A 55,976-nucleotide genomic window follows, 5' to 3' on the forward strand; every position below is an offset into this window, starting at 1 on the left:
CTGCCGCCGCGACTATGCCGCGAGGGGCGATCCAGCTTAGCAGGGCGCGAGCTCGCCAGGAGAGATCCGAGCCCCAGGTCGAGACCAGAATACAGAGCGGGCGCGCCACAAACTGCACCACGCACAGCAGCGCCAGCACCATGGGGCCGAGCTGCCAGAGCTGTGCCAGATCGAGGCGGGCCGCCAGCAGGATAAACAGGCTGGAGATAAGGATGACCGCGAGATCCTCCTTGAATGCCAGCACCTCCTCCAGATCCAGCCCCTCCTGATTGGCGAGCCAGATGCCGAACACGGTCACTGCCAGCAGGCCGGACTCGTGGCTGAGCCAGTTGGAGAGGCTGAAGGTGACCAGCACCAGCGCCAGCACGCCGAACTTGTGCAGGCTGACCGGTAGCCAGTCCTTGCGAATGAGCAGGGTGGTGAGCCAGCCCGCCACTACGCCGATCAGAGAGCCGACCCCCACCGTTTTGGCCAGAGCCAGCAGGGTGTGGCCGATGAGATCTCCCTGACTGCCGAGGCGCACCGCCTCGAACACCAGCACCGCAAACAGGGCGCCGATGGGGTCGATGACGATCCCCTCCCAGCGCAGGATACGGTCCACCTCCCGGGTGGGGCGGATCACGTTGAGCATGGGGGCGATCACCGTCGGGCCCGTTACCACCAGTACCGCGCCGAGCATGGTGGCGACCCGCCAGTCCAGCCCCAGCAGGAAGTAACCGGCGCTGCCGATGACGGCGAAACTGACCAGCATGCCGGTGGAGCAGAGATTGCGCACCACCTTGCCGATCCCCTTGAGCTCGGCCAGATGGAGGGTCAGCGCCCCCTCGAACAGGATGATGGCCACCGACAGGGAGACCAGCGGAAACAGCAGATCCCCGAGCAGGGCATCGGGGTCGAGCAGGCCGCTGACCGGGCCCAGAGTCAGGCCGGTGAGCAGCAGAAACAGGATGGCGGGTACCCGCAGCGACCAGGCGAGCCATTGGGCCAGCACGGAGACCAGGGCGATCCCGGCCAGAGAGAGGGCAATCATGCAGACCTCGATTCAGGCAGTGAGTATGGAGCTAGTGTAGTGGCTAAGTTGGTCAGATTGACACCTGAAGGAGCGTGCGTCATGGCCGGGATGGGGAGATGTGCGACAGTCGGCGTCATGGTGGCTGGCTGTGGTGTGCAGGGCGCCAGCCAGACGCCAACCGTGGTGATGGGGTGGCCTTGGGGCTGGATTAGATGGGGCTCTCCTTGTGGAGCTCGCCGACACAGTTGGCCAGCGCCAGTACCAGTGCGGAGCGCACCATCTGATCGAGCCGGTTGAGCTGCATCTGGTAGAAGGCCCAATCCTCTTCGCTGGCGGGGGGCTCCAGCTTCATCATGCCGCCCTGATTGACCCCGTGCAGGCGGTCGAGCAGATCGCGGATCGGCTTGTCGCTGAAGCGGTAATCCTTGGGGTCGCGCACCAGAAAGTCGCGGATCTTGATATAGGCTTCGATATCCTGATAGCGCTCGAGTGAGATGAGGCCGAGGGCGAAGATGAGCTTGAGGCGCACCTCCAGCTGGCCGAGGGGGCCGCTCTGGTTGAGCAGGGGTTCGATGGCGTATTTGACGGCATACTCCTCCTGACGGAACGCGCGTCGCATCAGGGAGTCGACCGCCTCTTCCAGGATGGTCACGGCTTCGAGAAAGAAGCCGCGGGGGCCATCCTGCTCGTTCAGTCGTTCCAGTACTTCATCTTCCTGGTGTGTGGTCATAGGTGCATTGGGTCCAGCTGACAGGGAGAGAGTGGGCCTCTCTCCCGGTTTTTATCATATGGGGCACATTCCCTTGCCATTCAAGCGCTTGGCGCGCTATCAGTGGTGGCTGAATGCGCCGCAAGCAGGGTCATTACAGGGTTTCGTAACGGGCGACGATGGCGCGAACCACTTCGCTCTCTTCATCCAGTCCGGTGACGCGGGCCAGCGCTTTGGCCGGGCCAAGCTCCGCCAGCAGGGCTTGCAACTCCACTGCCTGCGGGTCATCGGCATTGCGATAGTGGAGCGCCGCGGCGATCCCCTCCTGCAACTGATCGCTCGGCAGGCCGTACTCCAGGGTGCCCAGTAGCGGCTTCACCAGTCGATCCCCCGCCGCCAGCTTGCGCAGCGGCTGACGACCGACCCGGTCAATCTCGTCCACCAGATAGGGGTTGGCGAAGCGGGAGAGGATCTTCTCGATGTAGGCGGCATGCAGGCGCGGGTCGAAGCCGTAGCGTTTCACCAGCACGGCACCGCTCTCCTCCATGGCGCGGCGCACCTTGCTGCGGATCACCGGATCCTCGATCGCCTCGCGCACTGTGCGGTAGCCCCGCAGCTTGCCGAGATAGGCGGTGACGATGTGGCCGGTGTTGAGGGTGAACAGCTTGCGCTCGACGAAGGCCATCAGGTTGTCGGTGGGTTCCATGCCCGCCACCTGCGGTAGCTCCCCCTTGAACTGGGTCTGGTCGACGATCCACTCGCTGAAGCTCTCGACCGTCACTTCCAGCGGGTCATCGTTGGCCGCCGCGGCGGGCGGCACGATGCGATCCACCGCCGAGTCGACGAAGCCGATGCAGGATTCGAGCGTGGCATGATACGCGACCGGCAGGTACTTGAGTACCTCCCGCTTGAGGTGGCTGGTGCCGCGCACCATGTTTTCGCAGGCGATGACGTTGAGCGGAGTCAGGTTGCCAGCATCGAAACGGGCTTGCAGCCCCTTGGCCAGGGTGCTGGCAATCTTGTCCAGAATGTTGGGGCCGACGGCGGTGGTGACCAGATCGGCGGTGATGATGCGGGCGATCACCTCGTGACCGGCGGAACTGACCGCTGCCACGTTGCGCACCACGTCCAGCTTCTGATCTGCCCCCACCACATGGACCTTGTACTCCTGACGGTGGTTGAGCTGGTCGATCAGGGTGTCGTTGACGTCGGCGAAGGTGACCTGATGGCTGGCATCCGCCAGCACTTTACCGATAAAGCCGCGACCGATGTTGCCAGCACCAAAATGCAATGTTTTCATGATATTAACCTCTTGAACCAAAGACGATGAAAGATGATTACGCAGCCTGTTCGGCACCCAGCAGATCCAGGAAGGCCTGGGGATCCGTGGTGCTGGCCAGCCGGTCGATGAGACCGGGTTCATCCAGTGCATTGGTCAGGCGGGTTATCACCTGCATGTGTTCGTCGTTGCGGGCGGCGATGCCGATCACCAGCCGCGCTACCTCATCGGCAGCCTCGCCAAAGGCGACCCCGGCCGGGTACTGGCAGATGACGATGCCGGTACGCTTCACAAACTCCTTGGCGGCGATGGTGCCGTGAGGCACGGCGATGGATTCGCCGAGGTAGGTGGAGACCAGCTGTTCACGCTCCAGCATGGCGTTGACGTAGTCGGGCGCCACGTAGCCGCGCTCGGCCAGCAGTCGGCCTGCGGTCAGGATGGCGGCCTCCTTGTTATCCGCTTTCAGTCCCAGATGCACGTCATGACGGCTCAGGGTAAAGACTTCGGCCGCTTGCGGTTCGTAGCTGTCGTCGTTGGCGGCCACCAGCAGCTGCGGGTTGGCGACATCGTCGTTGGCGGCTTGAGTCAGACTCTGTACCAGCTCCTGATAGAGGCCGTTGTCGAGGAAGTTGGTCAGTGAAATATGGTGGGCATGCGGCGCATGGCGACGGGCCCGCTCGGTCAAATCCTTGTGGGTGATGACCCAGTCTACCTGATCGTCGAGCTGATCGATGGCGCGGTTGGTGACGCTGATGTCGAGCCCGGCGGCCTGTACCCGCTTGCGCAGCATGCCGGCGCCCATGGCGCTGGAACCCATGCCCGCATCACAGGCCACCACAATATTGCGCACTGCCATCAGTTCTCCGCCCGGCTTCTTGGCCGCTGCGGTTTCGGGCTTGCTGCCCTTCATGGCTTTCATCTTGCGGGTGGCTTCACCGAGGGCATCGGCTTCGTCAGCTTCCGGCTGCTGGGCGCGGACGAACACGGCGGCGACTAGGAAGGAGACCAGAGTGGCGCTGATGATGGAGAGGGCGACCCCGATCAGGGAGGCTTTCGGCGTCATCAACAACACGGCGAAGATGGAACCCGGTGAGGCGGGGGAGACCAGACCTGCGTTGAACAGGGTCAGGGTGAAGACCCCGGTCATGCCACCGGCGATCACCGCCAGAATGAGGCGCGGGTTCATCAGCACGTACGGGAAGTAGATCTCGTGGATGCCGCCGAAGAAGTGAATGATTGAGGCGCCAGCCGCGGACTGCTTGGCCGCACCACGCCCGAACACCATGTAGGCCAGCAGCACACCCATGCCCGGGCCCGGGTTCGCTTCAATCAGGAAGAAGATGGAGCTGCCGTGCTCGGTCGCCTGCTGGATCCCCAGCGGCGAGAAGATGCCGTGGTTGATGGCGTTGTTGAGGAACAGGATCTTGGCCGGTTCGACGAAGATGGAGGTGAGCGGCAGCATGTGGTTTTCCACCAGGAAGCCGACGCCACCGGCCAGCAGACCGGAGAGCACCTTGACGAAGGGGCCAATCACAAAGAAGGCGAGGATGGCCAGCAGCATGCCGATAAGCCCGGCGGAGAAGTTGTTGACCAGCATCTCGAAGCCGCTTTTGACGCGACCGTCCATCTCCTTGTCGAAGCGCTTGATTGCCCAGCCACCGAGCGGGCCGACCATCATGGCGCCCATGAACATGGGGATATCGGTTCCCACGATGACACCCATGGTGGTGATGGCACCGACCACGCCGCCGCGCTCACCGCCCATCAGTTTGCCGCCGGTGTAGCCAATCAGCAGCGGCAGCAGGTAGGTGATCATGGGGCCGACCAGCTTGGCCAAGGTTTCATTGGGCAGCCAGCCGGTGGGGATGAAGAGGGCGGTGATAAAGCCCCAGGCGATAAAGGCGCCTATGTTGGGCATGACCATATTGGACAGGAAGCGTCCAAAATTCTGTATCTTGACTTTGGTATCCGGTGATAACATGTCGGGACCCCGTTTTAAGCCTGTTTGATTAAAAGTGGTAGTTCGGGATGGCCGGTTTTGCCGAACCGCCATCCCGGTCGTCTAAGCAACTTCAATCTACCAGCTTGATATCAAATTAGGCTGAAAACGGGGTGTCTTGTGATCCAGCTCTCAGATACCCAGCGGTACCCCCTCCATAACCAGTGATCCACATCACATACTCATGCTGTAATTCGGCTACATTTCGATCTTTTATGTTTTACGTGATTATTTTTTGTGATCTGTCTCACCAAAGTTGCTTTGTGGTCCTCTTGCTAAATAGTGATTGGTGTCACAAATCTGATTTTTGTATTCGAATGGGACAAGTAATTCAGTCACTCATCAGCGGGTAGTGACGATGGATTTATCGCAACACTCCATTGCTTACCAATGAATCAATAAATTTGTAACCCGCTTTCAGTTTTTACGGTCGGCGATGAGGGCTCTTTTGCGGCTGATTGATGGGAATGGGCGCCAACATGCAGGATGTTATTGCGCGGCTGACGTTCGGGGATCTTGCTTGCCGTGCAGGGCTGATAGCAGATAAAAACAAACCGCCAGCAGGCGGTTTGTCAGTTTTTGCGATCTGGCCCCTGTGGAGGCAGCGGCTCAGTAGAAGCCGGCATCCTCGGGAGAGGGGCGGGTCTTGAAGCGGCGATGGAGCCACATGTACTGCTCCGGCGCCTTGCGCACGGCGGCTTCGATCTCGCGGTTGGCGCGGGCGGCATCAACCATGTCATCTCCGCTCGGGTAGTCGGCGAGCGGCGCGCCGATATGCAGGGTGTAACCCTCGCTGGTGCGGATGTTGTAGCAGGGCAGGGTTACGGTGTTCTTCACCCGCGCCAGGGTGGCGGTGCCGGTGATGGTGGCGGCCTGCTCTACCGCGAAGTAGGGCACGAACACGCTGGCGTGGCTGCCGTAGTCATGATCCGGTGCATACCAGAGGGCATCGCCGTTGCGCAGCGCCTTGATCATCCCCTTCACATCCATCCGGTCCACCAGATATTTGTTGGAGGCGCAGCGACCGTGGTACTGGGCATACTCCAATACCGGGTTGGTGTTGGGGCGATAGACCCCCACGCCGGGGCGCACCAGCCCGAAACAGCGGGCGTTGAGTTCCAGCGTCAGGAAGTGGCAGGAGAGCAGCAGCATGCCCTGACCTTTTTCCATGGCGGCGATGACGTGCTCTTCCCCTTCCACCTTCATCAGGTTGCGCATCCGCCAGTCTGGCCAGAACCAGGCGATCCCCACCTCGAACACGGCGCAGCCCACGCTCTCGAAGTTGGCCTTAAGCAGTTTCTCCCGCTCATCCCGGGTCAGCTCGGGCATCGCCAGCTCCAGATTGCGACGGGCAATCTTGACCCGGGACTTCAAAATCCTGGCGGCGAGACGACCGAGCTGACGGCCCAGCCACATCTGGCTACGCCACGGCAGCAGGGTCAGCAGCCAGAGCAGGCCTAGGCCGAACCAGCTGGCCCAGTAACGGGGATGAAACAGGCGGGGCTCCAGGCGGGGAGCGTTGTCATGGGCCATGGCTAATCTCTTGTTCGCAAACACAATCGGGGGATTCTAGCCGAAAAGGGGGGGCGGGGGCGAATGGCTGTGTGCTGGTCAGAGGGGTAGCCTGCGTCCGGTTAGCGTGACAGCGGCGGCAACTGCGGTCGGCTTTTTCTACACCGGATAAAAGAGTGTGATAAAATCGCCCGCTGATTTTTCAGGTTTTGAGAGTCGATACAGATGAAGATCACCCTGCCCGATTTTGAAAAAGCCCGCGTTCTGGTCGTTGGCGATGTCATGTTGGACCGTTACTGGCATGGCCCCACCGGTCGGATCTCCCCCGAGGCGCCGGTGCCCGTGGTCAAGGTTGAACACATTGAGGAGCGCCCGGGTGGCGCAGCCAACGTGGCCCTCAACTCCGCCGCCCTTGGCGCTCACGCCGTGCTGCTTGGCTTGACCGGTCAGGACGAGGCTGCCGATGCTTTGGCTGGCCAGATGGCTGGCGTCAAGGTGGCCTGTGACTTCGTTCGTCTGGCCGACTTCCCGACCATCACCAAGCTGCGGGTGCTGTCCCGCAACCAGCAACTGCTGCGTCTGGACTTTGAAGAGCCCTTCCACTCCGTCGATGCCACCCTGCTGATGACCAAGGTCGAGCAGGCGCTGCCGAATAGCGACGTGATGATCCTCTCCGACTACGGCAAGGGTGCTCTCAACGACGTGCCCGGCATGATCAAGCGTGCCCGTGCCGCCGGTATTCCGGTGTTGGTCGACCCCAAGGGGACCGACTTCGAGAAGTACCGCGGTGCCACCCTGCTGACCCCCAACATGTCCGAATTCGAGGCCGTGGTAGGCAAGGTGAAGAGTGAAGAGGAGCTGGTCGCCAAGGGACTGGATCTGGTCAAGCGCTTCGAGCTGGATGCCCTGCTGGTCACCCGTTCCGAGAACGGCATGACCCTGATCCGCGAAGGTCAGCCGGAGTTGCATCTACCGGCTCAGGCCCACGAGGTTTACGATGTGACCGGTGCCGGTGATACCGTGATCTCCACCCTGGCCACTTCGCTGGCGGCAGGCAAGAGCCTGGGCGAAGCCTGTGCGCTGGCCAATACCGCTGCCGGTATCGTGGTCGGCAAGCTGGGTACCTCTACCGTGAGTCCGGTCGAGCTGGCCAATGCTCTCTATACCGAGCAGGAGACCGGCTTTGGCGTTATGTCCGAAGCTCAGCTGAAAGTGGCGGTTCGTGCCGCCCGTCTGCGCGGCGAGAAAGTGGTGATGACCAACGGCTGTTTCGACATCCTGCACGCCGGCCATGTCTCCTATCTGGCCAACGCGGGCAAGCTGGGGGATCGCCTGATCGTGGCGGTCAATACCGACGAGTCGGTTCGCCGTCTGAAAGGGCCGGGTCGTCCGGTCAACCCGACCGAGCGCCGCATGGCGGTGCTGGCTGCGCTGGGCGCGGTGGATTGGGTAGTGCCCTTCTCCGAGGATACCCCGCAGCGTCTGATCGCCGAGATCCTGCCGGATCTGCTGGTCAAGGGCGGCGACTACAAGCCGGAAGATATCGCCGGTTACGCCGAGGTGACCGCCAATGGCGGCGAGGTGCGCGTTCTCAACTTCGAGGATGGCTGCTCCACCACCGATATCATCAAGACGATCCGCGAGCGCGGCTAACGTTCTGCTGGCCCCGCAATCTGGCGGGGCTCACTATCCGCGGTAGCAAGCCGGCAGAAATATGGATAACAAAAAGGCGACCTTGCGGTCGCCTTTTTCATGTCCGATAGCGGCTATCAGCCTTTGGCTTTTGCCGTGGCAGGCATCAGACCCTGGTTTACTTCCACCAGATCCTGCGCTTCCAGAATACCGGCAGCCTGTTTCAGGCTCAGGATATTGAGAATGTAGTTGTAACGGGCTTCGGAGAGCTTCTGCTTGGCCTCGTACAGCTTGCGAGTGGAGTCCAGCACGTCGACGATGGTACGGGTACCCACTTCGTAACCGGCTTCGGTCGCCTTCAGGGCGCTGTCGGCGGAGACCACAGACTGGCTGTAGGCGCGCACCGAGCCGATGCTGGCGTTCACGTTGTTGTAGGAGGAGCGCACTGTGCTCTGCACCGAGCGGAAGTTCTTCTCAAGCAGTTCGCTGGCCGCTACGTAGTTGTATTGAGCCTGCTTCACCTTGGAGCTGGTGGCGCCACCGCTGTAGATGGGCAGCTTGAAGGTCAGACCGATATTGGCCTGATTGTCATTGCCGCCCGGCATGCTATCCAGCTTGTAATCGGTATTGCTGGTTTGCAGTCCGGCATCCAGATCCAGCGTCGGCTCATGGCCGGTCTTGGCCAGATCGATCTGCTCCTTGGCAATGTCCTTGCTGATGCGGGCACTGTGCAGTTGCAGGTTCTTGTCCAGCGCCAGCTCCAGCCACTTGTCGGAGCCGAAGGCGGTCTTCTGTGGGCTGAAACGATCTGTGTTCAGCACGTCCAGATTGCGATGATCGATACCGGTCAGCTCGCGCAGGGTCTCGTAGCTGTTGTCCAGCGAGTTTTCGGCATTGATCTCGTCAGCCAGCGCCTGGTCGCGGGAGGCTTCGGCTTCATGGACGTCGGTGATGGCGGTCAGGCCCACTTCGAAACGCTGCTGGGTTTGCTCCAGCTGACGCTCTACCGCAACCTTGTTGGCACGAACGAACTCCAGGGTATCCATCGCCTTGAGCACATCAAAGTAGGCTTTGGCGGTGCGCACCATCAGGTTCTGGATTTCGAGGTTGTAGGCAACATCTGACTGGGTAGCCTGCTTCTCGCTGATATCCAGATTGACCCAGTTACTGCGACGATAGAGGGATTGCGACAGCGTCACTTCACCCTTGGCTTTGGTATTGCTCTGGGTATCGTTCTTGTTTTGCAGATAATTGAGCCCGGCACCCAGATCGATCTGGGGCAGCAGAGGAGCACGGGATTCGTTGATCTTCTCGAAGGCCTGGTCGCGAACGGCTTTGGACTGCAGCAACTGCGGGTCTTTGATCTGGGCTTGCTGGTAGATGTCGAGCAGGTTTTCGGCATGGGCACCGGCACTGACGCCCAGCAACACCATGACTGACAAAAGTGTTCTTTTCATAGATCGTTTTAACCTTATGTAGTAACCCAAACTGGTTGCTGGAGAGGCAAATATTGTCACCGACCAAGCTTGATTGCAGCTTAATCACTCTACTATAAGCAAAATTTAATGCTAAGAGTCTCAGGTCCGGTGACGGGAACGTCAAGAACCGGACGCAGTTTTCTCCCCGCGCGCCTAGCCAAATGGTCTGTGGCTGCTAAAATCCACCCCTCATTACCATGGCACGCCGAGTGAATGAACGTTCATTCATGTTCCTCGGATTTTATGGTCAAACTGATACAAGTCAAGCTGACGGGAGCCCCGGATGTCGCAGCAACCCTTGCCGCAAGATCGGCATTACGCCGCCGATGATGTGAAAATCATTGAAAAATCAGATGGATATAACGGCTTCTTCAAGGTGAATGTCTATCGTCTGCAGCATCGGTTATTTGCGGGCGGCTGGAACCAGCCCATCGTGCGCGAGCTGTTCGAGCGGGGCCATGCTGCCGCGCTGCTGCCCTATGATCCGGTACGCGACCAGATAGTGCTGGTGGAGCAGTTTCGTATCGGCGCCATGGAGACCTGTTCCACCCCCTGGCTGCTGGAGCTGGTGGCCGGCATCATCGACGAAGGGGAAACCGCCGAGGCGGTGGTGCGCCGCGAAGCGGTAGAAGAGGCCGGGATCGAGGTGGCCCGCTGCGAGCATGCCATCAGCTATCTGGTGAGCCCAGGCGGCAGCACCGAGCGGATCGAGGTCTTTGTGGGCGAGGTGGATGCCAGCAAGGCCGAGGGGCTGCACGGTCTGTCTGATGAAGGCGAGGATATCCGGGTGCACGTGGTGAGCCGCGAACAGGCCTACGCCTGGCTCAAAGAGGGACGCATCGACAATGCGGCCTCGGTCATCGCCCTGCAGTGGCTTGCCCTCAACCATGGCGAGCTGCGTGCCCGCTGGCTGGCAGATCGCTGAGGTGGCGCTGACCCTGCAACAGAGCAGGCGCTATGTGCCTGATCTGATGTCCTTGCAGCGTACCTGCGAGGTCAATTACATGGCGTTGATGAAACTGCTGCCGCCTGATGGGGAAGTCGGCGCCGAGCGCCGCTATCGGGTCGGCAACGATCTGCAGTTCCAGCTCACCATCATTGGCGAGAGTCGCTTCACCAATCAGGTGATCCTGAGCCAGCACAACCCCGAATTGCCCGAATATTTACAAGCTCAGATAGAGATTCGTTTGTATCATGATGTGCGGATGGCGGAAGTGTGTGCAGCGCAACAGATTTCCCGTTTGCAACCACGTTATGATTATCCCAATAAAAAGATGCACCAGCGGGATGAAAAGGAGCAGGTAAATCTGTTTCTGGCCGAATGGCTAAAATTTTGTCTCAGACATGGTACCAGCCCGATCAATATCTCCAGTTGAACAAATAAAAAGAAGCGTGATTTTGGAAACAGAGCTCCCCCAGGCGCAGGACGGCAGTGTGCGCCTGTTGCAAATTACCGACACCCACCTCTTCGCGAGTGCCGAAGGGCGGCTGTTGGCTGTGCGCACCGCAGAGAGTCTGGCCGCCGTGCTGGAACAGGTGCAGGTCAATGAACACCCCTACGAGGTGATTCTGGCGACCGGCGATCTGTCGCAGGATCACAGCCCGGAATCCTATCAGCGTTTCGCCTCCATGATGGCGCCTCTGGGTCGCCCCATCTACTGGCTGCCGGGCAATCACGATGACAGCCCGCTGATGACCGAATACCTCCATGCCGCCGGGATCAGCGAATCCAAGCAGCTGGTAGGCGATCACTGGCAGGTGATCCTGCTCGACACCCAGGTGCGCGGCAAACCTCACGGCATGATTGGCGATCACCAGCTGGCCGCCCTCGACCGTGCTCTGCGCCAATATCCTGATCGCCACGCCCTTATCACCCTGCACCATCAGGCGGTGCCGGTGGGCTGTGCCTGGCTGGATCAGCATAATCTCAAGAATGCCGATGATCTGTTTGCCGTGCTGGCTCGTCATCCGCAGCAGAAGACCATCCTGTTTGGCCACGTCCATCAGGAGTTTGACGAGGTGCACCGCGGGGTGCGGCTGATTGCCAGCCCCTCCACCTGCATTCAGTTCAAACCGCTATCCGACGGCTTCGCGCTGGATGAATCCGGCCCGGGCTGGCGCTATCTCACCCTCTATCCGGATGGGCGGGTGGCCAGCGAAGTGTGGCGCCTGCCGGTGGGGCAGTTTGTGCCCGACCCCAACGCCACCGGTTATTGAGGAGAGCATTCCATGAAGTCCGTTCTCCTTTATCTGCACGGTTTCAACTCCTCACCGGGCTCCGCCAAGGCGCAGCAGATGGCTGCCTGGGTGGCCGTCAACCGGCCCGACATCGAGGTGATCATTCCGGCCCAGCCCAATACGCCAGCGGCGGCCTGGGCGGCTATCGAACAGACCATTGCCAATTTGCAGAGCTGCTATGGTAGTGACTACAAGCTCGGCGCCGTGGGCAGCTCCCTCGGCGGCTTTATGGCGACCCGGGTGAGCGAGCAGTACGGCTGCCGTGCGGCGCTGATCAATCCGGCGGTGCGCCCGCACGAGCTGCTCTGTGACTACCTTGGCCCCCAGACCAATCCCTATACCGGGGAGCAGTACGAACTGCTGCCTGAACATATGGACGAGCTGCGGGCACTGGCGGTTCTGGTGACGGCGCCGGAGCGACTCTGGATCCTGCAACAGCAGGGGGATGAGGTGCTCGACTATCGCAAGGCGCTGGATGAATACCGCTTTGCCCGCCTCTCGCTGGAGTGCGGCGGCAACCACGCCTTTGTGGCGTTCGAGCGCTACCCCGCACAGATTATCCGTTTCCTCGGGCTTTAATCATGCAACCGCCGTTGGCCGCCTTTCTGGAACAGGTACTGGCCACGGCGCAAGCGGGCCTCACCTACTCCAAAGACCCCTTCGATATCGGCCGTTTCGAGGCGCTGCGAGCGGCCACAGTGGCCCTTATCGCCAACCAGAGCGAGCTGGCGCCGGAAGCCATCAGTGACTGGATTGCCCTCGACAGCGGTTACCCCACCCCCAAGCTCGACGTGCGGGCCTTCATTCAGAACGATGCGGGCCATATCCTGCTGGTACAGGAGCGCAGCGACGACTGCTGGACTCTGCCCGGCGGCTGGTGCGATATCTGCGACTCGCCGGCGGATGCCGTGGTGCGTGAAGTAGTGGAGGAGACCGGACTTGAGTGCCGCGCGGTGCAGCTGCTGGCCCTGTTCGACAAGTTAAAGCACCCCCATCCGCCCCAGCTGCCTCACGCGCACAAGGCTTTCTTTCTGTGCGAGGTGACCAGCGGCCAGCTGCTGGGCGAAACCGATGAAACCAAAGGGGCGGGGTACTTCCCCATTGACGACTTGCCCCCGCTCTCCTGCCATCGGGTGGTGGCCTCCCAGTTGCGCACCCTCCATGAGCACTTGCTGCAGGGGCGGCGCGATACCCTGTTTGATTGACATCTGAGGAAGTGAACCCGTTCGAGCTGGGGGCGGTGCCGACGCGCGATGGCGTGCACCATCCTGCGGGGCAGTGTTAATCTTTAGCGGCCTGTTTACTTTGCCTCGCCCGGGGCAGGGGATGGCCTGACTCTTCTGAACTTCACTGCCAACAGGGAGCACGTTTGTGACAACTCCTTCTGCGCTGCCGGATCTGGTACTGGGCGCCTCTCTCTACTTTCCGCCGCTGTTCAAGGCGGTGCTGCTCGGCCTGCTCTGCTGGCTGCCGGTGCACCATCTGCTGCGTGACTGGCTCTATGGTGGGGATGTCTGGCACCCTTTGTTGATGGATCTCTCCCTCTTTATCCTCGCCGTCAGCGGCGCTCTATGGATGCTGTTACATGGCTAAATCACCTCTCGCGACCCTCAAATACTTCTCCACCCTGCTGGTCTGCGCGCTGGCGCTGGCGGCGGGCTGGTGGCTGTGGAACTACTACATGCAGGGGCCCTGGACCCGGGATGGCAAGGTGCGCGCCGAGCTGGTCAGCATTACCCCCGAGGTGTCGGGCAAGATCATCAAGATAGCGGTGAAGGACAACCAGTTGGTGAAGGTGGGTGAGGAGATCTTTACGCTCGACCCCGAGCCCTACCGGATCGTCCTCGATAATGCCCGGGCGGCGCTGGCCAAGGCGAAATCGGATCTCGACAAGGCGGAACATGAGGCGAACCGCCGCAGCGGCCTGTCGCGCAGCGTCATCTCCGCCGAGACGATGGACGAAGCCCGCCTCAATGCCCAGGCGATGCAGGCGGCCTATCAGGTGGCACAGGCCAATCTGGAGAAGGCGGAGTGGTCGCTGGCCAAGACCCGGGTGCATGCCGCGAGCGATGGCTACATCACCAACCTGCAGACCCGGGTCGGCAACTATGCCAGCGCCGGCGTGCCGCTGGTGGCGCTGGTGGATACTCACTCCTTCTATGTGCAGGGTTACTTTGAAGAGACCAAGCTTGGCCACATAGCGCCGGGCAAACCGGCCGAAGTGGTGCTCTACAGCGGTGAGCAGCGGTTGCGCGGCGAGGTGGAGAGCATAGGGCGCGCCATCCACGATCAGAGCGTCGATGGCGGCAACGGCCTGCTGATCGACGTCAAACCCAACGTGCCCTGGGTGCGGCTGGCCCAGCGGGTGCCGGTACGGATCAAGCTGCTGGATGTGCCGGCGGACGTGACGCTGATCGCTGGCACCACCTGCACCATCACCATTGGCGAGTAGGGTGAGCGAGTCATTCTGGCTGCGTACTCCCTGGGGGAGGGCGACAGGGGGGCAGTGGCGTTATGCCCTGCGCAACGCGCTGGCCATGTGCCTGTCGCTCTGGCTGGCCTTCGTGCTGCAGCTCGACTCCCCCTACTGGGCGATGAGCTCGGCCGCCGTGGTGAGTTTTCCCACCGTGGGCGGAGTGATCAGCAAGAGTCTGGGACGGGTGGTTGGCAGCCTGATGGGGGCGATGGCGGCGGTGGTGATCACCGGTCTTGGTATCAGTGATCCCTGGCTGTTCAGCTTTCTCATCGCCCTCTGGCTGGGTTTGTGTACCTACATCTCCAACCACTATCAGAACAACGTCTCCTACGCCTTTGCCCTCGGCGGTTACACCGCCGCCATCATCGCCTTCTCCTGCGTCAATGTGGCGGATCCCCACCATATCTTCGATATTGCCCAGGCGCGGGTGAGCGAGGTGATCATCGGTATCCTCTGCGGCGGTCTGATGATGATGATCCTGCCCAGCACCTCGGATAGCGAAACCCTGCTGGAATCCTTGCGCAAGAGCCAAGCTCGCCTGCTGGAGCATGCCCAGCTGCTCTGGCTGGGGGAGATGACGCCCGAGGTTCGCAGTTCCCACGAAGGGCTGATCGGCCAGATCCTCACCATGAACGTGCTGCGCATACAGGCGGTCTGGAGCCATCATCGGTTGCGGCGCCAGAACCGGCTGCTCAACTTCCTGCTCCATCGCCAGCTGCGGCTTATCAGCCTTATCTCCAGCCAGCGCCGCATGCTGCACAACTGGCCGGAACAACCGGAAGGCATTCAGGCGCTGCTTGCCACCCTGCTGGCCGAGCTTGGCAAGCCGGAGTGCGACAAGTATCGGGTTGCGAGGTTGCTGGCTCCCCTGATGCCGACCGGCGAGCATGATTACCGGTTACGCACCTTTTTGCTGCGGCTGCGCCACTTCTGCTGGAGCTATCTGGAGTGCCAACGCTGGCTGGAGCGGCTTGCCCGTTACGACGATCAGGAGTGGCCGGCGCCACCGCACCACTCTTCGCTCACCAGCCACACCGACACGCTGGAGGCTGCCTATAACGGCGGGCGTACCTTCCTCTGCGTGCTGCTCGGCTGCACCTTCTGGATCAACAGTCAGTGGGATGCGGGCAGCTCGGCGCTCACCATGCTCTCCATCTGCTGCGTGCTCTACTCGGCGACCCCGGCCCCGGCCCAGGGGGCCAACACCATGCTCAGGGCGATCCTGCTGCTCAGCCTCATCTGCTTTGCGGTCAAGTTTGGCCTGATGATCCGCATCGACGACTTCTGGATCTTCTGTCTCTTGCTCTTTCCGGCGCTGCTCACCATGCAGCTCTGCAAACAGCAGCAGGTGCGGCAGGCGGGCCTCTGGGGCCAGATGATCGTGCTGCTCGGCTCGTTTCTCGCCATCACCAATCCGCCCAGTTACGACTATCAGCAGTTCATCAACAGCAGCCTCGCCCAGATGCTGGGGGTGATGAGCGCCGCGCTGGCGTTTCAGCTGCTGCGACCCAGCTCGGATCGGCGCAAGAGCCGCCGGATTATCCGCTCCCTGCGCCGCCACTTCATGGATCAGCTGGAGCCAGCCCCGCGCCAGAGCGAGAGCCAGTTCGAGTCGCTGATCTACCACTGCATCAGCCAGCTCGGTCAGAGTCAGGATCAGACCGCCCGCCTCTGGGTGCTGCGCTGGGGCGTGGTGCTGCTCAACTGCAGCCATATCGTCTGGCAGCTGCGCCAGTGGCGCGGTGACGAGCACCCCCTCTATCTGGTGCGCGACAACTGTATCCGCAGCCTGAAGGGGATCCTCACCGAGCAGGGGGTGCAGCATACCTCCCTGGATCGCACGCTGACCGAGCTGCAGCGGATCAGTCAGGGGTTGGCCAACCATGGCGATGGCACGGCGCGAGAGCTGGCAGGCATGGTGTGGCGGCTGCAAAGCTCCCTCTCCCAACTGCAACAGGCGCTGCCGGGCCCCGCCGAAGGGAGCTGAAACAGCCTTGGGAGGGGCACAATCCCCTCCGGATCACCCTTTCCCGCAGCCAAGTTTGTCCAATACCCTCCCAACGAGTAAGATTCTCCCCAAACGTCAATTCGCAAGGCCCTCCATGTCTACTCAATACAATGCGGATGCCATTGAGGTCCTCAATGGCCTTGAGCCGGTGCGTCGCCGCCCCGGCATGTATACCGACACCACCCGGCCCAATCACCTCGGCCAGGAGGTCATCGACAATAGCGTCGATGAAGCGCTGGCAGGTCACGCCCGCAATCTGGAGGTGATCCTGCATGAAGACCAGTCCCTCGAAGTGATCGACGACGGCCGCGGCATGCCGGTCGATATCCACCCGGAAGAGGGGGTCAGCGGGGTGGAGCTGATCCTCTGCAAGCTGCACGCGGGCGGCAAATTCTCCAACAAGAACTACCAGTTCTCCGGCGGTCTGCACGGGGTGGGTATTTCGGTCGTAAACGCCCTCTCCGATCGGGTCGAGGTGACGGTGCGTCGCGACGGTCAGGTCTACGACATCGCCTTCGAGCGTGGCGAGAAGGTGCAGGAGCTGACCATCACCGGTACCTGCGGTCGTCGCAACACCGGCACTCGGGTGCGCTTCTGGCCGCAGGCGAGCTATTTCGATTCGCCCAAGTTCTCGGTCACCAAGCTGGAGCACCTGCTCAAAGCCAAGGCCGTGCTCTGTCCCGGCCTCACCATCAAGTTCCTCGACAAGAACACCGGCATCAAGCTGGAGTGGTGCTACGAAGATGGCCTCAAGGATTATCTGGTCGACGCGGTCAAGCAGTTCACCTGCCTGCCGGAGCAGCCCTTTATCGGCTCGTTCAGTTCCGAACAGTCGGCGGTGGACTGGGCGCTCTGCTGGTTGCCGGAAGGGGGCGAATGCCTCGCCGAATCCTATGTGAACCTCATTCCCACCGCGCAGGGCGGTACTCACGTCAACGGCCTGCGTCAGGGGCTGCTCGACGCCATGCGTGAGTTCTGCGAGTTCCGCAACCTGCTGCCGCGGGGGGTCAAGCTGACTCCGGAAGATATCTGGGATCGCTGCGCCTATATCCTCTCCATCAAGATGCAGGATCCGCAGTTTGCCGGTCAGACCAAGGAGCGCCTCTCCTCCCGCCAGAGCTCGGCGTTTGTCTCCGGCGTAGTGAAGGATGCCTTCAGCCTCTACCTGAACAGCAACACCGAGCTGGCAGAGCAGATCGCCGAGATCTGCATCTCCAGCGCCCAGCGCCGGATGCGCGCCGCCAAGACGGTGGTGCGCAAGAAGATTACCCAGGGCCCGGCGTTGCCCGGCAAGTTGACTGACTGTAACTGCGCCGACCCCATGCAGGGGGAGCTGTTCCTGGTGGAGGGTGACTCCGCGGGCGGCAGTGCCAAGCAGGCGCGGGATCGCGAGTTTCAGGCCATCATGCCGCTGCGCGGCAAGATCCTGAACACCTGGGAGGTGGAGGCCGGTCAGGTGCTCGCCTCGCAAGAAGTTCACGATATCTCGGTCGCCATCGGGCTCGACCCCGACTCCGAGGATCTCAGTGGCCTGCGCTACGGCAAGGTGTGCATCCTCGCGGATGCGGACTCGGACGGTCTGCACATCGCCACCCTGCTCTGCGCCCTCTTTGTGAAGCACTTCCGCACGCTGGTGGAGAAGGGCCACGTCTATGTCGCCATGCCGCCCCTCTACCGGATCGATATCGGTAAAGAGGTCTACTACGCCCTCGACGAGGACGAGAAGAACGGCGTGTTGCAGCGGGTCGAGGCCGAGAAGAAGAAAGGCAAGGTGATGGTGACCCGATTCAAGGGTCTGGGTGAGATGAACCCGAAACAGCTGCGGGAAACCACCATGGATCCCAACACCCGCCGTCTGGTGCAGCTCACCATGGAGCCGGCAGGAGAGAGCGAAGGGGATGCGGCTGACGAGACCCTGCAGCTGATGGACATGCTGCTGGCCAAGAAGCGGGCGGGTGATCGCCGCGAGTGGCTGGAAGAGAAGGGCAACCTCGCCATCATCTAAGCCGTCGGTCACCTGCCGACCCGCATTTCAGGCGTGCCCTCCTGGGGCGCGCCATAGCAAGAGAAAAACATATGAGTGATGCTATCGAGCTCAGTCTGGACGGGGTAGAGCGCCAGCCAATGCGCACCTTTACCGAACAGGCTTACTTGAACTACTCCATGTACGTCATCATGGATCGGGCCCTGCCGCATATCGGCGACGGCCTCAAACCGGTGCAGCGGCGCATCATCTACGCGATGAGCGAGCTGGGGTTGTCGGCGCTCTCCAAGCACAAAAAGTCCGCCCGTACCGTGGGTGACGTGCTGGGTAAGTACCATCCCCACGGTGACAGTGCCTGTTATGAAGCCATGGTGCTGATGGCCCAGCCCTTCTCCTACCGCTACCCGCTGGTGGATGGTCAGGGCAACTGGGGTGCGCCGGACGATCCCAAATCCTTCGCCGCCATGCGTTATACCGAGGCGCGTCTGTCGCGCTTCTCCGAGCTGCTGCTCTCAGAGCTCGGCCAAGGCACTGTGGAGTGGACGCCGAACTTCGACGGCACCATGAAGGAGCCGGTGGTGCTGCCCGCCCGCCTGCCGCACATCCTGCTCAACGGGGTGACCGGTATCGCGGTGGGGATGGCGACCGACATTCCGCCTCACAACGCGCGGGAAGTGGCCTACGCCTGTGCCGAGCTGCTCGATAACCCCAATGCGGGGCTCGATGTGTTGATGCAGCACATTCAGGGGCCGGACTACCCGACCAACGCCGAGATCATCACGCCGCGCGACGATATCCGCAAAATCTACGAGACCGGCAAGGGCTCCATCAAGCAGCGGGCGGTCTGGAGCGAGGAGGATGGCGACATCGTCATCACTGCGCTGCCCCATCAGGCCTCCGGCGCCAAGATCATGGAGCAGATCGCCGCCCAGATGGTGGCCAAAAAGCTGCCGATGGTCACCGACCTGCGCGATGAATCGGACCACGAGAACCCGACCCGTCTGGTGATCGTGCCGCGCTCCAACCGGGTGGACGTGGAGGGGCTGATGGCCCACCTGTTCGCCACCACGGATCTGGAGAAGAACTACCGGGTCAACCTCAACATCCTCGGCCTCGACAACCGGCCGCAGGTGAAGTGCCTCAAGACCATCCTCAGCGAGTGGATCCAGTTCCGCCGCGAGACAGTGCGTCGCCGTCTGCAATTCCGCCTCGACAAGGTGCTGGCTCGCCTGCACATCCTCGAAGGCTTGCTGATCGCCTATCTCAACATCGACGAGGTGATCGAGATCATCCGCACCGAGGATGAGCCGGGCAAAGTGATGGTGGAACGCTTCAACATTACCGAGACCCAGGCCGAAGCGATCCTCGAGCTGAAACTGCGCCATCTGGCCAAACTCGAAGAGTTCAAGCTGCGCGCCGAGCAGAACGAACTGGCCGAAGAGCGCGACAAGCTGGAGCTTATTCTGGGCTCCGAGCGTCGCCTCAATACCCTGCTCAAGAAAGAGCTGCTGGCCGATGCCGAGAAGTACGGCGACGATCGCCGCACCCCGCTGGTGGAGCGTGCCACCGCCGTGGCGCTGACCGAGAAAGAGCTTATTCCCAGTGAACCGGTCACCGTCATCCTCTCCGACAAGGGGTGGGTGCGCGCCGCCAAGGGCCACGACGTCGATGTGGCGGGGCTCTCCTACAAGGCGGGGGACAGCTATCTGGCCCACGCCTGTGGCCGCAGCAACCAGCAGGCGGTGTTCCTCTCCACGTTGGGCCGAACTTACGCCCTCGAATCTCACACCTTGCCATCCGCGCGCAGTCAGGGCGAGCCGCTCACCGGCCGCTTTGCGCTTGGGGCAGGGGAAGAGGTACGTCATCTGGTGATGGGCAACGAAGGTGAGCCATATCTGATCGCCAGCGATGCCGGTTACGGCTTTGTCTGCACCTATGACGACCTGATCGGCAAGAACAAGAACGGCAAGGCGCTGCTCACCGTGCCGGAAGGGGGTCAGGTGATGGCACCCCAGAAGATCGGCTCGCCGGAGACCGATCTCTGCATGGCCATCTCCAACGAAGGGCGCATGCTGCTGTTCCCGCTCAACACCTTGCCGGTGCTCGGCAAGGGCAAGGGTAACAAGCTCATCAGCATTCCGTCGGCTCGGGTGAAAGCACGGGAGGAGTTTGTGGTGATGGCCGCCGTGATCCCGCAGGGTCAGTCGGTCACCCTGTTTGCCGGCAAGCGCAAGCTCACCCTCAAACCCTCTGATCTCGACTACTATCGCGGCGAGCGCGGCCGCCGTGGCGCCAAGCTGCCCCGCGGTTTGCAGCGGGTTGATCGTATCGAGATTGAACCCGCTGCCGGCACCGAACCGGCAGCCGGGGAAAATCAGGAAGGGTAATTAATATAGAAGGGCGCGAAAGCGCCCTTCTATTTAATTATTAAGTAAATGGTCTCCGGTTAATATTTAACGTCTTCATTGCAATTATTGCAAATTATAAAACAAGCATTGTTACGGAAGTTGTCTGTATTCCCACATTTCTCACAACGAAGCTTTTCGAATTTCTTGGTTGTTGATATTTCACTGTAGAGCCTTTCCGATAAGCCTTTTCTAGGTTTCATTCGGTTGCTTTTGGCTGGATTTGGTTTTCCATTGTACATGCTATAAAAATCATTTTTTGCCACTTCCTTTTTAGACGCTTCAAGCTTTTGGTTTTCAAGAAGTAGCTTCTCTTTTTCTTTATTTTCTTTTATTATTTTGACTTGGTTTTGTGCATTCTTTTCTGATAAATCCGAATCGAAAAAATAGAGTTTCCCTGTATCCTTGTTATATGTTAACTCATCCAGTGATACTAGCCTATCAACAGCTCGCACTGAAACTGTGGCTGTGTCTTGTAATTCATCTACGTAATATTCGTGGTAATAGCATTTTAATAACAGTTTCTCTGCAACAGAACTGGCAGATTTGGCTTCATCATCAAATATGAAAGCATTAGATTTGTTTGCGTAGAAAATATCAAGCTCAGTGAATTTTCTTTCCTCAAAACTCAAGAAAATCCATAAAATAAATGCAGCGCTATTTTTATAAAACTCTTCGCGATCAATTATGATATCGATAAATGTTGTGGAAACTTGCAGTTCAAAAGCAATTCTTACGCCAAGCTTGGTATTGATTGCAGAAACGTCAGGTCTACGCCATTTTTTTGCAATCCCAGTAACATTTTCCTCTCGGAAAGTTTTTTCTACTTCTACACCACTAAAAGTGGGATCACTTTCTAATAATTTGGCAATTAACAGCTTGTTGACTCTATGCAAGGGGCCTTCTTTTTGCCCATTATATTTCATTGCATTTATTTCATCGAAAGTAAGGTGGGATGTTGTCTTGATTGGACAGTCATCAGAGTCCTTAATATGCCTAAAGTAGAAACTTTGATCTGAACGGCCCGCCAATATTACAGGTTGGTAGCATGTTGAACACAACATGGCTAATTCACCAACTCTTGGCCTCAGTTTTCGCCTCATCTCAAAGAGTTCTTTCTGGGGGCGTTCTAAAATATCTCTTACAAAATAAATTTTCCCATCTGAAGGAGAAAAGATTTCTTTGATCGTGCTCTGTTTCATCAGTGTTCCTCCATAAACTTCTGAAAAATAGTCGAAATGAGCAATGTTAAATTTTGAACAGTGTACCTCGTAAAGGGCATTGTATGAAGCTCTACGCTTTTTGTGTCGGGCCGTAGGTCTGATTAGCGAAGCGTAATCAGACGATCACGAAAACAGGTTGCCGCAATTCTGCTGGTGCTCCAGCTGATCTCTTCTTTATGTCTATAGCCACCGGGTTGTGGTACGGACGATTACGCTGCGCTAATCGACCCTACTTCTCTCTGTTTTCTTTAACGTCCTGCTGCTTGTCGGTGGTTTGCTCCCCCTCATCCCCGACCCTTCTCCCCTTATCTATGGCAAAGAGTGGGAGAAGGGAGCAGAGATCGCAGCCATTGATAGTGACCGTGGTATGGCGTGATAGCTAAGCCTGACAGCTACGGCTACAGAGTGGCAGGTGCTAATCCCCTCTCCCCTTGGGAGAGGGTTAGGGTGAGGGAAAGCTGACGATAGGGGCAAACATCACAATGGGCGCCAGGCTGCCAGCCTGCAAAAGATCCACCTATCCCGCCAAAAGCGAGGGCCCCGCCATCCATGATGGCGGGGCCCTTCGCATTATCAGCCGCGTTGCTGATTCAACCGTTCGCTCTGGCAGGGGCCACTGAAATGGCTGGCTCGAGCCCGATTAGACAGGAATGGCTGTCGCCGCCGGAGGCGGGGTGATTTTCGAGGCGATCAGCAGGCGCAGGCGGGGCACCAGCAACAGCAGGACGATCCCGCCCGCCATCGAGCCCCAGCCCAGCATGTTGAATACCGAGCTGTAGCCCGGGTTGGTGGCCACCGGAGAGCTGCCGATATTCTGCGGCATGGCGCTGGAGACATAGCCCGCCAGCACCGAGGCAACGCCGGTCACCATCATCCAGCAACCCATCAGCAGACCCTGCAGGCTGGCGGGGGCCAGCTTGCCGATCATGGCGTAACCGATGGGAGAGATAAGCAGCTCGCCAAAACTCTGCAGCACATAGCTGATGGCGATCCACTTGAAGGCGACCAGCCCGTCGGCTCCCACCAGATGGATGCCGAGCGGCAGCACCAGCATGCCGAGCCCCATGCAGAACAGGGAGGCGGCAAACTGGGAGGGAATGTCGATATTCCAGCCCTGTTCGCGCAGTCGCTTGAACAGCAGCGCCATCAGCGGGCCACCGATGACGATGACGAGGGTGTTGATGTTCTGGATCCACTGGGGAGCAACCCGCAGCCCGAACACGTTGAGGTTGATGTTGTGCTCGGAGAAGAGCATTAGCCCCATGGGCGCCAGCTGGTAGAGCGACCAGAAGATAAGGGAGCCAAGGGCGAGGATCAGGTAGGCCACCATGCGGCTGCGCTCGGCGGCGTCCGGGTGGCGGGCGGTCATCACGCAGAGCAGCACCAGCACCACGGCGCCCAGGATCAGCACGAAGCTGCCGCTGAAGCTGGCGTGGGTCAGCAGCAGGCGCAGCGCCGGCACCAGCATGGCCAGAATGGCGATACCGGCCAGCATGCGGCGGTAGAAGCCGCTCCCTTTGACATGGCGCAACGGGGTGCTGATATCCGCCAGAATCGGCCAGCAGGCGAAGGTGGCGATGATGGCGATGATGTTGCCCAGCGTCGCAAACAGGAACAGGGTGCGGTAATCCTCGGTGAGCTGGAAGTAGCCCGCCACCGTGAAGCCGATAAAGAAGCCCAGATTCATCCCGGCGTAGTTCCACAGGAAGGCGCTCTCGCGGCGGTGATCATCCGGGGCGAAGCGCTGGGTCAGCATCATGTTGAGGCAGGTGACGTTGAGGCCGCTGCCGGTGAGGAACATGGCGAGCCCCCAGTAGAGGCCGGTGATCCCCATCTCGGCGATGAAGTAGCAGCCGATCACCTGCAGCACCATCCCCATCACGAACAGGTTGCGGTTGCTGAGGTAGCGCCCACCGAGATAACCGCCAAACAGGTGCAGGCCATAGTTGAAGGCCCCGAAGACCCCCATCATGGCGTTGGCCTGGGATTCACTGAAGCCGAGCCGCTTGGTGGCGTAGAGCACCAGCGTGGAGTAGAGCACGGCAAACCCCAGGGTCGAGAAGGTCTGGATAAAGAACAGCGCCCCGGAGCCGGGGGGAATGGTGGGGTGTTGATTCGAAGCGCTCACGGTCTGTCTCCTGTGAGAGAAGAAAGTCATTACTCGTCCTGAGAGCGTACCGGTCTGCTGCCGGCTAGCCTTGTGCGCTTCCATGCTGGTCTGAAGGCCGGTCTGTCATTTAGCGGCCAAGCGGTACAAATAGCCATACCTGAAATTTAATCCGGCGCGATTAATTGCTTTTTATTGATCTATTCCGCCTTTTTATGCGTGATTGAGTCGTGGTTTAAGCTCGGTTTACCACGCGATTGCGGCACGGTTGATGTGATCCAGTCGGCTATTTGGTGCCGATTATGGCGCTGTAGCGGGATCTGCGCCCCGCTTTGTTGTCCCGAAACGCAGCTGTCGCCAAGTTGTTGTATTGCAGGTTGTTTATTCATCCCTGGGCATTGAGTGAATAAATATTGGGAAGAGAAGGGGCAGCCTCAGGGTGACTTGCGTGTGTTCTCTCTTTGCTGTCGAGAGGGTGAGGGGAGGATAGAACAACGCCCGGCAGGCCGGGCGTTGTGGTGCGACTGATGGGCGGTGAAAGCGGCCTTAAAAGTCGTGGTAGAGCGGCCAACCGAGCAGCGGGTGCTTGAGACCGGCGCGCATCTCGACGTTGTCGAGCTTCTCCGGCGAGGCGTTCTCTTTTTGCAGCAGCTGGTACTGGCGCACAAAGCCTAGGGTGTGGAGCAGATTGGGCACAAAGCCCGGGCTCAGCTCCTGACGCAGGGCGGTGGCCATGTCGGCGGGCAGCGCGCTCAGCATCAGGGTGAGTTGGGCGGCGAGGTAGTCGGTGTCATACCAGCTCTCGTCGAGCTCAATCTCCCGCGCCAGTTTGCGCTTGAGATCCTGCTTCACCTTGAGCGGGGCGGCGCCACTGCCCTTGCCGCAGAGGATGCGGTAGAGCAGTGCTTCGGCCAGCTTGTCCTCCATGGTGGGGTGGTCGCTTTCGCAGGCGAAGAAGTGCTGGTCGATGAGCTCCATCAGGCGGCTCTTGTTGTGCTCGGTCAGTGCTTTCTCGTACTCCTGCCACCCTTGCCACTCCTCCACATCGGGCGGGCTCGAGATCTTGTCCAGCAGGCGGGCATCCACGTCACCGTAGAGGCTGTTGCCTGCCTGCTTGGGGCTGACGGTAATGAGCATCGACCAGCCCTTCTGGAACGGCTTGATGGGGCCTTCCGGTGCCTGCAGCAGCGCCAGCGCCTTGGCCGGATCCCGCGCCGAGAGCTCCTGCAGGCCGAGGCTCACTACGCCGATGACGTCGTGGGCGGCCTGCTCCAGCAGGTGCATCTTGTACTTGTTGTAGTACTTGTCGGCGAATTTGAGGCTCATCAGCACCGCCTTGCCCTTGATGGCGGCGAGCTGTTGCTCGGTCAAACGTTCATTGTCGCGGCCAAAGCGCAGCACCTGGGTCAGAAAGGGGCCCTGGTTGGCATCGCGAATGACTAACTGCATGAATGGGCTCCTTAATCCAGAAAGCTGAACATGTCGTCGACGTCGCCGTACTCGTCTTCCTCGACCTTGTTCTTCTCTTTGGCCTGCATCACCAGCTCGGCGGCAAACTTGTTGATGATGCCGTCCCAGGTTGAGTGTTCGTTGCGCAGCAGCGCCTTGATGGCTTTCTCCACCTCGGGGGCCAGCTCGCGAATGAGCATCAAGAGGCTTCTCGGGTCATCCAGCGCGTAGTCGTGGACATCCTCGCTCTGCTGGCGCTCGCTGTAGCGCAGGGACTCTTCGAGATCTTCCTCTTCGGCGTGCAGCACGTCGCGATAGCCTTCGTCCTCTTCATAGCGATCGCCGCGATAGAACTCGATAAAGGGGATGGCGAGGTAGAAGAGACCGGCCGGATCTTCGGCCACGCACTCGAGGATCTCGCGCTGCTTGGCCTCGCTATCCTGGGTGCGGATCAGGTAGTTGAGGAAGTCGAAGGTGTGCTGTTGCAGCTCGTCGGCGTTGTTCTTGATCGCCTCTTCCCAATAGAGCGGCTGCTGGCAGACGATGTCGCGGATCCGCTCCGGGGTCATCAGCTCGGAGATGATGGAGGGGAAGGAGATATCGTGCTGGCCGTTAATCTGGGTCAGAGTAACGATATCAATGTTTTCAATCACTTCTGCCAGCTGGTCGTCAGACATGGTCTTGGCGATCAGCTCGAACTTCTCGCTGGCCTGCTTCGGCTCGATAACGGCCAGCTCTTTGATCTCGATGGCGGTAATTTCTATCAGACTGTTGCTCATGCCTTGCCCCAATTAGAAACGGACTTCGTCGTACATATCCTGATCGCCGTCGTCATCACCATAGCGGTCATTGCCGCCATGGTAGTCGGCGTCGGCATCTTCCCCGTCTTCATCTTCTTCGTCGCGCAGCTCATAGTCGTCATCGCCGTGGTGGCTGCCGCGCGGCAGCGGGTTGTCGAGCAGGAACAGCACGGCGCAGGCTTCCATCAGCTGATCTTCGCTCTGGGCCCGCACCGCCTTGACCAGCGGCAGGGCGGCGTTGTTGAAGCCGACGCTCACCTTGAACTCGTCCCAGCTTGGCTGCTCGCCGCTGGTGAGCCACTTGTTCCACTGCGACTTGGCCTTGGCCGGGAACTGCACCCGGCCATAGAGGGCCAGCGGCAGATACTCGGGCATAAACTCCAGCATGCTCATATCGGCCAGCAGCAGGCTCTTCATCTGGTCGGTGAACTGTTCCAGCCCCTTGGGGTCGTCCTGATCCCGGTAGGATTCGATGTTTTCGCTGGCATCGCTTTGCAGCGACTTGAGCCGCGCCTGGTCCCATCTCTTTTGCATAGTTGCTCTTTCTGCCTGCTGTTTCAGGGGTAGAACTGATCCCACATCTCCTGCATGGCGGAGGCGGGGTCGGTCACGATGACGTTGTTGAAATCCTTGATAAAGGCGGCCCGCTGTTTCGGATCGGACAGCACTTCATAGGCCTGCTTTACCTGGTGCAGCTTGATGGCTGCCTGCTCTTTCTCTTCTTCACTGGCCCCGTGCAACTTGTCGGGGTGGTACTGGTTCGACAGCCGACGATAGGCTTTCTTGATGTCGTTTTCGCTGGCATTGGACTTGACGCCCAGCACCCGAAAGTAGTTGTTCATGGCAGATCCTGCATCACTGGCATCATAGGATTCACGCTGCGAGTGCCTGATGGTGGGGATTGGCAAACCAGGCACGGCAAAAACCCGTCATTTTAACGGAAACAGCCCGCCAACGCGATGAGTTGGGCGATCAATTAATGGGCGAGATGAAGAGGTGTCAGTTGAGCGTCTATTGTTGCCAGTCGATCTGGTCAGTGCAAGGGCGGTGGGGCAAAAGCGATGAAAAAACGGGCAGGAAAGGAGCGGGTGGCAGGCCGGGGCGAGGCTGCCGCCGCAGGGGTTACTCCTCCCAGAAGGAGGCGGAGGTGTGGTAGATCATCTTCTTGCTCATCCCGCCATCGACCACCAGATTGGCACCGTTGATAAAGTCGTTGCGAGGATCCGCCAGAAAGAGGCAGGCGCGGGTGATGTCGTCGGGGCGACCAACCCGGCCGCTCGGGTGCTGGCGGTGATCCGCCTCGGTCAGGGTGTGGTAATCCTCCGCCTGGATCCAGCCCGGACTGATGGCATTGACCGTGATGGGATGGTCGGCCAGCGAGTTGGCGAGGGACTGGGTGAGGGCGACCAGCGCCCCTTTGGAGGCGCCGTAGGCATCCCAACCCGGTTCGTTCTGCTGCCAGCGGGTGGAGGCAATATTGATGATGCGGCCATAGGGCAACCCGCAGTTGGCCTGCACAAAGGCGCGGGCGCAGAGCATGGCGCCGCGCACATTGACCGTCATCACCTGATCGAACTGGGCTGCGCTCAGCTCCTCGAAGCGGGTGTGGAACTTGCTGATGGCGCCGTTGTTGATCAGCAGATGGATGCCGCCATGTTGTGCGCGCACCTCCGTAAAGAGCCGCACGATGGCCTGCTCATCCCGCAGATCGAGCGGGTGAAAGTGGATCTCGGGATGGTCGAAAGCGTGAGGAGCCAGATCGGTGGCGATCACCCGATAACCCGCCTCGGCCAGCCCGATGCAGAGCTGGCGGCCAATCCCGCCAGCGGCGCCGGTGACCAGTGCAATTTGGGGGTGATTGGTCAGCTCGTTCATTGTGCCGCTCCGTTGCGCGCCCGCAGCACCTTGATGAGGGCTGACACCTCCTGCTGACCAAACCCTTGCGCCACCCCTTCCTCAAACAGATCGGCGGCAAAACGCGGGAAGCGGCTGTCGATCCCGGCATCGGTGGCGTGACCTGCGAGGCGGCTGATGGCGGCGCTCCAGGTTTTTAGGCTGGCGTAGGGGTGATCGAAATCGCCGCTCGCCAGCGTCTTGCCAAGATGGGCCACATCGCCCCCCAAAATCGGGGAAAGTTCGCTGAACTGGGCGCACACCTTGGCTACCGGCAACCCTTCAGCCTCGCAGATCAGGGCGCCGTGCAGAGCACCGAGCAGACCACCGGCAAAGTAGGCGGCGACAGCGCAATCTTGCGCCGCGGCGGCGCCCACCGCCTCGGCCACATGGTCGAGGGTGGGGGCGAGCAGGCGCAGCACCGGCTCGGCGTCGCTAAAGGCCGCGCTGGCCCCCGAGCAGATGATGCTGGCATCGCTGGTGCCGATCTGATCCGGGAAGCAGAGGATGGCGCCATCGAGATAGCGGGCGCCGCGGGCGTGGCTCCAGCTCTCCAGCGCTCTGGCCCCCTGCGGGCTGCCGGTAGAGAGCTGCACCAGCAGCTTGCCCGCCACCGCGTCGCTCGCCTCATCCAGCAACTGTTGGCTGACGGCGTAGTTATCGACGCAGACAAGGATGATATCGCTCGCAGCGATGGCCGCGCCAACCGAGGGGGCGAGTGTTGCACCCAGCGCTTGCAGCGGGGCGGCCTTGGCGGCGCTGCGATTCCAGACGGTGATCGGATGGCCCGCCTTGAGCAAGGTGGTGGCGAGGGCGGAGCCCATGGCTCCTAGGCCGATGACAGAGATATGGCGCATGATGGCTCCTGGCTGTGTTGATAGACGCTGATATAGAGAATTAGGATGCCTTGTGGCAGGTAAGCCACTATATTTGCCCCGTGTAGCCGTGAAAAATGGCTTTTATGACTGTCTGGTATAGGTGAATTCTATGGATGTGCGAACCCTGCGTGCGTTTGTGGCTGTCTTCGAGGAGCGCAACATCACGGCGGCGGCCACCCGTCTTTTCATTACCCAGCCCACCCTCTCCACCACCATCAAGACGCTGGAGGATGAGCTGGGGGTGATCCTGTTTGTGCGGCAGGCACGCGGGGTGGAGGGGACCGAAGCGGCCCACCGGCTCTATCCCCGCGCCAAGCGGCTGATCGCCGACACCGATTCCCTCGCCCGCGAGTTTCGTGAAACCTCCCCCTGCCTCGAGCTGACGGTGGGGATTGAGGCAGACCTTGGCGATGGCGTGATAGGGGCGCTGGTCAACGGGGCGCTAGCCCACGAGGAGATCCTGCTGACTCTTAAGGAGGGCTGCTGTGGCGATGTGCGGCTGGGGTGTGAATCCCTGCGTTGCGGTGACGAGCTCTTTATCCCCCTGCTGGAGGAGGAGTTTGTGCTGGTGCTGCCGCCGGATCACCCGCTGACGGGCAAGGGATCGCTCACCCCGGATGCGCTGGCGGACGAGCAGTGGGTCACTTGCCCGCGCCACGACTCCCACCTGCGGCTGATCGCCATCCTCGGCAATCAGGCGCCACTCTATCCACGGCGGGCGGGGTCGCTGCGACTGGCGGCGACCATGGTGGCCGCCGGGGCAGGGATTGCCTGGTTGCCTCATTCCCTCTGTCCGTCCGGTTGTACAGTCGCCGAGCTGGCGGCTTCTTCCTTCAAGCGGCGGGTAGGGCTCTGCTACGCCCCTGATGCATTGCGCTCGACGGCGGTGACCGCGCTGCTGGAGCAGGTGCGCGGGATGCAACTCCCCGCCTGATGTCGGCATAAAAAAGGGCCATCCGGTGGGATGGCCCTGTTGCAGGCAGTGATGTTGCGTGGCTAGAGCGATGCCCACCAGAGCCGCAGCTGCAAGCCCCACTTCGAGCTCCAGCCGGTGGTGCTGCTCACAAGCGTCCCATCCTTGATAACGAGGAACGTCGGGGTAACCCCCACCTGCCACTGGGCGGCCAGCGCTCCCGACTCGTCGTTGTGGGTCGGGAAGGTGAGCCCCTTCTTGCTCATCCCCTTGCCTAACTGCTCCGAATTGCCGGAGCGCAGTGCCACTGTCAGCACGTTTTCCCCCTCTTGCCAGAGCTGCTGCACGGCCGGGGTGGTGAAACGGCACACCCCGCACCAGCTGGCCCAGTAGTAGACCAGCAGTGGCTTGCCCTGACTTAAGGTAGCGAGATCCGTGCTGCTGCCATCCTGCAGGGTGACGGGGGCGCTCATCGCCCCCTCTGGCAGGGTCGGGCTGCGCCACAGATCGAGCAGGGTCGAGATGATCAGCGCCATCAGCAGCAGCCAGAGTGCCTCCTTGCCCCAGCGGCGCCAGCGGCGCCAGCGGGATTGAGGATTGGTGGTCATCGCTTACCCCTGCTTGGCCAGTTCGGCCTGCACCAGTTGCTCCAGCTCCTCATAGGGGATGGCGCCCGGCACCAGCTGGTTGCCGATAAGCGTCGCCGGTGTGCCCTGTACCCCCAGAATGGTGCCGATGCGCAGGCTGTTGCGCAGCTCCTCGGTCGCCTTGGCGGCCGGTTTGAGCGCGGTATTGCCGGTGGCGGCCAGCGCCTTGTTGATATCCGCCTCGGTCAGCATCCCCTGCTTGCTCATCAGCTTGTCGTGCAGGGTGAGGAAGCGGGCGGGATCCTGCTGCCACAGGGTCAGGCTGAATTGGGCCGCCTTGGCGGAGGTCTGCCCCTTGAACGGCAGCAGCTTGATCACCAGCCCCAGATCGTCCGGATAGGCCTTGAGCAGCTTGGTCAGCTGGGGATCGAACTGCTTGCAGTAGGGGCAGTTGTAGTCGGTGAACAGCACCAGCGTCAGCTTGGGGTTCTTGGCGCCGAGGCGCGGGCTGGTGGCGCTGTTGAACAGCACATCCTTGTTGCCCTTGATGAAGTTGCCAAGCTGCGCCTCCTGGGCTGCCGCGTTCTGTTTCTCCCAGGATTCGGCGGCCTCGTCGAGGATCTTGGGGTTGGCGATCAGGGTCTCGCGGATCAGCTCCTTGATGCGCGCCTCCTGCTCCGGGGTGAAGGGGGCGGCGTGCAGGGCCGGAGCCAGCAGGGCTGCGGAAAGGGAGGCCAGCAGGGTCAGGGCGCTCAGAGTCGGTTTCATGGTTGCTCCTTAAAATCGGGTGGTGCCAGCCTGAAGCAGGCCAGCCTTGTGCAATGTGGTCAGCAGATCGTCCTTGTCGAGCAGGGGTGACAGCGTGACCCCCTGCGGCAACTCCGGGCCGTAAATCTGGTTGAAGGGGACGGCCGCCGCGCCCCGCTTACGCAGGAAGGCGGCGATGGTGTCGCTTGGTTTGCTCCAGTCGCCGCGCAGGGCAACCACATCGGGGGCAGAGAGGGCCTGTTGCACCTCATCGCGCAGCAACACGTTGTATTTGTTGGCCTTGCAGGTGACACACCAGTCGGCGGTGACATCAATAAAGACCCGCTTGTTCTGGGCCAGCGCATCTGTGATGGCGCGTTCGGAGAGCGGCTGCCAGACCACCTTATCAACGCTGGCCGAGCCCTGCGCGCTAAAGGCGCCGCTCAGCAGCAGGGGGCTGCCAATCAGGGCGGTAAGGGCGATCGCCAGCGTGAAGCCGCGGATGCCGTAACGCCAGATGATGCCAATCAGCAGTGCCAGCAGCATGGCAACCATCAGCCAGCCGGTGGCATAAGTGCCGAGATGGTTGTCGAGCAGGCTGGTGAGCCAGAGGCTGGAGCCCAGCATCATCAGGCCGAGCAGGATGCGCAGATGGTTCATCCAGCGCCCCGGTTTCGGCAACCAGAGGGCGAGCCGTGGCAGGGCCGCCACCAGCAGCCAGGGCAAGCTCATGCCAATCCCCAACGCTGTGAAGATGAGCCAGAGCTGGCCAAGTGGCGCCGCCAGCGCAAAGGCCACTGCCGTGCCGAGGAACGGTGCCGAGCAGGGGGTCGCCAGCAGAGTGGCGAAGCTCCCCTGCAGGAAGTGACCGCCGAGGCTGTTGCCGCCGCTGGTGGCGAGGCGGGTGCTGAGGGCGCTGGGCAGGCGGATCTCGAACAGCCCCAACAGGTTGGCGCAAAACAGCATGGTGACCAGCACCATCAAGCCGATAAAACCGGCGCTCTGGAACTGGATGCCCCAGCCAACGGCCCCTTGCGTGGCGCGTAGCAGGCTGCTCATGGCCGCCAGCACCCAGAAGGAGGCGATGATCCCGGCGCTGGCGGCGAGGAACTGCTTGCGCACCGTTCCCTGTTCACGCTTCTGATGTTGCAACACAGTTCCCAGCTTGAGCGCCAGCACCGGCAGCACGCAGGGCATCAGGTTGAGGATCAGGCCGCCGAGCAGCGCCGCCCCCAGCAACCAGAACAGCGAATGACTCTGGTTGGGCAGTGTGAGCGGCGCGCCGATCGTCCCCTTGCCCTGCCACGCCTGCTCGCCACTGGTGAGCAGCAGGCCGAGGGATTGGCCGCGCAGATCCGGCGCATCCCCCTGCCAGCCATCGCTCACCGGCACCCGGGCGATCAGGGTGTTGCCTTCGACCTCAAGCGCCGGTTTGCCAAACTCGGCCCCCTCCAGAGCGTCGATAAAGAGGGCCGGTGATTGCCAGCCCTCTGCCCGCTCGGCGCGCAGTTGCAGCTGGTTGTGCTGATAACCGAGCTCGACCCGGGTTTCGGCAGGCAATTGCTGGGGCAGGGTACTCATCGCCTTCGCCCAGGCAAAATCGAAGTCGGCCGGGGCCTGCCCATCCACCGCGAGGGTGAAGGGAAAGTCGGTCAGGATGCAGACATTGCTGCAGGTGGAGAGGCGCAGAGTCCCCTTGAGCGGTTGCCCGGTTGGGTAGTTGAGGCTGAGGGGGAAGGTCACGTCCCCCTGATAACCCTGGGTGCTGAGCCCGGCTACCTCGAAGTGGTGTGGCACCGGCCAGCGCCACTGAAAGTCTCCGACCGGCTCATCCCACAGGATCTGGGGGGCAATGCCCCCTTCTCCCGGGCTGTGCCAGTAGGTTTTCCAGCCCGACTCCAGCTCGACATCGAGCAGGATGCGGGTCTGATCTGCCGTGCTGCGGTCGGCCTGCAGCCGTACCCGGGCGTGATCATTCTGTGGGCTGGTGAGCCAGCCCGTGTCGCTGGCCAATCCCATGGATTGCCACAGCAGACCGCCCAGTAGCAGGGCCGCCTTGAAGAAATTCGACATCTTTTTGGTCTCGCAAAAATTGAGTGACAGCTAACGAAAGAACGCAGCCGAACTCATTCCCGCCAGACGCACAGGGTGAGGTGCAGACGCCGCTCGGGCGGCGAGATGACTCTGGGAGGGGGCAGTGGCGGTGTGTAGCGCCAAAGGGGAGCCAGCAGGGCGATCAGCACGGCCACGGCAAAGAAGAGCTGTTCGACGCAGAGCAGGGTGGCGGCACTTAGCCACTTGCCGTTGAGCTGGCAGCTGGTGGGTTGCGGGCTGGCCGGTTTGGCATCCTCTTGATCCGTTGCCGAGCCTGGAACGGGCAGTGCCTGACAGCTGAGGGCGTGATCGAGCAGGGCAAGCCGGGCCAGCGGCTGGGCCGCACAATTGAGCACCAGCAGGCAGACCAGCAGCAGGAGATGTTTCGCTACCCGTTGTTGCAACATCATGTTCGCCCCGTCCATCAAGATGGGGCCATCCTAACGACCAATGGCGGGTGGGGCAAGTCGGCGGCGTATTGATGAGCAGCAATGTGGGTGGCGCGACGGGGTGGTCGGTTCTGTTTGGCGAACGCTTGTTCGCTAAAAGGGGGATCAGTATACTGCGCCGAGTTAAAACTCGAGGTGTTCGATGCTCAAAATTGCCCGTGTGCTGCTGCTTGGTCTGCTGCTCATTTTCTGGTTCCTGTTCGGCCTGCTGCTCTGTCTGGTTCGTCCGCGCCATCCCAACAACGTCTATGTCTTCGCCCGCATGTATCACGCGGTCTGCCCGCTGATCGGGCTGCGAGTCAAGGTGACGGTGGCCGACGAGGTCAAATCGGTCGGCCCGGCGGTCTACGTCTGCAACCACCAGAGCAACTTCGACATCTTCACCGTGACCGGTGCGGTGCAGCCCGGCGTGGTGGCGGTAGGCAAAAAGAGCCTGCTCTGGCTGCCGCTGTTCGGCCTTATCTTCTGGCTCTCCGGCAACGTGCTGATCGACCGCTCCAACCGCTCCCGTGCCATCGGCACCATAGGTCAGGTGGTGGATCGTATCAAGAACCGCGGTACCTCCATCTGGATGTTCCCGGAAGGGACCCGCTCCCAGGGGCGTGGCCTGTTGCCATTCAAGGCGGGCGCTTTCCACACTGCGGTACAGGCTGAAGTGCCCGTGGTGCCCATCGTCTGCTCCAGCTACTTCGGTCAGGTCGACCTCAATCGCTGGGATAACGGCGAAGTGCTGGTGGAAGTGATGGCCCCGGTCTGCAGCAAGGAGCACGGTGCCAGCGGCATTCGCGATCTCTCCGACACCTGCCGCGCCCGGATGGAGGCCAAGCTGACCGAACTGGACAGCAAGCTGGGCCACAGCCACGCCGCCTGACGGATATCGCAGACGAATCGACAAGGGAGCCACAGGCTCCCTTTTTTGTTGGTAAAAATCACCACCAGGTTGGCTATTCTCACCAACAAGCCCTTCTTGAATTTCCTCAGTAAATTCCCATCTATATGTAAAACAACAATAATTTTTCTTGGCACGGCTCTTGTAATGCTATGGGAAGAGATAGCCATCCCATCAACAAGGAGCCAGACCATGAGCGTATTCAGCCGCCTGACCGACGTGATAAATGCCAACCTGCACAGCCTGCTCGACAAGAGTGAAGAGCCGGAGAAGATGCTGCGCCTGATGATCGAAGAGATGGAGCAGGTGCAGGTCGAGATGCGTACCCAGGCCGCCCGCGTGATTGCCGAACAGAAGCAGCTGGAGCGTCACCAGCAGGCGTTGCAGGCGCAGATCCTGGAGTGGTCGGCCAAGGCCGAGCTCGCCATCCAGAAGGGACGTGAGGATCTGGCCCGCGCCGCCCTTACCGAGAAGCTGGCGGAGGTTAAAAAATGTGAACAGCTGGAGCAGGACAAGGCCCGGGTGGCCGAGGTGCTGGCCCAGCTCAGCGCCGACAGCGAGCGGTTGGCAGCCAAGCTGACCGAGGCGCGCGAGAAGCAGAAACTGCTGACCCTGCGCGAGCAGACAGCCCACAGCCGCATTCGTGCCCGCGCCCAGGTGGACAACCAGCGCATGCATGAGCTGATGGCGCGCTTTGATGGTTTTCAGGGCCGGGTCGATCAGCTGGAAGCCCAGTTGGAGGCGGCCACCTTGGGGCAGAATCCCTCGCTGGAGGCCCAGTTCCGCGAGCTGGAGCTCAATGACGAGATCGAGCGCGAGCTGGCTCGCCTCAAAGGCCAGAAGGCGGAGGCGTAATCATGAGCCCCTGGCCCAAGGATCTGGTGCATCGCAAGCTGACCGGGGTCTGCGCCGGTATTGCCAGGCGGTTGGGGGTCTCCAGAGTCACGGTGCGGGTGGTGGCACTGCTCGCCCTGATCCTGATGCCGCCGCTGGCACTGGCCGCCTATCTGCTGGCGGTGCTGGTGATGCCGCCCCGTTATGAATTGAAGCGCTGGCTGGATTGACCGAAGGGTTGATCAGCCGGCAGACAAGGTACTGATAAGGAGCAAGTTATGCTGGAATTTTTCATATTGCTGGTGGTGCTGCTGGTCATGGCACTGACCGGTTTTACCCTGGTAGCCATGTTGCTGGTGAGCGGCCTGTTCGTGCTGCTTGGGGCGCTGGGCGGCATGCTTGCTCTGATCATCAAGCTGGCCCCCTGGTTGCTGCTGGTGCTGGCGGTTTGCTGGTTGATCAGCAACCGCAGCAAGCGTTCCAATACCTATCTCTAACCAGCCTGAGGTTGTGCAAGACGTTGTGTGATGCTCCCTGATTTCCCCTTTCCGGCCACTCATCGAGTGGCCTTTTTTTGCCTGTCGTCCTCAAGGCTGGGTGGCTGCGGGTAACCACTGGGGGCTCCAGCTCTGCCAGAGTGCCGGGCTTTTTATCAGCTGTTCCTTGAAGGATTTTGGCTGCTGCTTGAGGCGATATTCGATGCGCAGGGCCGCCCCCTTCTCGCCGACTTCCTGTTGCCACGCCAGCGTCAGTGGCCCCTTGCCGCGCAGGGCGCGAGCGCCCTTGCCACTCTGGTGCTGGTGCAGACGGCGCAGCGGATCCGTGCTGATCCCTGTATAGAGCAGGCCGGTGGCAGTTCGCACCATATAGACAGACCAGCGGGAAGGGGCGGATGGTTGCGGCGCTGGAGTGGTGGTCGCGGGTTCTCTCATTCAAATTCTCTGTGCCAAACTCAGAGGCAGCTCAAGGAGGTGCGATGAGAGTCTGGTTTTGGTTGTGGTTACTGTTGTCGGTCCCGGTTCTGGGGGAGACGATCCGTCTCTACGATTACCATCAGCATCCCCCCTTCAACACCGGAGTGGATGCAGGGCTGAGCCGCGAGCTGGTCAAGTATCTCAATGAAAAGCTGGGGGGTGAACCCAGAATCGAGCTTTGGCTGGTCAATCGCGCCCGACTGGCGCTGGAGATGGCAGATCCCGACTTTGACGGTCTGGTGGTCTGGGTCAATCCCGCCTGGGTGGGGGATCTCCATCGCGAGCGCTATCTCTGGACTTTCCCGGTGATGCGCGACACCAACGAGCTGGTCTCGAACATTGACAACCCGGTCACCTATCGCGGACCCGACTCCCTCAAGGGGTTGATGTTTGGCGGGGTGGAGGGCTACCGCTATCAGGGGATCGATGATGCGGCTGGCCGCGGCGAGCTGGTACGTCAGGATGCCAAGAAGGTGAAGACCAATCTTGAGCTGCTGGTGCGCGGTCGCATCGATGTGACGCTGGTGAGTGGTTCATCGCTGGGCTTTTTCATCGACTCACAGCACTATCAGGGCAAGCTGTTTATCTCGCCCTTCCCCCAATCCAGCTATACCCGCCATATCCTGCTGCCCAAATCCCGTCCCGAGCTGCATGCCACCCTCAACGACATCGCCGAGCAGATGGACAGAGATCCCCGCTGGCACAAGGTGCTGGAGTCCTATCGCGGCACGCCCTGAGGGCGGCGCTTGAGCCGGTGCAGTGGCAACAGGCTCACCAGCAGACCTGCCCAGACAAAGGCGAAACCGACTGCCTTGATGGGGTCCGGCGCCTCACCAAACCAGTAGATGGCGAGCAGGAAGGCGAGGCTGGGCTCGATATATTGCAGCAGCCCCACCGTGCTCATCCGGGTTCTCGCCACCGCGTAGCAGAACAGCCCCACCGGCAGCAGAGTAGCGGGTGCACTGCCCATCAGCAGCAGCTTGTCGGCCAGATCTCCGTTCACGAATGCCCCTTCCCCGTGCCACGCCAGCGTGCCGATGATGATCAGCGCGACGGGCAGTTGCACCATGGCTTCCAGATAGAGGCTGGTGCCGGTGTCGTAGTGGATCTTTTTCTTGATAAGGCCGTAGCAGGCGAAGTTGGCCCCCATGATGAGGGAGAACCAGGGGAGCTGGCCGTAGCAGAAGAGCATGTAGGCGAGACCCGCCAGCGCCAGGGCTACCGCCAGATGCTTTTGCGGGGTGAGCCGTTCTTTGAGGAACAACACAGCGAATACGATATTGAACAGTGGGGTCATAAAGAAGGCGAGGCTGGTGGTCAGCACTTGCCCGGTAGTGAGGCACCAGGTGAACATGCACCAGCTGATGGACATGACGGGGCCCGCCAGCAGAATGAGGCCGAGCTGGCGCGGCTCGCTGCGCAGTTGTGCCCAGGGCACCTTGTGGCCAAGCAGCAAAAACAGGGCCCCCAGCAGCACCACAGACCAGAGCACCCGGTGGGAGATCAGCTCCCACATGTTGACCTCAGGCATGAATTGATAATAGAGCGGCAGCATCCCCCACAGGATGAAGGAGAGGGTCGCGGTACCGGTACCTAGCCAGTTTTTCATTATTGTCCGTTTATTAAATTAAACATTCATGGCGATAGTAGGGGGCTCGCCCTGTTTCCACAAGAGGGAAAACAGGGAAATGCTGGTACTATCAACGTCATGCAGCGAATCGATAAGTTGTTTGAGCAAATCAGGGCCTGCCGTCTGTGCGAGGCTCATCTGCCGCTGGGGCCTCGTCCGGTGATCCGCGGGGCCGAGAGTGCCCGTTTGCTGATCATCGGTCAGGCGCCCGGCACCCGGGTGCATGCCAGCGGTATCCCGTGGGATGACCCCTCCGGTGACAGACTGCGTCAGTGGTTCGGGGTCGATAAGGCCACCTTTTACGACGAATCCCGCATTGCGATTATGCCGATGGGGCTCTGTTATCCCGGCAGGGGAAAATCCGGCGATCTACCGCCGCGCCCAGAATGTGCGCCCACTTGGCACGACAAGGTATTGATGCTGTTGCCTAATATCGAACTGACCCTGCTGATCGGCCAATATTCACAAGCCTACTATCTGCGGGGGGCAGCTAGGGGCTCGCTCACCGACACGGTGCGCAGCTGGGCCGACTATGGCCCCGGCTGGCTGCCGTTGCCGCATCCCTCCCCGCGCAACACCCTCTGGCTCAGGAAGAACCCCTGGTTCGAGCAGGAGATCGTCCCCCATCTGCAGCAAAGGGTCGCCCCGCTTCTGGGGAGACCCTGAGTATTAGAGCGCTGGCTCGGCCAGTGGTTTTGGCTTGCTGCGGGCCATTGCGATGAGCGGCAGGACGATGCAGATACAGCCCAGCAGCAGCGGCAGGCCCGGTTGCTCGTCAAACAGCCACACCCCAATGGCGACGGCCATCAGCAGACCGGTATATTCCGCCGAGGCGATCTTGCTCGCCTCCGCCTTGCGATAGGCCACCACGCACAATCCTGCATAGACCATGATCAGCGCCGAAGAACCGAAGGCGGGCCACCACATCTGCCACTGCCAGTCGCCCCCTTCCCACAATGCCAGCGCCAGAATAAAGGGCATGCTCAGCACGTTGGTGAAAAACAGGGTCTGGGCGATGGGCTGCTTGAGCGGGATCCGCTTGATCAGCAGATTGTTGAGCGCCATCGACAGCGCTACCCCGAGCGCCGCCAGTGCGGCCCAGTTCACTTCAGTCGGGCGCAGCACGATCAGTACCCCGATAAATCCGATGACTGCGGTCAGCACCTTCTGGCGCGAGATCGCTTCTCCTGCCATCCACACCGCCAGCGGCACCATCATCAGGGGGGCGGCATAGAAGAGGGCATTGGCAGTGGCGAGCGGCAAGCGGGTGAGAGCGACCACCATCAGGCAGACGCCGACCGCCCAAATATGGGCCCGCAGCAGGTGCCACTTGATGGCCACCGGCGGGTTGCGGCGCCACGACCAGAGCAGCCAGGGCATCAGCAGAATGGCGGCCGAGAGCTGGCGGAAAAAGACAAACTGGAAGATGGGCTGATCCGGCTCCAGCACCTTGACCAGCGCATCGGAAAAAACTGCCACCATATTGCCCAGCACCAGATAAAGGATGCCGATCCCTACTGCATTCATACCACCTCCCACTTCAGATGAGCGGAGGGTAGCGTGCCGGTTGATATCCAGTAAAATGATAAAAAATGACCACCCATGAGATATTTAGATAATGAAGCTTCCTCCCCTGCGTGCCGTGCAATATTTTGAAGTGGTCGCCCGGCTGCTCAGCTTCTCCCGCGCCGCTCTTGAACTAAACGTCAGCCAGAGTGCGGTCAGCCACCAGATCCGTCTGCTGGAGGATTTTCTGGGGGAGCGCTTGCTGCTGCGTCAGGGGCGGCTGCTCTCGTTGACACCCCAGGGAGAGAGCTACTTCGAGGGGATTGCCGCCGGACTCAGCCAGATTGCCCAAAGCAGCGAACAGTTGCGTGGTGGTGGCGAGATGCGAGTCCGGCTCGCGGTCTACAGCTCGTTTGCGGTGAAGTGGTTGATCCCGCGGTTGGCCGGATTGCGCCAGCTCTATCCCGAGCTGGATTTGAGTCTGGAGATGGTAGCGGAGATCCCGAGCTCTCCGATCGGGTGGCCGACTGTTTTATCACAGTCTCACCCCATGGGCGGGGCTACTGCCACGACCTTATCTATCAGGAGCGACTCTTTCCGGTCTGCAGTCGCCGTCTGTTGCAGCAGGTCAGCGGGGAGTGGCCTGAGGCCATCTGGCAGCTGCCGCTGCTCTCGGTGCAGTCCATTTACAAGGCGCGGGGGGAGGATTGGCAGCGCTGGGCCAAGGCTGGCGGGCTGGTGATTCCGGACGAGGCGCGGATGCACCACTTCAGCCATGTGCTGTTGGCGATGGAGGCGGCAGCCTGGGATCAGGGGGTGGCATTCGTGAATGACTACATGCTGCGGCCCGATGATCCCCAGCTGGTGGCCTTGCCGGTACATCAGCTGGAGACGGGGGATGCCTTCTACTTCACCTGCAAGCGCTCGCGGGCTCATGAGCCTGCCATCAGCCGGTTGCGCCAGTGGCTGATGATGGAGACACGCCAGAGCATGCCGCTCTAGCCTGCACCGTTACGCTCTCTTGAACTGGCTCAGCACAAACAGGCTGGTGGCACAGACGACGACCGAAGGCCCAGCCGGGGTGTCCTGATACCAGGAGAGGGTCAGCCCGCCGAGTACGGCGAGACAGCCAATCAGTGCGGCAAAGCCAGCCATCTGCTCCGGCGTCTGGCTGAAGCGGCGGGCGGTGGCGGCGGGAATGATCAGCAGGGAGGTGATGATCAGCGCCCCGACAAACTTCATCGCTACGGCAATCACCAGCCCGATCAGCAGCATCAATACACAGCGCAGCACATCGACCCGGATCCCCTCTACCCTTGCCAGCTCTTCCGAGATGGTCATGGAGAGCAGGGGATCCCACAGTCGCCACAGGGTGAGCAGTACCAGCGCGCCACCGCCGTAGATCCAGAGCAGATCTATCGGTTGCACCGAGAGCAGGTCGCCGAACAGGTAGGCCATCAGATCCACCCGCACGTTATCCATAAAACTCAAGGTAACCAGACCGAGCGACAGGGCGCTGTGGGCCAGAATGCCGAGCAGGGTATCGGTCGCCACCTGCTGGTTGCGACTCATGATCACCAGCAGCATCGCCATGGCGAGGCAGCAGACCACCACCGCCAGGGTGAGATCGACCTGCAGCAGGATGCCCAGCGCGATGCCGAACAGGCAGGCGTGGGAGAGGGTGTCGCCAAAGTAGGCCATCTTGCGCCATACCACGAAGCTACCTAGGGGACCGGCCAGCAGGGCGATGCCGAGACCGGCCGCGAGGGCGTATAACAGAAAGCTGTCCACTTGAATGTCCTGTTGCTTGCGCTATTTGCTGTGAGCGTTGTTGCGAGAGGGCAGGCGGATGACGGGAGCCTGCGGTTCATGATGGTGGTGTTCGCCGTCGCAGTGGTGATGGTGGGTATAGACCGCCAGCACCTCCTGCTCCGGTCGCCCGAACAGGCGGGCAAATTCGGGGTGGCGCGCCACGCTTTCCGGCTCGCCATGACAGCAGACATGGCGATTGAGGCAGATCACCTCGTGGGTGCTGGCCATCACCAGATGCAAGTCGTGGGAGACCATCAGCACGGCGCAATTGAACTCGGCGGCGAGCTGACCGATCAGGGCGTAGAGCTCGATCTGGCCGGTGATATCGACCCCTTGCACCGGCTCGTCCAGCACCAGCAGCTCGGGCTTGACCAGCAGGGCGCGGGCCAGCAGCACGCGCTGCATCTCACCACCGGAGAGCTTCTGCATCCGGTTTTCCAGCAACCCTTCTGCGCCAACCCGGGCTAGCGCTTCCTCGATGGAGAGGCGGCTGTTTTTGCCCAGTTGCAGGAAGCGACGCACTGTCAGCGGCAGGGTGGGATCCAGATAGAGGCGCTGGGGCACATAGCCGACTCTCAGATCGCGGCTGCGGGTGATCTTGCCCGAATCTGGGGTGAGCAGACCCAGCACCAGCTTGCTCAGGGTGCTCTTGCCCGCCCCGTTGGGGCCGACGAGCGTGGTGATTTTGCCTTTATTGAGGGTAAAGGAGACCTTGTCGAGCACAGAGCGTCCATCAAACGAGAGAGAGACCTCTTTCAGCTCTACCAGTTGGCTCATGACAACTCCGGGGTTTACAGCCAGTGAGAGTTATAATATAACAAAAAGCGGCTGTTATATTATCACATACTCACCCCCTGACGAGATTCACCAATGAGAATTATTGCGCTTTTCACTGCCCTGCTGGCGGTGAGTTTGCCTGTTCGTGCCATTGAGGTACTGACCACCATCAAGCCCCTTGGCTTCATCGCAGCAGCGATCACTGACGGGGTGAGCGAGCCCAAGGTATTGCTGCCGACCGGTGCCTCTCCCCACGATTTCTCCCTGCGTCCGTCCGATATTCGCAGCATCAACAGTGCCGATCTGGTGGTGTGGGTTGGCCCCGAGCTGGAAGGTTTTATGGCCAAGCCGCTGGCCAACCATCCCCATGCTCTGGCCCTGACTCAGGTTGAGGGGATGCCGCTGTTCAACTACGCGACTCAGGATAGTCACGACTCCCATGACCATGATGATCACGATCATGCCGCCCACGAGCACGGTGACCATGATGAAGGGCATGAAGGACATCATCACGAAGGGGTCGATCCCCATATCTGGCTTGGCCCGACGCAGTCCAAAGTGATTGCCAAGGCGATCGCAAGTGAATTGGGCAAGCTGGATCCGGCCAATCAGGCTCGCTATGACGCCAACCTCGCGGCATTTGATACCAAGGTGGATGCCAAAGACAAGGTGATTGCCGGCCAGATGAAGGCGGTGAATGAGAAGGGGTACTTTGTATTCCACGAGGCGTATGGCTACTGGGAGCGCCACTACGGCATGAGTTCAAAGGGTCACTTTACCGTGAGCCCTGAGCGTCGCCCTGGCGCCAAGACCCTGGTGGATATTCGCAAGGCACTGGAAGAGAAGCAGGCGAGCTGCATTTATGCCGAGCCGCAATTCTCACCGGCTGTGATCGAATCGGTGGCACGCAATACCGGCGCCAAGGTGCTGTTGCTTGATGAGGTGGGTGAACAGGTACCGCTCGGCCCGGATGGTTATCCCCAATTCATGCAGCAACTGGCAGACGCATTTGCCCAATGTCGCTGATCAGCGGCTGAGTCTCTCATCCGGAGGGGCTATACTGACCTCCAGCATCTGACATGGAGTGTCCGGTATGAAATGGTTGTTGATCCCGGCCTGCACGTTGGCGCTATGTTGCGCCAACGTGCAGGCTTCGCGTCTTTCCGAATATATTGCCAGTCCGGATCTGCGGGCCAAGCTGCAGGAAGTGTATGGTGGCCGCGCCATTCAACGGGCCGAGGCATTCTCTCGCCTGCTCACTCCCAGAGCGGGTACAACCGACCAGCAGAAGATCGAGCTGGTGAACAACTACTTCAACAATCTGACCTATAGCGAGGATCCCAAGCTGTGGGGAGATGAGGATTACTGGGCCAATCCGCTGGAGTTCATCGGTGCCCGGGGTGGGGATTGCGAGGATTACAGCATCTCCAAGTACTACACCCTGATGGAGCTGGGGGTGGATGAGAAGAAGCTGCGACTGGCCTACGTCAAGGCGGTGCGTTACAACCAATTCCACATGGTGACGCTCTACTTCCCGACGCCCAAGGCTGATCCACTGGTGCTCGACAACATCAACAGCCGGATCCTGCCGGGCAGCAAGCGTACCGACCTCATTCCCGTTTACAGTTTCGATGCCAAAAGCATCTGGATCATGAAGTCACGGCGGGAAGGGACGCTGGCGGGGAGTGCCGATCGGTTGGCGCAGTGGACATCGATGAAGACCCGTTTCTCCAGCGAGCAACTGCGCTCTCCCCGTCGTCAGTTATAGCTTGCCCGCCGCCTTCAACTCATCGAAATATTTCGCTGCGCCCGGATGCTGTTCAACACTCAGCACCGGGCCGGTTTTATTGCGTGCCCGGTGAAACATATTGGCGTAGCCATAAGTCTGCTCATTGAACTTGGTTTGCTGGGTCAGCATGGCCTTGGTCAGGCGATAGACAGACTCTTCCGGCATGCTGGCATTGGTAACCAGGGTGGCGGCAATGGCAAAGGTAGGGGTCGCCTTCAGATTGCCGGGGTAGATGCGGGCGGGCACCTGACTGCGCTGGTAATATTTGACCCCTTTGAGTAATTGATCTCGGGTGGCCCCATCAATGGGGAGGAAACTGACCGCGCAACGTTTGGCGGTGTCGAGCACAATCCGGTTAGGGTGTCCCATCACCAGTGCAAATGCGTCGATCTGCTTGCTGCAGAGCGCATCCGGCAGGTTGGCCATGCTCTTCAGATCGAGATCCTGCTCTTTCGCTCCCAAGATGTTGAACAGGGTCAGCGCCGTCTGGCGTGTTCCCGAGTTCTTCAACCCCATGTCGATGGGGGCGAGCTTGAGCTGTTCCAGTGAAGTGATATCGCCATCGGCACGGATCACTATGGTGAAGGGCTCGGCATGGGTGGCAAACAGGGCGCGCAGCTCAGGTTGCGGCTGCGTGGCAAAAGGGCCCAAGCCCTGGCTTGCCTGATATAGCCAGTCTGACTGCACCATGGCGTAGGAGGTCTCGCCACTCTTCAGCTGCTTCAGGTTTTCTATTGAACCCGATGAGCTCTGCAATGTGCACGCAAGTTGCTCATCGACCTCATGGGCCAGACGGCAAAACTCTTTGGTTATCTGGTGATAAATCCCCTGCTCACCCCCGGTGGTGATAGTGACGGTTTCAGCCATCAGGCAGGGTTGCCACATCAGGGGCAACAGCATGGCGAGCTTCTTCATGATTGCGCCTCCTTGGCATAACCATCGATACCCCAGGTCCGCAGTTTGTCGATGTCGCGGCACTCTCCCGATTCTGCCAGTAGGGTATAGCCAGCAGCATGCATGGTTTGGGAGAGCAGATTCCAGTAGAGCGGCTCATCGGTCAGCTGACAGCTGATAAAAATGGGATTGAGCGGGTCAAGTTGATTGAAGGTATCCGCATTGAGGGGAATGGCGCTGAAGGCGAGCTCACACCCCTGTTCCTGCAACGCAGCCAATGTGGCTTGGCCGTGGGCGGGAAAGGTGACCACATCCCAGCGCCAATCCAGAGTTTTGCCGCGGCCTTGGCTTAGCAGAGGGGCGATCTCGGACCATTGCGGGTGATTGAGCAGGGAGAGGGGCAGCAAGATCCCCTCTATATGAGAGTGCTGCCACTGTTGCAGGGCGCTCTGGATGGTTGCGAGATCGCTGTCGGCACCGAGGGGCTGACTGGGCAAGAAACGCTGATAGAGGGCGATCTCCCCTTGTGTGGAGACAAATTTTTGCAGTTGCCCGCCTTCCGGCAGTGGGCTCACTCCTTGCAGCGGCTGTGGGGGCGTCAGTGGCAGCTGTTTTCCCAGCTGGGTGATTTTGAGTCGTTGTTGCAGCAGATCCCGTTTGCGTTCGGAAACCAATTGGTTGATGGAAAGTGCCACTTCTTTGAGGTCTTGCAACCAGGGAGTAGGCAGGGTGCTGTTGAACTGGTGTTTGCGGATGCGGATCAGCTGTAGGTTGATCTGCTCCAGGGGCTGCAGCAGGCGTTTGCACACCAGGGAGATGATCAGGGTAAATACGACGAGGCCCGCCAGCAGTGCCAGACCGGTGCGACTGATGGCATTCCACAGATGCTGATAGGCGTAGCCGCTATGCCCCTCAAGGGTCAGAGTGCCCAGCATGCGCCAGCCATCGGTCAACTCTTGCTCAATTTTGACGGGGGGCATGCCGATAACCGAGGGAAGCCAGCCGGGGACATTTTGCTGGGTAGAGTGGAAGACCTTCTGAAACAGCAACTGGCCATCAGGATCGATCAAGGTGACCGAGCTGACGAAGCCGCCATCGAACATGGCATTGACGATGGTCTCGGCCAGCACATTGTCGTCATTGAGCAGGGTTCCTTGCAGCACCAGCCCGAGAGCGGTGATGGCGGTTTCCAGGTTGGCTGACATCTGGTCGAGGATGGATTGGCGGACCGTCGTGACTTCCAGTGCAAACAGCAGCGCTGCACCGATCAGGAACAGGACGACAATTATTCTGATTAACAGTTTTGCTAACGACATATCCACTCCATGGAAAAGTTATCGCAACATTCCAGGTTTCTATTCAGTATCGAATCCGACCCGGTTCTTAAAAATAGGAAAAAATGGTTAAAAAAGACGATCATTTCTGCCCATCCGGGCGGGTTATGCATAAAATGTGAGGTTCATGCAGATTGTGATGAACTATTTGTAACTATTTGTGTCCAACAAACAGTTTTATACGGTTTTGTCACAACTGACATCGCAACTCACACTCTTTAGATCTAAATACAGGATAGCGGATGAAACGTCTCCGTCCCTTGGTAGTACAGGCTGCCAATTGGGAACCACCGGTTCCCCGCAAACACTTTTACGCCATGCTGATGCTGACGGCCATGACCCTGTCAGCAGTGGCATTATTGCCAGCTCCGGGTGACATCCTCGAGCGGCCGCTGCGTCTTGAGTTGCCCATTGATACCGCAGGTACGGCAACCAACGAAAACAACACCGACTTTAACGAAATTCCCGATCACGAACTGGTTGAGCAGAGTGTGCCGGATGACGACATCCCGGTCGACACCACCCCCCAGTGGCAGGATTACCGGGTCCGCAACGGCGAAAACCTGACCGCCATTTTTAACAATCTCGGTCTCTCCACCACCACCCTCTACAAGGTGCTGGACGCGGACAACAAGAACTATCTGGCGCGCCTCAAGCCGGGCCAGAATATCGAGCTGCTGATCGATCAGGACAACATCCTGCAGCAACTCAAAATCCGCCTGAACATCAAGCAGACGCTGGTGATGGCGCGCAGCGATGATGCCTATACCGCCTCCATGATCAATGAGAAGGTTGAGTGGCAACCGCAGCGTTACAACGGCGTGATCAACGGCAGCTTCTATGTCAGTGCCCGCAATGCGGGGATTCCGGCCAACCATATCCAGAAAATTGCCAACCTGTTCCAGTGGCGGATGAATTTCGCCAAGGATCTGCAGAAGGGCGACAAGTTCAAAGTGCTGGTACGCCAGGAGACGGTGGAAGGCAAGAGCACTGGCAACAGCCAGCTGCTGGGTGTGGAAGTGACCAGCCAGGGCAAGACGGTGTCGGCCTGGCTCTCCGATGACGGCAACTATTACGACGGTCAGGGCAACAGTCTGGAGCGCGGATTCCGCCGCTACCCGACCCACAGCCGCTATCGGATCAGCTCCAATTTCAACCCGGCGCGCAAACATCCGGTAACCGGTATGGTGCGTCCTCACGAGGGCACCGACTTTGCGGTGCCGGTGGGCACGCCAGTGCTGGCGACCGGTGATGGTATCGTCCAGAAGGCAACCAGCCACCCGCTGGCGGGCACTTATATCGTCATCAAACATGGCCGTACTCTCTCTACCCGTTATCTGCACCTGAGCAAGCTGCTGGTCAAAACCGGTCAGCGAGTGAAGATGGGCGACAAGATCGGCCTCTCCGGCAATACTGGTCGCTCGACCGGTGCTCACCTGCACTACGAGCTGCGGATCAACAACCGCCCGGTCAATGCCATGACAGCCAAGCTGCCGATGGCTGAACCGCTCAGCGGCAAGGAGCGTCGTCAGTTCCTTGCCAAGGTGAAGAGCTACCGCAAGGAGCTGGCCGCGGGTTGATTCCTGTCGTCACAGCCTGAAATGAAAGGCCCCGCCAGATTGGCGGGGCCTTTTTACATGCGCAGTGAGGTCAGTAACCCTTGTCGAAGTCGATTTTGCCATCCAGTGGCTGGCCATCGATAAAGCGGATGTAGTTGCGCACAAAGATCTGGGCTACATCATCCGGGAAGCTGTAGGCGCTGTTGTGGGGGGTGACGATGAGGTTGGGTTGGCCCCACAGTGGACTGTCGGCGGGCAGCGGCTCCTGCTCGAACACATCCAGCACTGCCATCGCCAGCTTGCCGGTGCGCAGTGCGGTGAGCAGATCGCCCGAGTGTACGGCGCTGCCACGGCCGACGTTGAACAGGATGGCGCCCGGTTTGCAGTGTTCGAAGCGGGCGGCATTGAACAGATGACGGGTATCGCGGGTGGCTGGCAGCACGCTGACGATGACATCTGCCTGCGCCAGCATCTTGTTGAGCGCAGGTAGCTGATAAACCTGATCAAACCCGGCCCGCTCCCGACCGCTGCGGCTGATGCCCAGCACCTTCATGCCAAAATGTTTGCCGGTGTGGGCGATATGCTGGCCAATGCTGCCAGTACCCAGGATCAGCATGGTGCGCCCCTTGAGGCCCTGATAGGGGTGGCTTTGCCACAGTCGCTGTTTCTGCTGCTCCCGATAAAGGGGGATTTGGCGCATCAGGCTGAGCAGATGACCAAAGACATACTCGCTCATCAGCGGGCCGAAGATGCCACGCACATTGGTGAGTTGATAGTCACGGCGACTGTCAGGGTCGAGCAGCACATCGACTCCCGCATAGGTGGACTGGAACCAGCTCAGCTTGTTGGCTTTGGGCAGCAGCGGTTTGGCGCGGGCCGGTTCGGCCATCAGAATATGGGCTTCGCCGATCAGCTTCTCGGCATCGCTCTGGTTATCGGCCCGCAGAATGCGCAGGTGGGGGAGGTTGGCGGCCTTGAGCAGCCGTTCGTAGTGAGCATTATCCTGGCTGAGCAAAAGAAGGGTACGTTGGCTCATACTCTTGTTCCTTATCAGAATTTGCGGCGCAACAAGATGCCGCTCTCGACCCATCTTACCTGACTTCATATCGCAACATAGCCGACCAGGGCGCTTTTTCGTTTTCGCCGCGCCCCTCGTGGGCTACAATCTGCCCCACATTTTGCAAAGGATCCGACTCCAGTGTTTGGTGACAAGTTTTATAAGCGACTGGCCGAGCTACAGCCTTGGCAACAGACCGTCTACACCCTGGCGCTGGCAGAGCGCATGTACCCCAACTATGCCCTGTTCTGTCAGGCTTCCGGCTTTGGCAATGCAGGCGCTTTCCGGCATGCGCTGGATCAGATGTGGGTCTACCTCACCGTCAAGGGATCCCGGGTCAATCTGGGTGCCATTCTCGAAGAGTTCGAGTCTCACATTCCGGACCCCCGCAAGTTTGAATCCTACGGTGCCTATCCGGCGCTGGATGCCTGTGTTGCGCTGGGCTGCGCCTATAACTCGGTGATCTGCCGGGTTGGCGAAGAGGCCAACGATGCCAGTCATGCGTCAGTCGGTACCGTGGCCGGTTTTATCGAGCTGCTGGAAGAGCGGGATCTGACCGAAGAGGAGCTCTACGAGCACGAGTACATGGAAGCCGAGCTGGAGTTCCAGGTCGAGCTGCTCAAGCGGGTTGCTCATGAGCGCGACAGCGATCGTATCCTGGCCATCAGAGTATTCGCCTCTCAGGATGGCGTCTCCAATATCGGGATCAGCCTGGAAGAGTAATCCTCTGCGGCCCCTGATCGAAAAAGCTCCCGTTCGGGAGCTTTTTTTATGCCTGAAATTGTTCAGCAGCTTATGCCTGCTCTTCGGTGAGGGGTCTGACGCTCAGCACCGGGGCTGCGTCGATTTCGTCTGCATTCATCATGGCGGAGATGCGTTGCAGGGAAGAGAGCAGCAGGGTCTGTTCCCACGCTTCCAGCGCCTGAAAACGCTGGATGAAGCGCTCTTGCAGCGGGGTCGGGGCCTGGGCCAGCAGGGCGCGGCCTGCGTCAGTCAGTGTCGCGTGAACCTTGCGCTTGTCGGTATTGCTGCGAACGCGCTGCACCAGTTGACGGCTCTCCAATCGGTCCATGATGGTGGTGGCGGTGGCCTGGCTCATGTTGGTGTGATCGGCCAGCTGACGCATGGAGATCTGTCCCAACTCGTCGATCCCTTTGAGCAGCAAGAGTTGCGGGGAGGTGAGCCCGGCTTCTTTGATCAAGCGCCTGGAGTGCATGTCGATGGCACGAATAATCTGGCGCAGGGCGACCAGCACTTCATCATGTTTTTCCATGGGGTGTGCGTCATTGGAGGGCTATGGAGAGGGGCAAAATTTTCCGCCTAATTCGTCACAAGGTCAATATGGTTTTTGTTGTAATAATTTCTGCTCTAATTAATTTTGTGTTAGGTTGACGGGTATTTCACGGAATTCACCCTGACATTTGAGGAGCGAAATGATGAATGACGAGCTGGATATCAAGTCTCTGGTGGCCGAGTTACGTGTGGTCAGAGTGCGCTATGAACTGCCGGATACCTCGGCTTTTGTGCGCTATCAGCCTGCCTATGATGAAGACCCCAACAACCTCAAGGTGCACCACTATGATGGTGAGTTACCCCTCTCTTGCAGTGAGACAGGTACTTTCAACCTAAAGGAGTTGGTGAATGAATTACGCTACGCCTATGTGCTGGTGCACCTCTTTCCTGACGAAAGTGCCATGAACTTCTATCTGACCGGCCTCGATACCGGCCTGGCCCAGCTGGAGTTCATCGGCGGCTCTTACGACTTCAACCGCCTCTGGATCACCAGCGGTGTCTCCAATTTGGGTGTCCCCATGGCCATCTTCCTTGGCAAGCGTCACGCCGTGAACGGCCAGCCCTCGGTTTCGCTGGTGGATCACCGCGAACAGGCGGCCGGCAAACTGGTCTATCGTGCCATCGGCGGGGCCGGTGATCATGTGGGCGAAGACTTTTTCAACAACGACTAAGGAGGCTGGATGCGAGCAAGCAAAGGGCTATTGAAAGGCCTCAACCCCACCATGGCCATGACGGCCCTCACCGTGATCACCCTGTTTTTGCTGTTTGGCGTTTTTGTTCCCGATACCGCAGCCGCCTGGTTTGTCGGTGCCAAGGATCAGATTATTGCCGGGTTCAAGTGGTACTACATTCTGGTGGTCGCCCTGTTCCTGTTCTTCGCTGTCTACCTGATGTTCAGCCGTTTTGGCAGCATCCGACTGGGTGACGACGACCAGGTACCGGAGTTCGGCTACTTCGCCTGGTTCTCCATGCTCTTTAGCGCGGGCATGGGGATCGGTCTGGTGTTCTGGAGCATCGCCGAGCCGATGAACCATCTGCAGGGCAATCCGTTCATTACCGAAGGGATGACCCCGGAAGCGGCCCAGATCGCCATGCGCCTCACCTTTTTCCATTGGGGCCTGCACCCCTGGGCCATCTATGTGATCGTTGGCTTGTCGCTGGCTTTTTTCAGTTATCGCCGCAAGTTGCCGCTGGCTATTCGCTCCGTGCTTTACCCCATTCTCGGTGAGCGCATCTACGGCTTCTGGGGCCATGCGGCCGATGTGCTGGCGGTGTTCGGCACCGTGTTCGGGGTGGCAACCTCCCTCGGTCTGGGGGTCTCCCAGATGAATACCGGCCTCAACCAGATGTTCGGTATGGCAGTGTCGCAGTCCAACCAGCTCTGGCTGATTGGCGGTATCAGCCTGATCGCCACTCTGTCGGCGGTTTCCGGGGTCGGGCGCGGGGTGAAGATCCTCTCCGAGCTCAATATCTGGTTGAGCGTGTTCGTGCTCGCACTCTTTCTGGTGCTGGGGCCGACCACCTATATCCTCAACGCCTATGTGCAGAACATCGGTGATTACCTGCAGAACATCGTCAAACTGAGCTTCTGGACCAACACCGAGGCCAACGGCACCTCGGCCTGGCAGTCGAGCTGGACGGCGTTTTACTGGGGCTGGTGGATTGCCTGGGCGCCGTTTGTCGGCATGTTTATCGCCCGCATTTCCAAGGGGCGTACTATCCGCGAGTTTGTGCTCGGTGTGCTGCTGGTACCCTCGCTGCTCGGCATGTTCTGGCTCACCGTGTTTGGCGGTACGGCGATGAATCTGGAGCTGTTTGGTGGCGGCGGCGTGGTCGCGGCGGTCAATCAGGATGTGACGCTGGCGCTCTACAAGACGGTCGAGCTGTTGCACTGGGATACCTTCGGCTGGATCGCCAAGGCCGTGTTGACCCTGCTCATCTGCACCTACTTCATCACCTCCAGTGACTCGGGCACGCTGGTCATCACCACCCTGCTCTCCATCGGTGATCAGGAGCCGCCGGTACTGCACCGCGCCATATGGGGTCTGGGGCAGGGGCTGGTTGCCGCTATTCTGCTGGTTTCCGGCGGCCTGGCGGCCTTGCAGGCGGCCAGCATCATAGCCGCGCTGCCCTTCTCGGTGATCATGCTGGCGATGTGCTATTCGCTGATGCTGGGGCTCAAGCAGGAGAGCCAGCGCCAGTTTGAGTATCGCCAGAATCTCAAGCGCCACGATGGCTCATCCCATATGAGCCTGATGGAGCGAATTGGTCCGGCATAACGGCACCAGCAGGGGTTAGCACCCCTTCACATATAAACCTGGATGCAAAACGGCCGCCCTGGCGATGTTCTCCTTGCGGAGCTCATCATCAGAGCGGCCGTCTGTTATGGGGCCGAGGTTACTCCTCGATAAAGGTCCACTCATCCTTGATGCGGCTGATGGCATCGGTGCGCTTTTTGGCGAGCTGCTCCTTGATCTCTTCTCCCTTGTAACCGGCCGCCACTATCTCTTTCACCGGCACCGCTTGGGCGGCAGCCAGCGCTTCGGCCACATAGTCCGGCTCGGCGTAGACCCGCTCCTCGAAACCGGTACGGCCGTGGAAGTCGGCGCGGCAGGCATCCAGCAACTGGGCAAAGCGCTCGGGGCGGCGCCAGGCATCCGCCTTGTCGAACACCTTGAGCAGGGTGGCGGGCTTGAGTTCAAAGGCGATGTGGATGTGGGTGTGCAGATCGCTCACCAGCAGCGCCAGATCCCGGCACTCGTTGGGAACCCGGAACCGCTCGCACAGGGCGCGAATAAGCGGCAGCCCCTTCTGGCCGTGACCGTGATGGCTTGGCCAGAACTCCTTGGGGGTTACTCCCTTGCCAAGGTCGTGGCAGAGGGCGGCAAAGCGCACTGTCAGCTCGGGGGAGATCCGGCACGCCTGCTCCAGCACCATCAGGGTGTGGATGCCGGTGTCGATCTCCGGGTGCCACTTGGCCGGGGCGGGGACGCCGAACAGAGCGTCGATTTCGGGGAAGAGTGCCTTGAGGGCGCCGCACTGGCGCAGCACCTCGATAAAGATCTGCGGGGTCGGCCCCAGCAGCACCTTCTCCAGCTCCTTCCAGACTCGCTCCGGCGTGAGGTGGGCCAGCTCGCCAGCGGCCGTCATCTCGCTCATCAGGGCGAGGGTTTCCGGCGCGATGGTAAAGCCCTGAGCGTGGAAGCGGGCGGCGAAGCGGGCGACCCGTAGGATGCGCAGCGGATCTTCGGCAAAGGCGGGAGATACGTGGCGCAGCAGCCGCTTTTCCAAATCCTCGATGCCACCGTAGGGATCGTGGAGCTGGCCCTGATCATCTTCGGCGATGGCGTTGATGGTGAGATCCCGGCGCAGCAGATCCTGCTCCAGCGTCACATCGGGGGCGGCGTGGCAGACAAAACCGGTGTAGCCCTGACCCTGTTTGCGTTCGGTACGGGCGAGAGCATATTCCTGCTGGGTTTTGGGGTGAAGAAACACGGGAAAGTCGCGACCGACCTGGGTAAAACCCAGCGCCAGCATCTGCTCCACGGTGGCGCCGACCACCAGATGATCCCTGTCGCCCTGCGGCAATCCCAGCAGGCGATCCCGCACTGCGCCCCCAACCAGATAAGTCTGCAAACCGTCTCTCCCGTCATAAATCGTGGGGCCGAGTATATCGTCTTTGTTATCGCTTTGCTGCCTGACCACCACCTGCCCGCAGCGCCAGTCAGCGCGGCTTTGACTTGGCCGTGACGAGGCCTTACGCTGCCGCACCAGATAGCTGGCGCTGTGCTGCGGGATGACTTTATGCCCGCTCAGGCCAGATGAGCCGAAGGAACCGCAGAGCTCCCCTTATATCAACGACATGAGAACAACGTGAATCAATCAACCTTCGCAAGCCGGGTTCTGGAGTGGTACGAGCTTCATGGCCGCAAAACCCTGCCCTGGCAGCAGGAGAAGACCCCTTACCGGGTCTGGGTCTCGGAGATCATGCTGCAGCAGACTCAGGTCGCTACAGTCATCCCCTATTACCAGCGTTTTATGGCGCGCTTCCCGGATGTGGTGGCGCTGGCCGATGCCCCTGTCGACGAGGTGCTGCACCACTGGACCGGGCTTGGCTACTACGCCCGGGCCCGCAACCTGCACAAGGCGGCCCAGCAGATCCGCGATCATCACCACGGCCTCTTTCCCGAGCGCTTTGACGAGGTGATGGCGCTGCCGGGGATTGGCCGCTCAACCGCCGGGGCCGTGCTGTCGCTCTCTCTAGGTCAGCCCCACGCCATCCTTGATGGCAACGTGAAGCGGGTGCTTACCCGCTGGCTGGCGCTGCCGGGCTGGCCCGGCCAAAAACAGGTGGAGAACGAGCTGTGGGAGATCGCCATCCGGCTCACCCCCAAGCTGGGAGTGGCGCAATACAATCAGGCAATGATGGATATCGGGGCCACTATCTGCACCCGCAGCAAGCCTGCCTGTGATCGCTGCCCGGTGCGGGCCGATTGCCAGGGGCTGTCGCAAGGCAAGCCTACCGCTTATCCCAACAGCAAGCCCAAGAAGAGCATTCCGGCTCGCGATGGCATCATGCTGTTGATCCGCCATGGTGACGAGTTATTGCTGGAGAAGCGGCCGCCACAGGGGATCTGGGGCGGGCTCTACTGCTTCCCGCAGGTGGCCTCGCTGGCGGAGGTGGATGGTCTGCTGGCATCCCTCGGCCTGAGCCATCACGGTTATCGTGAACTGGCCGGTTTTCGCCATACCTTCAGCCACTTCCATCTCGATATTCAGCCGCTGCTGATTGACATTGATGAGGCGCAGCCGCTGCGGCTCATGGAAGCAGATAACCGACTCTGGTATAACTTACGCCATCCTGCCGAGGTGGGGCTGGCGGCCGCCACGGCCCGTCTCCTCGCCTATCCAGAGTTACAACCATAGAGGTCAACATGAGCCGTACTGTATTTTGCCAACGCCTGAAAAAAGAGGGCCCGGGTCTGGATTTCCAACTCTATCCCGGTGAGCTCGGCAAGCGGATTTTTGACAACATCAGCAAGGAAGCCTGGGCCGAGTGGCAGAAGAAGCAGGTGATGCTGATCAACGAGAAAAAGCTCAACATGATGAATCTTGAGCATCGCCAACTGCTGGAAAAAGAGATGGTCAGCTACCTGTTTGATGCAGGTGAGGTGCAGATCGAAGGTTACACCCCGCCTGCCCAGTAAGCTCTCCGGCTGTTGTACGTGTGAACAGGTGCGGGAATGGCGCCACACTGGCGTGACCGCTCCTGAAGTCGCAGCAAATGAATGATGGGCAGCTCTGCTGCCCGGTTTGAGGATCCTATGGGCCGAATTTTTTGGCTGCTGTGCACCCTGCTGTTTCTCTCTGCCTGCTCATCTTCCCCCAAGCCCAGCGGGAGTGAGGATGACGATCTGGTCAACGGCAAGGACATCCGCGGTTTTGAACACATGATCAGCGCGCTCTCCCATAACGTGAACGAGATATGGGGGCGGGAGGCGCTGTTTGCGGGCAAGTTTGACTACGTCAAATACACGGATCAGTACAAGAGCCGGGCCCACATCGACTTCTCCAGCGGTCACATCATGGTGGAGACGGTCTCGGGCATCGATCCCCGCGCTCACCTGCGCCGCGCCATCATCGAGACTCTGCTGACCCCGGACGATCCGGCGGAAGTGGATCTGTACTCCGACCGGGAAATTTTGACCGGCGGCGAGCCTTTCCTCTACGGTCAGGTGCTGGACAATCAGCGCCAG

Annotated in this window: 55 protein-coding genes and 1 pseudogene (2 of these 56 running past the window's edge); 28 read left to right on the forward strand and 28 right to left on the reverse strand. The window is 60.2% G+C overall.

The window, feature by feature from the left end; genetic code table 11:
- The 5 genes from ACTG19_RS15845 to lpxL all read right to left on the reverse strand — a co-directional run.
- Positions 1–1,030, reverse strand: partial view of a cation:proton antiporter gene (locus tag ACTG19_RS15845; protein WP_257686730.1) — the 5' portion only. Its footprint begins 758 nt before the window's first position; 1,030 of the gene's 1,788 nt are visible here — the first part of the coding sequence; it begins with the start codon at positions 1,028–1,030; the stop codon falls past the left edge of the window.
- 190 nt (positions 1,031–1,220) lie between these two features.
- Positions 1,221–1,742: an MltR family transcriptional regulator gene (locus ACTG19_RS15850; RefSeq protein WP_247823521.1), complete on the reverse strand. Its 522-nt coding sequence runs from the start codon at positions 1,740–1,742 to the stop codon at positions 1,221–1,223.
- A 133-nt stretch (positions 1,743–1,875) separates the two neighbouring features.
- Complete coding sequence (locus ACTG19_RS15855) at positions 1,876–3,021, reverse strand: mannitol-1-phosphate 5-dehydrogenase (RefSeq protein ID WP_257686731.1); 1,146 nt, start codon at positions 3,019–3,021, stop codon at positions 1,876–1,878.
- A 37-nt stretch (positions 3,022–3,058) separates the two neighbouring features.
- The gene (locus ACTG19_RS15860) at positions 3,059–4,981 is read right to left on the reverse strand and encodes a PTS mannitol transporter subunit IICBA (protein ID WP_257686732.1); all 1,923 of its coding nucleotides are present in this window, start codon (positions 4,979–4,981) and stop codon (positions 3,059–3,061) included.
- Positions 4,982–5,608: 627 nt separating this feature from the next.
- On the reverse strand, positions 5,609–6,532 hold the full coding sequence (lpxL, locus tag ACTG19_RS15865; RefSeq protein WP_021231687.1) for an LpxL/LpxP family Kdo(2)-lipid IV(A) lauroyl/palmitoleoyl acyltransferase: 924 nt from the start codon (positions 6,530–6,532) through the stop codon (positions 5,609–5,611).
- 204 nt (positions 6,533–6,736) lie between these two features.
- Here lpxL and hldE point away from each other — a divergent pair, with 204 nt between their 5' ends.
- Positions 6,737–8,164: a bifunctional D-glycero-beta-D-manno-heptose-7-phosphate kinase/D-glycero-beta-D-manno-heptose 1-phosphate adenylyltransferase HldE gene (gene hldE / locus ACTG19_RS15870; protein WP_439989255.1), complete on the forward strand. Its 1,428-nt coding sequence runs from the start codon at positions 6,737–6,739 to the stop codon at positions 8,162–8,164.
- A 116-nt stretch (positions 8,165–8,280) separates the two neighbouring features.
- On the opposite strand, the gene tolC is transcribed toward hldE, so the two are convergent.
- Positions 8,281–9,600 (reverse strand): outer membrane channel protein TolC, encoded by a 1,320-nt coding sequence (tolC, locus tag ACTG19_RS15875; protein ID WP_139443424.1) that lies wholly within the window; start codon positions 9,598–9,600, stop codon positions 8,281–8,283.
- 304 nt (positions 9,601–9,904) lie between these two features.
- Between tolC and nudF the strand changes: the two genes are divergently transcribed.
- The 10 genes from nudF to parC all read left to right on the forward strand — a co-directional run bounded on the left by nudF (position 9,905) and on the right by parC (position 20,714).
- A complete protein-coding gene (gene nudF, locus ACTG19_RS15880; RefSeq protein ID WP_439989256.1) occupies positions 9,905–10,546 on the forward strand; it encodes an ADP-ribose diphosphatase in 642 nt (213 codons plus the stop codon).
- The gene (locus tag ACTG19_RS15885; RefSeq protein ID WP_234917221.1) at positions 10,509–10,997 is read left to right on the forward strand and encodes a DUF1249 domain-containing protein; all 489 of its coding nucleotides are present in this window, start codon (positions 10,509–10,511) and stop codon (positions 10,995–10,997) included. Before nudF ends, ACTG19_RS15885 begins: the two co-directional genes overlap by 38 nt.
- 22 nt (positions 10,998–11,019) lie before the next feature.
- On the forward strand, positions 11,020–11,838 hold the full coding sequence (gene cpdA, locus ACTG19_RS15890) for a 3',5'-cyclic-AMP phosphodiesterase (RefSeq protein WP_139461384.1): 819 nt from the start codon (positions 11,020–11,022) through the stop codon (positions 11,836–11,838).
- Between the two features lie 12 nt (positions 11,839–11,850).
- The gene (locus ACTG19_RS15895; protein WP_439989257.1) at positions 11,851–12,438 is read left to right on the forward strand and encodes a YqiA/YcfP family alpha/beta fold hydrolase; all 588 of its coding nucleotides are present in this window, start codon (positions 11,851–11,853) and stop codon (positions 12,436–12,438) included.
- 2 nt (positions 12,439–12,440) lie between these two features.
- On the forward strand, positions 12,441–13,064 hold the full coding sequence (locus ACTG19_RS15900) for an NUDIX hydrolase (protein ID WP_439989258.1): 624 nt from the start codon (positions 12,441–12,443) through the stop codon (positions 13,062–13,064).
- Positions 13,065–13,209: 145 nt separating this feature from the next.
- A complete protein-coding gene (locus ACTG19_RS15905; RefSeq protein ID WP_033113020.1) occupies positions 13,210–13,452 on the forward strand; it encodes a DUF1656 domain-containing protein in 243 nt (80 codons plus the stop codon).
- Positions 13,445–14,311 carry an efflux RND transporter periplasmic adaptor subunit gene (locus ACTG19_RS15910; RefSeq protein ID WP_113739873.1) on the forward strand — a complete coding sequence of 289 codons (867 nt, stop codon included), beginning with the start codon at positions 13,445–13,447 and terminating at the stop codon, positions 14,309–14,311. Before ACTG19_RS15905 ends, ACTG19_RS15910 begins: the two co-directional genes overlap by 8 nt.
- Before the next feature lies 1 nt (position 14,312).
- Positions 14,313–16,322: an FUSC family protein gene (locus tag ACTG19_RS15915; RefSeq protein ID WP_113739872.1), complete on the forward strand. Its 2,010-nt coding sequence runs from the start codon at positions 14,313–14,315 to the stop codon at positions 16,320–16,322.
- A 115-nt stretch (positions 16,323–16,437) separates the two neighbouring features.
- Complete coding sequence (gene parE / locus ACTG19_RS15920) at positions 16,438–18,348, forward strand: DNA topoisomerase IV subunit B (RefSeq protein WP_005363090.1); 1,911 nt, start codon at positions 16,438–16,440, stop codon at positions 18,346–18,348.
- A 71-nt stretch (positions 18,349–18,419) separates the two neighbouring features.
- Positions 18,420–20,714, forward strand: coding sequence for a DNA topoisomerase IV subunit A (gene parC, locus ACTG19_RS15925; RefSeq protein ID WP_335839143.1), 2,295 nt, complete (start codon positions 18,420–18,422; stop codon positions 20,712–20,714).
- 59 nt (positions 20,715–20,773) lie between these two features.
- On the opposite strand, the gene ACTG19_RS15930 is transcribed toward parC, so the two are convergent.
- From ACTG19_RS15930 to ACTG19_RS15965, 8 genes are all read right to left on the reverse strand, one after another.
- A complete protein-coding gene (locus ACTG19_RS15930; RefSeq protein WP_439989259.1) occupies positions 20,774–21,934 on the reverse strand; it encodes a DUF6035 family protein in 1,161 nt (386 codons plus the stop codon).
- A 661-nt stretch (positions 21,935–22,595) separates the two neighbouring features.
- Positions 22,596–24,083 (reverse strand): peptide MFS transporter, encoded by a 1,488-nt coding sequence (locus ACTG19_RS15935; protein ID WP_439989260.1) that lies wholly within the window; start codon positions 24,081–24,083, stop codon positions 22,596–22,598.
- Between the two features lie 525 nt (positions 24,084–24,608).
- Positions 24,609–25,511, reverse strand: coding sequence for a cold adaptation protein AtcC (atcC, locus tag ACTG19_RS15940; protein ID WP_439989261.1), 903 nt, complete (start codon positions 25,509–25,511; stop codon positions 24,609–24,611).
- 11 nt (positions 25,512–25,522) lie between these two features.
- A complete protein-coding gene (atcB, locus tag ACTG19_RS15945; RefSeq protein WP_005335887.1) occupies positions 25,523–26,290 on the reverse strand; it encodes a cold adaptation protein AtcB in 768 nt (255 codons plus the stop codon).
- A 12-nt stretch (positions 26,291–26,302) separates the two neighbouring features.
- Positions 26,303–26,845: a cold adaptation protein AtcA gene (gene atcA / locus ACTG19_RS15950; RefSeq protein WP_439989262.1), complete on the reverse strand. Its 543-nt coding sequence runs from the start codon at positions 26,843–26,845 to the stop codon at positions 26,303–26,305.
- A 23-nt stretch (positions 26,846–26,868) separates the two neighbouring features.
- A complete protein-coding gene (gene atcJ / locus ACTG19_RS15955; RefSeq protein ID WP_005343121.1) occupies positions 26,869–27,153 on the reverse strand; it encodes a cold adaptation protein ActJcold adaptation protein ActJ in 285 nt (94 codons plus the stop codon).
- Positions 27,154–27,433: 280 nt separating this feature from the next.
- Positions 27,434–28,186, reverse strand: coding sequence for an SDR family NAD(P)-dependent oxidoreductase (locus tag ACTG19_RS15960; protein ID WP_335839138.1), 753 nt, complete (start codon positions 28,184–28,186; stop codon positions 27,434–27,436).
- Positions 28,183–29,061: an NAD(P)-dependent oxidoreductase gene (locus ACTG19_RS15965; RefSeq protein ID WP_216960739.1), complete on the reverse strand. Its 879-nt coding sequence runs from the start codon at positions 29,059–29,061 to the stop codon at positions 28,183–28,185. Before ACTG19_RS15965 ends, ACTG19_RS15960 begins: the two co-directional genes overlap by 4 nt.
- A 130-nt stretch (positions 29,062–29,191) precedes the next feature.
- Here ACTG19_RS15965 and ACTG19_RS15970 point away from each other — a divergent pair, with 130 nt between their 5' ends.
- Positions 29,192–30,016 (forward strand): LysR family transcriptional regulator, encoded by an 825-nt coding sequence (locus ACTG19_RS15970; RefSeq protein WP_439989263.1) that lies wholly within the window; start codon positions 29,192–29,194, stop codon positions 30,014–30,016.
- Between the two features lie 62 nt (positions 30,017–30,078).
- Here the strand turns inward: ACTG19_RS15970 and ACTG19_RS15975 are convergent, their stop codons facing one another.
- The 4 genes from ACTG19_RS15975 to ACTG19_RS15990 are packed head-to-tail and all read right to left on the reverse strand — an operon-like array spanning position 30,079 to position 33,833.
- Positions 30,079–30,603, reverse strand: a complete 525-nt coding sequence (locus tag ACTG19_RS15975; RefSeq protein ID WP_439989264.1) for a protein disulfide oxidoreductase — start codon at positions 30,601–30,603, stop codon at positions 30,079–30,081.
- Between the two features lie 3 nt (positions 30,604–30,606).
- Complete coding sequence (locus ACTG19_RS15980) at positions 30,607–31,350, reverse strand: DsbA family protein (RefSeq protein ID WP_439989265.1); 744 nt, start codon at positions 31,348–31,350, stop codon at positions 30,607–30,609.
- A gap of 9 nt (positions 31,351–31,359) precedes the next feature.
- Positions 31,360–33,402: a protein-disulfide reductase DsbD family protein gene (locus tag ACTG19_RS15985; RefSeq protein WP_439989266.1), complete on the reverse strand. Its 2,043-nt coding sequence runs from the start codon at positions 33,400–33,402 to the stop codon at positions 31,360–31,362.
- Positions 33,403–33,455: 53 nt separating this feature from the next.
- Positions 33,456–33,833 (reverse strand): hypothetical protein, encoded by a 378-nt coding sequence (locus ACTG19_RS15990; protein WP_005354882.1) that lies wholly within the window; start codon positions 33,831–33,833, stop codon positions 33,456–33,458.
- Between the two features lie 181 nt (positions 33,834–34,014).
- On the opposite strand from ACTG19_RS15990, the gene ACTG19_RS15995 reads away from it, so the two are divergent.
- From ACTG19_RS15995 to pspG, 4 genes are all read left to right on the forward strand, one after another.
- The gene (locus ACTG19_RS15995) at positions 34,015–34,743 is read left to right on the forward strand and encodes a 1-acylglycerol-3-phosphate O-acyltransferase (protein WP_005335875.1); all 729 of its coding nucleotides are present in this window, start codon (positions 34,015–34,017) and stop codon (positions 34,741–34,743) included.
- A 210-nt stretch (positions 34,744–34,953) separates the two neighbouring features.
- Positions 34,954–35,616, forward strand: a complete 663-nt coding sequence (gene pspA / locus ACTG19_RS16000; RefSeq protein ID WP_113739863.1) for a phage shock protein PspA — start codon at positions 34,954–34,956, stop codon at positions 35,614–35,616.
- 2 nt (positions 35,617–35,618) lie between these two features.
- Complete coding sequence (locus tag ACTG19_RS16005) at positions 35,619–35,825, forward strand: PspC domain-containing protein (protein ID WP_005335873.1); 207 nt, start codon at positions 35,619–35,621, stop codon at positions 35,823–35,825.
- 48 nt (positions 35,826–35,873) lie between these two features.
- Positions 35,874–36,092: an envelope stress response protein PspG gene (gene pspG, locus ACTG19_RS16010; RefSeq protein ID WP_005335871.1), complete on the forward strand. Its 219-nt coding sequence runs from the start codon at positions 35,874–35,876 to the stop codon at positions 36,090–36,092.
- Between the two features lie 90 nt (positions 36,093–36,182).
- On the opposite strand, the gene ACTG19_RS16015 is transcribed toward pspG, so the two are convergent.
- On the reverse strand, positions 36,183–36,527 hold the full coding sequence (locus ACTG19_RS16015) for a GIY-YIG nuclease family protein (protein WP_113739862.1): 345 nt from the start codon (positions 36,525–36,527) through the stop codon (positions 36,183–36,185).
- 44 nt (positions 36,528–36,571) lie between these two features.
- Between ACTG19_RS16015 and ACTG19_RS16020 the strand changes: the two genes are divergently transcribed.
- The gene (locus tag ACTG19_RS16020; protein ID WP_113739861.1) at positions 36,572–37,306 is read left to right on the forward strand and encodes a substrate-binding periplasmic protein; all 735 of its coding nucleotides are present in this window, start codon (positions 36,572–36,574) and stop codon (positions 37,304–37,306) included.
- Here ACTG19_RS16020 and rarD read toward each other — a convergent pair.
- Complete coding sequence (rarD, locus tag ACTG19_RS16025; RefSeq protein WP_113739860.1) at positions 37,288–38,178, reverse strand: EamA family transporter RarD; 891 nt, start codon at positions 38,176–38,178, stop codon at positions 37,288–37,290. The two genes, ACTG19_RS16020 and rarD, sit on opposite strands and share 19 nt — an antisense overlap.
- 99 nt (positions 38,179–38,277) lie before the next feature.
- Between rarD and ACTG19_RS16030 the strand changes: the two genes are divergently transcribed.
- On the forward strand, positions 38,278–38,865 hold the full coding sequence (locus tag ACTG19_RS16030; protein WP_113739859.1) for a uracil-DNA glycosylase family protein: 588 nt from the start codon (positions 38,278–38,280) through the stop codon (positions 38,863–38,865).
- A 3-nt stretch (positions 38,866–38,868) separates the two neighbouring features.
- On the opposite strand, the gene ACTG19_RS16035 is transcribed toward ACTG19_RS16030, so the two are convergent.
- Positions 38,869–39,726: a DMT family transporter gene (locus ACTG19_RS16035; protein ID WP_005335858.1), complete on the reverse strand. Its 858-nt coding sequence runs from the start codon at positions 39,724–39,726 to the stop codon at positions 38,869–38,871.
- Positions 39,727–39,817: 91 nt separating this feature from the next.
- On the opposite strand from ACTG19_RS16035, the pseudogene ACTG19_RS16040 reads away from it, so the two are divergent.
- Positions 39,818–40,707: pseudogene (locus tag ACTG19_RS16040) on the forward strand (LysR substrate-binding domain-containing protein).
- Between the two features lie 9 nt (positions 40,708–40,716).
- Here ACTG19_RS16040 and znuB read toward each other — a convergent pair.
- Positions 40,717–41,496, reverse strand: a complete 780-nt coding sequence (znuB, locus tag ACTG19_RS16045; protein WP_042019412.1) for a zinc ABC transporter permease subunit ZnuB — start codon at positions 41,494–41,496, stop codon at positions 40,717–40,719.
- Between the two features lie 21 nt (positions 41,497–41,517).
- Positions 41,518–42,294, reverse strand: coding sequence for a zinc ABC transporter ATP-binding protein ZnuC (gene znuC / locus ACTG19_RS16050; protein ID WP_005354861.1), 777 nt, complete (start codon positions 42,292–42,294; stop codon positions 41,518–41,520).
- A 93-nt stretch (positions 42,295–42,387) separates the two neighbouring features.
- Here znuC and znuA point away from each other — a divergent pair, with 93 nt between their 5' ends.
- Entirely contained in the window at positions 42,388–43,320 is a 933-nt protein-coding gene (gene znuA / locus ACTG19_RS16055) for a zinc ABC transporter substrate-binding protein ZnuA (protein WP_088868439.1), read from the forward strand.
- A 67-nt stretch (positions 43,321–43,387) separates the two neighbouring features.
- Positions 43,388–44,062, forward strand: a complete 675-nt coding sequence (locus ACTG19_RS16060; protein WP_005335848.1) for a transglutaminase-like cysteine peptidase — start codon at positions 43,388–43,390, stop codon at positions 44,060–44,062.
- Here the strand turns inward: ACTG19_RS16060 and ACTG19_RS16065 are convergent.
- Both ACTG19_RS16065 and ACTG19_RS16070 read right to left on the reverse strand, forming a co-directional pair.
- Positions 44,057–44,998: a TAXI family TRAP transporter solute-binding subunit gene (locus tag ACTG19_RS16065; RefSeq protein ID WP_274161114.1), complete on the reverse strand. Its 942-nt coding sequence runs from the start codon at positions 44,996–44,998 to the stop codon at positions 44,057–44,059. The genes ACTG19_RS16060 and ACTG19_RS16065 overlap by 6 nt on opposite strands.
- Positions 44,995–46,293 carry a LapD/MoxY N-terminal periplasmic domain-containing protein gene (locus ACTG19_RS16070; RefSeq protein ID WP_434471888.1) on the reverse strand — a complete coding sequence of 433 codons (1,299 nt, stop codon included), beginning with the start codon at positions 46,291–46,293 and terminating at the stop codon, positions 44,995–44,997. Before ACTG19_RS16070 ends, ACTG19_RS16065 begins: the two co-directional genes overlap by 4 nt.
- A gap of 260 nt (positions 46,294–46,553) precedes the next feature.
- Between ACTG19_RS16070 and mepM the strand changes: the two genes are divergently transcribed.
- Positions 46,554–47,891 carry a murein DD-endopeptidase MepM gene (gene mepM / locus ACTG19_RS16075; protein ID WP_113739853.1) on the forward strand — a complete coding sequence of 446 codons (1,338 nt, stop codon included), beginning with the start codon at positions 46,554–46,556 and terminating at the stop codon, positions 47,889–47,891.
- 70 nt (positions 47,892–47,961) lie between these two features.
- Here the strand turns inward: mepM and ACTG19_RS16080 are convergent, their stop codons facing one another.
- Entirely contained in the window at positions 47,962–48,906 is a 945-nt protein-coding gene (locus ACTG19_RS16080) for a D-2-hydroxyacid dehydrogenase (protein ID WP_005363043.1), read from the reverse strand.
- Between the two features lie 162 nt (positions 48,907–49,068).
- Between ACTG19_RS16080 and ACTG19_RS16085 the strand changes: the two genes are divergently transcribed.
- Complete coding sequence (locus tag ACTG19_RS16085; protein WP_005335839.1) at positions 49,069–49,650, forward strand: YjaG family protein; 582 nt, start codon at positions 49,069–49,071, stop codon at positions 49,648–49,650.
- Between the two features lie 70 nt (positions 49,651–49,720).
- Here ACTG19_RS16085 and ACTG19_RS16090 read toward each other — a convergent pair whose 3' ends face one another.
- Positions 49,721–50,200 carry a MarR family winged helix-turn-helix transcriptional regulator gene (locus ACTG19_RS16090; RefSeq protein WP_021231719.1) on the reverse strand — a complete coding sequence of 160 codons (480 nt, stop codon included), beginning with the start codon at positions 50,198–50,200 and terminating at the stop codon, positions 49,721–49,723.
- A 163-nt stretch (positions 50,201–50,363) separates the two neighbouring features.
- On the opposite strand from ACTG19_RS16090, the gene ACTG19_RS16095 reads away from it, so the two are divergent.
- Together ACTG19_RS16095 and ACTG19_RS16100 are read left to right on the forward strand one after the other, a co-directional pair.
- Positions 50,364–50,891: a hypothetical protein gene (locus ACTG19_RS16095; RefSeq protein WP_069526903.1), complete on the forward strand. Its 528-nt coding sequence runs from the start codon at positions 50,364–50,366 to the stop codon at positions 50,889–50,891.
- A gap of 9 nt (positions 50,892–50,900) precedes the next feature.
- Positions 50,901–52,499 carry a BCCT family transporter gene (locus ACTG19_RS16100; RefSeq protein WP_108541240.1) on the forward strand — a complete coding sequence of 533 codons (1,599 nt, stop codon included), beginning with the start codon at positions 50,901–50,903 and terminating at the stop codon, positions 52,497–52,499.
- A gap of 118 nt (positions 52,500–52,617) precedes the next feature.
- Here ACTG19_RS16100 and ACTG19_RS16105 read toward each other — a convergent pair whose 3' ends face one another.
- Positions 52,618–53,856: a multifunctional CCA addition/repair protein gene (locus tag ACTG19_RS16105; RefSeq protein ID WP_113739852.1), complete on the reverse strand. Its 1,239-nt coding sequence runs from the start codon at positions 53,854–53,856 to the stop codon at positions 52,618–52,620.
- Between the two features lie 237 nt (positions 53,857–54,093).
- Between ACTG19_RS16105 and mutY the strand changes: the two genes are divergently transcribed.
- The 3 genes from mutY to mltC form a co-directional block, all read left to right on the forward strand.
- Positions 54,094–55,146, forward strand: a complete 1,053-nt coding sequence (mutY, locus tag ACTG19_RS16110; RefSeq protein WP_042052456.1) for an A/G-specific adenine glycosylase — start codon at positions 54,094–54,096, stop codon at positions 55,144–55,146.
- Positions 55,147–55,154: 8 nt separating this feature from the next.
- Positions 55,155–55,427 (forward strand): oxidative damage protection protein, encoded by a 273-nt coding sequence (locus tag ACTG19_RS16115; protein ID WP_005335828.1) that lies wholly within the window; start codon positions 55,155–55,157, stop codon positions 55,425–55,427.
- Positions 55,428–55,544: 117 nt separating this feature from the next.
- Positions 55,545–55,976, forward strand: partial view of a membrane-bound lytic murein transglycosylase MltC gene (gene mltC / locus ACTG19_RS16120; RefSeq protein WP_031227922.1) — the 5' end (the start) only. 672 nt of this gene lie beyond the right edge of the window; only the first 432 of its 1,104 coding nucleotides appear in the window; it begins with the start codon at positions 55,545–55,547; its stop codon lies beyond the right edge, outside the window.

Source organism: Aeromonas sp. 3P (assembly GCF_051919745.1).
Classification (GTDB): domain Bacteria; phylum Pseudomonadota; class Gammaproteobacteria; order Enterobacterales; family Aeromonadaceae; genus Aeromonas; species Aeromonas veronii.

Coding starts and splice junctions, on each gene's coding strand:
- ACTG19_RS15850 (WP_247823521.1), bottom strand. CDS start 1,742: ATGACCACACACCAGGAAGATGAAGTACTGGAACGACTGAACGAGCAG.
- ACTG19_RS15855 (WP_257686731.1), bottom strand. CDS start 3,021: ATGAAAACATTGCATTTTGGTGCTGGCAACATCGGTCGCGGCTTTATC.
- ACTG19_RS15860 (WP_257686732.1), bottom strand. CDS start 4,981: ATGTTATCACCGGATACCAAAGTCAAGATACAGAATTTTGGACGCTTC.
- lpxL (WP_021231687.1), bottom strand. CDS start 6,532: ATGGCCCATGACAACGCTCCCCGCCTGGAGCCCCGCCTGTTTCATCCC.
- hldE (WP_439989255.1), top strand. CDS start 6,737: ATGAAGATCACCCTGCCCGATTTTGAAAAAGCCCGCGTTCTGGTCGTT.
- tolC (WP_139443424.1), bottom strand. CDS start 9,600: ATGAAAAGAACACTTTTGTCAGTCATGGTGTTGCTGGGCGTCAGTGCC.
- nudF (WP_439989256.1), top strand. CDS start 9,905: ATGTCGCAGCAACCCTTGCCGCAAGATCGGCATTACGCCGCCGATGAT.
- ACTG19_RS15885 (WP_234917221.1), top strand. CDS start 10,509: ATGGCGAGCTGCGTGCCCGCTGGCTGGCAGATCGCTGAGGTGGCGCTG.
- ACTG19_RS15895 (WP_439989257.1), top strand. CDS start 11,851: ATGAAGTCCGTTCTCCTTTATCTGCACGGTTTCAACTCCTCACCGGGC.
- ACTG19_RS15900 (WP_439989258.1), top strand. CDS start 12,441: ATGCAACCGCCGTTGGCCGCCTTTCTGGAACAGGTACTGGCCACGGCG.
- ACTG19_RS15910 (WP_113739873.1), top strand. CDS start 13,445: ATGGCTAAATCACCTCTCGCGACCCTCAAATACTTCTCCACCCTGCTG.
- parE (WP_005363090.1), top strand. CDS start 16,438: ATGTCTACTCAATACAATGCGGATGCCATTGAGGTCCTCAATGGCCTT.
- parC (WP_335839143.1), top strand. CDS start 18,420: ATGAGTGATGCTATCGAGCTCAGTCTGGACGGGGTAGAGCGCCAGCCA.
- ACTG19_RS15930 (WP_439989259.1), bottom strand. CDS start 21,934: ATGAAACAGAGCACGATCAAAGAAATCTTTTCTCCTTCAGATGGGAAA.
- atcC (WP_439989261.1), bottom strand. CDS start 25,511: ATGCAGTTAGTCATTCGCGATGCCAACCAGGGCCCCTTTCTGACCCAG.
- atcB (WP_005335887.1), bottom strand. CDS start 26,290: ATGAGCAACAGTCTGATAGAAATTACCGCCATCGAGATCAAAGAGCTG.
- atcA (WP_439989262.1), bottom strand. CDS start 26,845: ATGCAAAAGAGATGGGACCAGGCGCGGCTCAAGTCGCTGCAAAGCGAT.
- atcJ (WP_005343121.1), bottom strand. CDS start 27,153: ATGAACAACTACTTTCGGGTGCTGGGCGTCAAGTCCAATGCCAGCGAA.
- ACTG19_RS15960 (WP_335839138.1), bottom strand. CDS start 28,186: ATGAACGAGCTGACCAATCACCCCCAAATTGCACTGGTCACCGGCGCC.
- ACTG19_RS15965 (WP_216960739.1), bottom strand. CDS start 29,061: ATGCGCCATATCTCTGTCATCGGCCTAGGAGCCATGGGCTCCGCCCTC.
- ACTG19_RS15970 (WP_439989263.1), top strand. CDS start 29,192: ATGGATGTGCGAACCCTGCGTGCGTTTGTGGCTGTCTTCGAGGAGCGC.
- ACTG19_RS15975 (WP_439989264.1), bottom strand. CDS start 30,603: ATGACCACCAATCCTCAATCCCGCTGGCGCCGCTGGCGCCGCTGGGGC.
- ACTG19_RS15980 (WP_439989265.1), bottom strand. CDS start 31,350: ATGAAACCGACTCTGAGCGCCCTGACCCTGCTGGCCTCCCTTTCCGCA.
- ACTG19_RS15985 (WP_439989266.1), bottom strand. CDS start 33,402: ATGTCGAATTTCTTCAAGGCGGCCCTGCTACTGGGCGGTCTGCTGTGG.
- ACTG19_RS15990 (WP_005354882.1), bottom strand. CDS start 33,833: ATGATGTTGCAACAACGGGTAGCGAAACATCTCCTGCTGCTGGTCTGC.
- ACTG19_RS15995 (WP_005335875.1), top strand. CDS start 34,015: ATGCTCAAAATTGCCCGTGTGCTGCTGCTTGGTCTGCTGCTCATTTTC.
- pspA (WP_113739863.1), top strand. CDS start 34,954: ATGAGCGTATTCAGCCGCCTGACCGACGTGATAAATGCCAACCTGCAC.
- ACTG19_RS16005 (WP_005335873.1), top strand. CDS start 35,619: ATGAGCCCCTGGCCCAAGGATCTGGTGCATCGCAAGCTGACCGGGGTC.
- pspG (WP_005335871.1), top strand. CDS start 35,874: ATGCTGGAATTTTTCATATTGCTGGTGGTGCTGCTGGTCATGGCACTG.
- ACTG19_RS16015 (WP_113739862.1), bottom strand. CDS start 36,527: ATGAGAGAACCCGCGACCACCACTCCAGCGCCGCAACCATCCGCCCCT.
- ACTG19_RS16020 (WP_113739861.1), top strand. CDS start 36,572: ATGAGAGTCTGGTTTTGGTTGTGGTTACTGTTGTCGGTCCCGGTTCTG.
- rarD (WP_113739860.1), bottom strand. CDS start 38,178: ATGAAAAACTGGCTAGGTACCGGTACCGCGACCCTCTCCTTCATCCTG.
- ACTG19_RS16030 (WP_113739859.1), top strand. CDS start 38,278: ATGCAGCGAATCGATAAGTTGTTTGAGCAAATCAGGGCCTGCCGTCTG.
- ACTG19_RS16035 (WP_005335858.1), bottom strand. CDS start 39,726: ATGAATGCAGTAGGGATCGGCATCCTTTATCTGGTGCTGGGCAATATG.
- znuC (WP_005354861.1), bottom strand. CDS start 42,294: ATGAGCCAACTGGTAGAGCTGAAAGAGGTCTCTCTCTCGTTTGATGGA.
- znuA (WP_088868439.1), top strand. CDS start 42,388: ATGAGAATTATTGCGCTTTTCACTGCCCTGCTGGCGGTGAGTTTGCCT.
- ACTG19_RS16060 (WP_005335848.1), top strand. CDS start 43,388: ATGAAATGGTTGTTGATCCCGGCCTGCACGTTGGCGCTATGTTGCGCC.
- ACTG19_RS16065 (WP_274161114.1), bottom strand. CDS start 44,998: ATGAAGAAGCTCGCCATGCTGTTGCCCCTGATGTGGCAACCCTGCCTG.
- ACTG19_RS16070 (WP_434471888.1), bottom strand. CDS start 46,293: ATGTCGTTAGCAAAACTGTTAATCAGAATAATTGTCGTCCTGTTCCTG.
- mepM (WP_113739853.1), top strand. CDS start 46,554: ATGAAACGTCTCCGTCCCTTGGTAGTACAGGCTGCCAATTGGGAACCA.
- ACTG19_RS16080 (WP_005363043.1), bottom strand. CDS start 48,906: ATGAGCCAACGTACCCTTCTTTTGCTCAGCCAGGATAATGCTCACTAC.
- ACTG19_RS16090 (WP_021231719.1), bottom strand. CDS start 50,200: ATGGAAAAACATGATGAAGTGCTGGTCGCCCTGCGCCAGATTATTCGT.
- ACTG19_RS16095 (WP_069526903.1), top strand. CDS start 50,364: ATGAATGACGAGCTGGATATCAAGTCTCTGGTGGCCGAGTTACGTGTG.
- ACTG19_RS16100 (WP_108541240.1), top strand. CDS start 50,901: ATGCGAGCAAGCAAAGGGCTATTGAAAGGCCTCAACCCCACCATGGCC.
- ACTG19_RS16115 (WP_005335828.1), top strand. CDS start 55,155: ATGAGCCGTACTGTATTTTGCCAACGCCTGAAAAAAGAGGGCCCGGGT.